The organism is Aeromonas sp. 61P (genome assembly GCF_051919545.1).
Lineage (GTDB): Bacteria > Pseudomonadota > Gammaproteobacteria > Enterobacterales > Aeromonadaceae > Aeromonas > Aeromonas veronii.
The window spans coordinates 1,198,943-1,256,052 of record NZ_JBQBEL010000001.1 but is presented as its reverse complement, the minus strand read 5'-3'; the positions used below and the strand labels follow the sequence as shown (position 1 = coordinate 1,256,052).

At 56.7% G+C, this 57,110-nt stretch carries 56 protein-coding genes, 4 pseudogenes and 1 riboswitch (1 of these 61 cut by a window edge); of the genes and pseudogenes, 6 read left to right on the top strand and 54 right to left on the bottom strand.

Annotation, left to right across the window (positions count from 1 at the left end; translation table 11 throughout):
- Positions 1-53 precede the first annotated feature (53 nt).
- From mutT to mraZ, 18 genes and pseudogenes are all read right to left on the bottom strand, one after another.
- Positions 54-458 carry an 8-oxo-dGTP diphosphatase MutT gene (gene mutT / locus ACTG2O_RS06175; RefSeq protein WP_042053534.1) on the bottom strand — a complete coding sequence of 135 codons (405 nt, stop codon included), beginning with the start codon at positions 456-458 and terminating at the stop codon, positions 54-56.
- Positions 459-532: 74 nt separating this feature from the next.
- A complete protein-coding gene (secA, locus tag ACTG2O_RS06170; protein ID WP_439975468.1) occupies positions 533-3,253 on the bottom strand; it encodes a preprotein translocase subunit SecA in 2,721 nt (906 codons plus the stop codon).
- Between the two features lie 59 nt (positions 3,254-3,312).
- A complete protein-coding gene (locus ACTG2O_RS06165; RefSeq protein ID WP_323892359.1) occupies positions 3,313-4,218 on the bottom strand; it encodes a peptidoglycan DD-metalloendopeptidase family protein in 906 nt (301 codons plus the stop codon).
- Positions 4,219-4,358: 140 nt separating this feature from the next.
- Entirely contained in the window at positions 4,359-5,282 is a 924-nt protein-coding gene (gene lpxC, locus ACTG2O_RS06160; RefSeq protein ID WP_005336146.1) for a UDP-3-O-acyl-N-acetylglucosamine deacetylase, read from the bottom strand.
- A gap of 99 nt (positions 5,283-5,381) precedes the next feature.
- Positions 5,382-6,533, bottom strand: coding sequence for a cell division protein FtsZ (gene ftsZ / locus ACTG2O_RS06155; protein WP_005336147.1), 1,152 nt, complete (start codon positions 6,531-6,533; stop codon positions 5,382-5,384).
- 39 nt (positions 6,534-6,572) lie between these two features.
- The gene (ftsA, locus tag ACTG2O_RS06150) at positions 6,573-7,832 is read right to left on the bottom strand and encodes a cell division protein FtsA (protein WP_005336148.1); all 1,260 of its coding nucleotides are present in this window, start codon (positions 7,830-7,832) and stop codon (positions 6,573-6,575) included.
- Complete coding sequence (locus tag ACTG2O_RS06145; RefSeq protein ID WP_180342833.1) at positions 7,813-8,565, bottom strand: cell division protein FtsQ/DivIB; 753 nt, start codon at positions 8,563-8,565, stop codon at positions 7,813-7,815. Before ACTG2O_RS06145 ends, ftsA begins: the two co-directional genes overlap by 20 nt.
- A gap of 97 nt (positions 8,566-8,662) precedes the next feature.
- The gene (murC, locus tag ACTG2O_RS06140) at positions 8,663-10,117 is read right to left on the bottom strand and encodes a UDP-N-acetylmuramate--L-alanine ligase (protein WP_005336150.1); all 1,455 of its coding nucleotides are present in this window, start codon (positions 10,115-10,117) and stop codon (positions 8,663-8,665) included.
- 111 nt (positions 10,118-10,228) lie between these two features.
- Positions 10,229-11,311 (bottom strand): undecaprenyldiphospho-muramoylpentapeptide beta-N-acetylglucosaminyltransferase, encoded by a 1,083-nt coding sequence (gene murG / locus ACTG2O_RS06135; protein ID WP_005355117.1) that lies wholly within the window; start codon positions 11,309-11,311, stop codon positions 10,229-10,231.
- The gene (ftsW, locus tag ACTG2O_RS06130; RefSeq protein ID WP_005336154.1) at positions 11,311-12,492 is read right to left on the bottom strand and encodes a cell division protein FtsW; all 1,182 of its coding nucleotides are present in this window, start codon (positions 12,490-12,492) and stop codon (positions 11,311-11,313) included. Before ftsW ends, murG begins: the two co-directional genes overlap by 1 nt.
- Positions 12,489-13,772: a UDP-N-acetylmuramoyl-L-alanine--D-glutamate ligase gene (gene murD, locus ACTG2O_RS06125; protein ID WP_439975467.1), complete on the bottom strand. Its 1,284-nt coding sequence runs from the start codon at positions 13,770-13,772 to the stop codon at positions 12,489-12,491. Before murD ends, ftsW begins: the two co-directional genes overlap by 4 nt.
- 4 nt (positions 13,773-13,776) lie before the next feature.
- Complete coding sequence (gene mraY, locus ACTG2O_RS06120; protein WP_005355120.1) at positions 13,777-14,859, bottom strand: phospho-N-acetylmuramoyl-pentapeptide-transferase; 1,083 nt, start codon at positions 14,857-14,859, stop codon at positions 13,777-13,779.
- Entirely contained in the window at positions 14,853-16,208 is a 1,356-nt protein-coding gene (locus tag ACTG2O_RS06115) for a UDP-N-acetylmuramoyl-tripeptide--D-alanyl-D-alanine ligase (protein ID WP_439975466.1), read from the bottom strand. The genes mraY and ACTG2O_RS06115 overlap by 7 nt, the downstream gene beginning before the upstream one ends.
- Positions 16,205-17,737 (bottom strand): UDP-N-acetylmuramoyl-L-alanyl-D-glutamate--2,6-diaminopimelate ligase, encoded by a 1,533-nt coding sequence (gene murE, locus ACTG2O_RS06110; protein ID WP_439975465.1) that lies wholly within the window; start codon positions 17,735-17,737, stop codon positions 16,205-16,207. The genes ACTG2O_RS06115 and murE overlap by 4 nt, the downstream gene beginning before the upstream one ends.
- Positions 17,670-19,422 (bottom strand): annotated as a pseudogene (locus ACTG2O_RS06105) (penicillin-binding transpeptidase domain-containing protein). The gene murE and the pseudogene ACTG2O_RS06105 overlap by 68 nt, the downstream one beginning before the upstream one ends.
- On the bottom strand, positions 19,419-19,733 hold the full coding sequence (gene ftsL, locus ACTG2O_RS06100) for a cell division protein FtsL (RefSeq protein WP_005336166.1): 315 nt from the start codon (positions 19,731-19,733) through the stop codon (positions 19,419-19,421). The pseudogene ACTG2O_RS06105 and the gene ftsL overlap by 4 nt, the downstream one beginning before the upstream one ends.
- Positions 19,734-19,736: 3 nt before the next feature.
- Complete coding sequence (gene rsmH, locus ACTG2O_RS06095; RefSeq protein WP_047438668.1) at positions 19,737-20,675, bottom strand: 16S rRNA (cytosine(1402)-N(4))-methyltransferase RsmH; 939 nt, start codon at positions 20,673-20,675, stop codon at positions 19,737-19,739.
- Positions 20,676-21,134, bottom strand: a complete 459-nt coding sequence (gene mraZ / locus ACTG2O_RS06090) for a division/cell wall cluster transcriptional repressor MraZ (RefSeq protein WP_013723406.1) — start codon at positions 21,132-21,134, stop codon at positions 20,676-20,678.
- Positions 21,135-21,248: 114 nt separating this feature from the next.
- On the opposite strand from mraZ, the gene ACTG2O_RS06085 reads away from it, so the two are divergent.
- Positions 21,249-21,698 (top strand): hypothetical protein, encoded by a 450-nt coding sequence (locus tag ACTG2O_RS06085; RefSeq protein ID WP_019444793.1) that lies wholly within the window; start codon positions 21,249-21,251, stop codon positions 21,696-21,698.
- Positions 21,699-21,778: 80 nt separating this feature from the next.
- Positions 21,779-22,786: a lytic transglycosylase domain-containing protein gene (locus ACTG2O_RS06080; protein ID WP_236284935.1), complete on the top strand. Its 1,008-nt coding sequence runs from the start codon at positions 21,779-21,781 to the stop codon at positions 22,784-22,786.
- Here the strand turns inward: ACTG2O_RS06080 and ACTG2O_RS06075 are convergent.
- The 11 genes and pseudogenes from ACTG2O_RS06075 to lafA (ACTG2O_RS06025) form a co-directional block, all read right to left on the bottom strand.
- A complete protein-coding gene (locus ACTG2O_RS06075; RefSeq protein ID WP_080741269.1) occupies positions 22,719-23,180 on the bottom strand; it encodes a hypothetical protein in 462 nt (153 codons plus the stop codon). The genes ACTG2O_RS06080 and ACTG2O_RS06075 overlap by 68 nt on opposite strands.
- Positions 23,167-24,114: a lateral flagellar motor protein LafU gene (gene lafU, locus ACTG2O_RS06070; protein ID WP_019444795.1), complete on the bottom strand. Its 948-nt coding sequence runs from the start codon at positions 24,112-24,114 to the stop codon at positions 23,167-23,169. The genes ACTG2O_RS06075 and lafU overlap by 14 nt, the downstream gene beginning before the upstream one ends.
- Positions 24,114-24,971: a lateral flagellar motor stator protein LafT gene (gene lafT, locus ACTG2O_RS06065; protein WP_439975464.1), complete on the bottom strand. Its 858-nt coding sequence runs from the start codon at positions 24,969-24,971 to the stop codon at positions 24,114-24,116. Before lafT ends, lafU begins: the two co-directional genes overlap by 1 nt.
- Positions 24,972-25,021: 50 nt before the next feature.
- Positions 25,022-25,738 carry a lateral flagellar system RNA polymerase sigma factor LafS gene (gene lafS / locus ACTG2O_RS06060; protein WP_026034857.1) on the bottom strand — a complete coding sequence of 239 codons (717 nt, stop codon included), beginning with the start codon at positions 25,736-25,738 and terminating at the stop codon, positions 25,022-25,024.
- A gap of 7 nt (positions 25,739-25,745) precedes the next feature.
- A complete protein-coding gene (lafF, locus tag ACTG2O_RS06055; RefSeq protein ID WP_269428984.1) occupies positions 25,746-26,168 on the bottom strand; it encodes a lateral flagellar basal body-associated protein LafF in 423 nt (140 codons plus the stop codon).
- A 71-nt stretch (positions 26,169-26,239) separates the two neighbouring features.
- Complete coding sequence (locus ACTG2O_RS06050) at positions 26,240-27,265, bottom strand: flagellar hook-length control protein FliK (protein WP_230848189.1); 1,026 nt, start codon at positions 27,263-27,265, stop codon at positions 26,240-26,242.
- Positions 27,266-27,312: 47 nt separating this feature from the next.
- Positions 27,313-27,651 carry a hypothetical protein gene (locus ACTG2O_RS06045; protein ID WP_026034859.1) on the bottom strand — a complete coding sequence of 113 codons (339 nt, stop codon included), beginning with the start codon at positions 27,649-27,651 and terminating at the stop codon, positions 27,313-27,315.
- Between the two features lie 122 nt (positions 27,652-27,773).
- Positions 27,774-28,166, bottom strand: a complete 393-nt coding sequence (gene lafC / locus ACTG2O_RS06040) for a lateral flagellar export chaperone LafC (RefSeq protein WP_019444801.1) — start codon at positions 28,164-28,166, stop codon at positions 27,774-27,776.
- 46 nt (positions 28,167-28,212) lie between these two features.
- Positions 28,213-29,497, bottom strand: a pseudogene (gene lafB, locus ACTG2O_RS06035) (lateral flagellar capping protein LafB).
- 114 nt (positions 29,498-29,611) lie between these two features.
- A complete protein-coding gene (gene lafA, locus ACTG2O_RS06030; RefSeq protein ID WP_019444803.1) occupies positions 29,612-30,475 on the bottom strand; it encodes a lateral flagellin LafA in 864 nt (287 codons plus the stop codon).
- Positions 30,476-30,671: 196 nt separating this feature from the next.
- Positions 30,672-31,535 (bottom strand): lateral flagellin LafA, encoded by an 864-nt coding sequence (lafA, locus tag ACTG2O_RS06025; RefSeq protein ID WP_019444804.1) that lies wholly within the window; start codon positions 31,533-31,535, stop codon positions 30,672-30,674.
- A 207-nt stretch (positions 31,536-31,742) separates the two neighbouring features.
- Here lafA (ACTG2O_RS06025) and fliB point away from each other — a divergent pair, with 207 nt between their 5' ends.
- On the top strand, positions 31,743-32,906 hold the full coding sequence (fliB, locus tag ACTG2O_RS06020) for a flagellin lysine-N-methylase (protein ID WP_019444805.1): 1,164 nt from the start codon (positions 31,743-31,745) through the stop codon (positions 32,904-32,906).
- Between the two features lie 68 nt (positions 32,907-32,974).
- Here the strand turns inward: fliB and ACTG2O_RS06015 are convergent, their stop codons facing one another.
- The 12 genes from ACTG2O_RS06015 to lfgB form a co-directional block, all read right to left on the bottom strand.
- On the bottom strand, positions 32,975-33,775 hold the full coding sequence (locus ACTG2O_RS06015) for a hypothetical protein (protein ID WP_230848188.1): 801 nt from the start codon (positions 33,773-33,775) through the stop codon (positions 32,975-32,977).
- A 222-nt stretch (positions 33,776-33,997) separates the two neighbouring features.
- Positions 33,998-34,915: a lateral flagellar hook-associated protein LfgL gene (gene lfgL / locus ACTG2O_RS06010; protein ID WP_019444807.1), complete on the bottom strand. Its 918-nt coding sequence runs from the start codon at positions 34,913-34,915 to the stop codon at positions 33,998-34,000.
- A 10-nt stretch (positions 34,916-34,925) separates the two neighbouring features.
- Positions 34,926-36,245, bottom strand: coding sequence for a lateral flagellar hook-associated protein LfgK (gene lfgK / locus ACTG2O_RS06005; protein ID WP_279488490.1), 1,320 nt, complete (start codon positions 36,243-36,245; stop codon positions 34,926-34,928).
- On the bottom strand, positions 36,245-36,643 hold the full coding sequence (locus ACTG2O_RS06000; protein WP_019444809.1) for a rod-binding protein: 399 nt from the start codon (positions 36,641-36,643) through the stop codon (positions 36,245-36,247). The genes lfgK and ACTG2O_RS06000 overlap by 1 nt, the downstream gene beginning before the upstream one ends.
- Before the next feature lie 8 nt (positions 36,644-36,651).
- Complete coding sequence (gene fgIL / locus ACTG2O_RS05995) at positions 36,652-37,758, bottom strand: lateral flagellar basal body P-ring FlgIL (protein WP_019444810.1); 1,107 nt, start codon at positions 37,756-37,758, stop codon at positions 36,652-36,654.
- Positions 37,759-37,766: 8 nt separating this feature from the next.
- Positions 37,767-38,438 carry a flagellar basal body L-ring protein FlgH gene (flgH, locus tag ACTG2O_RS05990; RefSeq protein WP_026034860.1) on the bottom strand — a complete coding sequence of 224 codons (672 nt, stop codon included), beginning with the start codon at positions 38,436-38,438 and terminating at the stop codon, positions 37,767-37,769.
- Positions 38,438-39,223 carry a lateral flagellar basal-body rod protein LfgG gene (gene lfgG, locus ACTG2O_RS05985; protein ID WP_005336212.1) on the bottom strand — a complete coding sequence of 262 codons (786 nt, stop codon included), beginning with the start codon at positions 39,221-39,223 and terminating at the stop codon, positions 38,438-38,440. Before lfgG ends, flgH begins: the two co-directional genes overlap by 1 nt.
- Before the next feature lie 78 nt (positions 39,224-39,301).
- The gene (lfgF, locus tag ACTG2O_RS05980; protein WP_019444812.1) at positions 39,302-40,036 is read right to left on the bottom strand and encodes a lateral flagellar basal-body rod protein LfgF; all 735 of its coding nucleotides are present in this window, start codon (positions 40,034-40,036) and stop codon (positions 39,302-39,304) included.
- 9 nt (positions 40,037-40,045) lie between these two features.
- Positions 40,046-41,218 carry a lateral flagellar hook protein FlgEL gene (gene flgEL / locus ACTG2O_RS05975; RefSeq protein ID WP_439975463.1) on the bottom strand — a complete coding sequence of 391 codons (1,173 nt, stop codon included), beginning with the start codon at positions 41,216-41,218 and terminating at the stop codon, positions 40,046-40,048.
- Between the two features lie 52 nt (positions 41,219-41,270).
- Positions 41,271-41,978, bottom strand: coding sequence for a flagellar hook assembly protein FlgD (locus ACTG2O_RS05970; protein ID WP_019444814.1), 708 nt, complete (start codon positions 41,976-41,978; stop codon positions 41,271-41,273).
- A gap of 3 nt (positions 41,979-41,981) precedes the next feature.
- Complete coding sequence (gene flgCL, locus ACTG2O_RS05965) at positions 41,982-42,407, bottom strand: lateral flagellar basal body rod protein FlgCL (RefSeq protein WP_019444815.1); 426 nt, start codon at positions 42,405-42,407, stop codon at positions 41,982-41,984.
- Between the two features lie 2 nt (positions 42,408-42,409).
- The gene (lfgB, locus tag ACTG2O_RS05960) at positions 42,410-42,799 is read right to left on the bottom strand and encodes a lateral flagellar basal body rod protein LfgB (protein WP_019444816.1); all 390 of its coding nucleotides are present in this window, start codon (positions 42,797-42,799) and stop codon (positions 42,410-42,412) included.
- A 59-nt stretch (positions 42,800-42,858) separates the two neighbouring features.
- Between lfgB and flgA the strand changes: the two genes are divergently transcribed.
- From flgA to ACTG2O_RS05945, 3 genes are all read left to right on the top strand, one after another.
- On the top strand, positions 42,859-43,650 hold the full coding sequence (gene flgA, locus ACTG2O_RS05955) for a flagellar basal body P-ring formation chaperone FlgA (protein ID WP_019444817.1): 792 nt from the start codon (positions 42,859-42,861) through the stop codon (positions 43,648-43,650).
- Positions 43,651-43,726: 76 nt separating this feature from the next.
- Complete coding sequence (gene flgM / locus ACTG2O_RS05950) at positions 43,727-44,002, top strand: flagellar biosynthesis anti-sigma factor FlgM (protein ID WP_019444818.1); 276 nt, start codon at positions 43,727-43,729, stop codon at positions 44,000-44,002.
- Complete coding sequence (locus tag ACTG2O_RS05945; protein ID WP_019444819.1) at positions 43,999-44,442, top strand: flagellar protein FlgN; 444 nt, start codon at positions 43,999-44,001, stop codon at positions 44,440-44,442. The genes flgM and ACTG2O_RS05945 overlap by 4 nt, the downstream gene beginning before the upstream one ends.
- Positions 44,443-44,451: 9 nt before the next feature.
- On the opposite strand, the gene lfiJ is transcribed toward ACTG2O_RS05945, so the two are convergent.
- The 13 genes and pseudogenes from lfiJ to lfiN all read right to left on the bottom strand — a co-directional run.
- Entirely contained in the window at positions 44,452-44,865 is a 414-nt protein-coding gene (gene lfiJ, locus ACTG2O_RS05940) for a lateral flagellar protein LfiJ (protein WP_019444820.1), read from the bottom strand.
- 9 nt (positions 44,866-44,874) lie between these two features.
- A pseudogene (gene lfiI, locus ACTG2O_RS05935) lies at positions 44,875-46,204 on the bottom strand (lateral flagellar FliI-like assembly ATPase LfiI).
- A complete protein-coding gene (gene lfiH / locus ACTG2O_RS05930; RefSeq protein WP_019444822.1) occupies positions 46,197-46,889 on the bottom strand; it encodes a lateral flagellar assembly protein FliH in 693 nt (230 codons plus the stop codon). The pseudogene lfiI and the gene lfiH overlap by 8 nt, the downstream one beginning before the upstream one ends.
- Positions 46,890-46,901: 12 nt before the next feature.
- Complete coding sequence (gene fliGL / locus ACTG2O_RS05925; protein ID WP_005336238.1) at positions 46,902-47,930, bottom strand: lateral flagellar motor switch protein FliGL; 1,029 nt, start codon at positions 47,928-47,930, stop codon at positions 46,902-46,904.
- Positions 47,917-49,657, bottom strand: a pseudogene (gene fliFL, locus ACTG2O_RS05920) (lateral flagellar M-ring protein FliFL). Before fliFL ends, fliGL begins: the two are co-directional and overlap by 14 nt.
- Positions 49,658-49,674: 17 nt before the next feature.
- Positions 49,675-50,001 carry a lateral flagellar hook-basal body complex protein LfiE gene (gene lfiE, locus ACTG2O_RS05915; protein ID WP_005336241.1) on the bottom strand — a complete coding sequence of 109 codons (327 nt, stop codon included), beginning with the start codon at positions 49,999-50,001 and terminating at the stop codon, positions 49,675-49,677.
- 3 nt (positions 50,002-50,004) lie between these two features.
- Positions 50,005-51,387 carry a lateral flagellar response regulator transcription factor LafK gene (lafK, locus tag ACTG2O_RS05910; protein ID WP_050547816.1) on the bottom strand — a complete coding sequence of 461 codons (1,383 nt, stop codon included), beginning with the start codon at positions 51,385-51,387 and terminating at the stop codon, positions 50,005-50,007.
- 136 nt (positions 51,388-51,523) lie between these two features.
- Positions 51,524-51,611: riboswitch (cyclic di-GMP riboswitch) on the bottom strand.
- A 191-nt stretch (positions 51,612-51,802) separates the two neighbouring features.
- Positions 51,803-53,878, bottom strand: a complete 2,076-nt coding sequence (lfhA, locus tag ACTG2O_RS05905; RefSeq protein ID WP_019444826.1) for a lateral flagellar biosynthesis protein LfhA — start codon at positions 53,876-53,878, stop codon at positions 51,803-51,805.
- 3 nt (positions 53,879-53,881) lie between these two features.
- A complete protein-coding gene (flhB, locus tag ACTG2O_RS05900) occupies positions 53,882-55,018 on the bottom strand; it encodes a flagellar biosynthesis protein FlhB (protein ID WP_019444827.1) in 1,137 nt (378 codons plus the stop codon).
- A complete protein-coding gene (gene lfiR, locus ACTG2O_RS05895; protein ID WP_005336245.1) occupies positions 55,015-55,797 on the bottom strand; it encodes a lateral flagellar biosynthetic protein LfiR in 783 nt (260 codons plus the stop codon). The genes flhB and lfiR overlap by 4 nt, the downstream gene beginning before the upstream one ends.
- Positions 55,794-56,063, bottom strand: a complete 270-nt coding sequence (fliQ, locus tag ACTG2O_RS05890; protein WP_005336246.1) for a flagellar biosynthesis protein FliQ — start codon at positions 56,061-56,063, stop codon at positions 55,794-55,796. The genes lfiR and fliQ overlap by 4 nt, the downstream gene beginning before the upstream one ends.
- Before the next feature lies 1 nt (position 56,064).
- Entirely contained in the window at positions 56,065-56,799 is a 735-nt protein-coding gene (gene fliP / locus ACTG2O_RS05885) for a flagellar type III secretion system pore protein FliP (RefSeq protein ID WP_439975462.1), read from the bottom strand.
- Positions 56,799-57,110 carry the 3' portion of a lateral flagellar motor switch protein LfiN gene (gene lfiN / locus ACTG2O_RS05880; RefSeq protein ID WP_019444828.1) on the bottom strand. It continues 66 nt past the right edge of the window, so only the last 312 of its 378 coding nucleotides appear in the window; the start codon falls outside the window, past its right edge — the gene reads right to left on this strand; it ends in the stop codon at positions 56,799-56,801. The genes fliP and lfiN overlap by 1 nt, the downstream gene beginning before the upstream one ends.

Here is a 57,110-nt window from a genome sequence, read left to right as displayed (position 1 = left end):
ATATGAAAAAGGGCCGATTGGCCCTTTTTTCATGCTTGTTGATTACTACCGGCTCACGCCAGCAGGCCTTGAAGCCGCGCTACAATCGGGCCATTGGCATCGGGGAAGTGGTAGTTGTTCAGCTCGGCCACCGGCACCCACAGACACTCCTGCCCCTCCTTGCCGAACGGCTCGCCGCTGAAACGGGTCACCTTCCAGATATCCAGCAACACCTGCTTCTCGGGGTAGTCGTGCTGCAGTTCCATAAAGGGGGCACAATCCAAAACCCGGATGCCGATCTCTTCCCACAGCTCCCGATCCAGCGCAGTCAGCAGATCCTCGCCCGACTCCACCTTGCCACCGGGAAACTCCCAGCGATCCCCCTGATGGCGATCGGAGGAGCGTCTGGCGATGAAGATATCGCCCCGTTCATTCTCGATGACGCCAACCGCCACCCAGATCCGTTTTTTCTGTTCCATCAATTACCTCTGTTCGCTTGTTGCCACCAATAACAAGGCGGGCACTTGGCCCGCCTGTTATGGCATAGCGTCGATCAGGTCAACTGACCGTGGCAGTGCTTGTACTTCTTGCCGGAGCCGCACGGGCAGGGATCGTTGCGACCAACTTTCTGCTCGTCGCGCACGAAGGTGGTGTGGCCCTCTTCGCCTGCGGCCTGCTCATCGGACAGCTGGCTCTCAGCTGCGGCGTGGGTATAGGTACGGGGAGCGGCTTCCGCCTGCTGGCGCTGCTGCTCTTCCATCGCTTCCACATCGCGCTCCTGCACCTGAACACGGCTCAGGATGCTCACCACGTCGCGCTTGAGGGTTTCCAGCATCTGGGTGAACAGATCGAAGGATTCGCGCTTGTACTCCTGCTTGGGGTTCTTCTGGGCGTAACCGCGCAGATGGATGCCCTGACGCAGATGATCCATGGCCGCCAGATGCTCTTTCCACAAGCCATCCAAAGTTTGCAGCATCACTGCCTTCTCGAAGTTGCGCAGCACCTCTTTGCCGACCAGCTCCTCCTTGTGGGCATAGAGCTTGGTGGCTTCGTCCAGAATGCGCTCGCGCAGCTTCTCTTCGTACAGCTTGTCATCTTCCGCCAACCACTGTTGCAGCGGCAGATCCAGCGCGAAGTCCGCCTTCAGGCGCGCTTCCAGACCCGGCACATCCCACATCTCTTCCAGAGACTGGGGCGGGATGTATTCGTCGATCACCGCACCGTAGACGTCGTCACGGATAACATGGATGGTCTCGGAGATGTCGTTGGTATCCAGCAGCTCATTGCGCTGCTCGTAGACCACCTTGCGCTGGTCGTTGGCAACGTCATCAAACTCCAGCAAGCTCTTGCGGATGTCGAAGTTGCGACCTTCCACCTTGCGCTGGGCATTTTCGATCGCCTTGGTGACCCACGGGTGCTCGATGGCCTCACCCTCTTCCATGCCCAGCTTCTTCATCATGCCGGTCACGCGATCGGAGGCGAAGATCCGCATCAGGGTATCTTCCATGGAGAGGTAGAAACGGGAGGAGCCCGGGTCACCCTGACGACCGGAACGGCCGCGCAGCTGGTTATCGATACGGCGGGACTCGTGACGCTCGGTACCGATAATGTGCAGACCACCGGCGGCCAGCACCGCATCGTGACGCACCTGCCAGGCGGCTTTCAGCTCGGCAATCTGCTCGCTGGTCGGGTTCTCCAGCTTGGCAAGCTCTGCCTGCCAGTTACCGCCCAACACGATGTCGGTACCACGACCGGCCATGTTGGTGGCGATGGTGACCGCACCAGTCTGACCGGCCTGGGCAACGATCTCCGCTTCCATGGCGTGGAACTTGGCGTTCAGCACCTTGTGCGGGATCTTCTCTTTGGTCAGGATACCGGAGAGCAGCTCGGAGTTCTCGATAGAGACGGTACCAACCAGTACAGGCTGGCCCTTCGCCACGCACTGACGGATATCTTCGATGATGGCGGCATACTTCTCGTTGGCGGTCAGGTAGACCAGATCGCCCATGTCCTTGCGCACCATCGGCTTGTTGGTCGGGATAACCACGGTATCCAGGCCATAAATCTGTTGGAATTCAAAGGCTTCGGTATCTGCAGTACCGGTCATGCCCGCCAGCTTGTTATAGAGACGGAAGTAGTTCTGGAAGGTGATGGATGCCAGCGTCTGGTTCTCGTTCTGGATCTTCACCCCTTCCTTCGCTTCAACGGCCTGATGCAGACCATCGGACCAGCGACGACCCGGCATGGTACGGCCGGTATGCTCGTCAACGATGACGATCTCGTCCTTCTGCACGATGTAGTCGACGTTGCGCTCAAACAGGGTATGGGCGCGCAGACCGGCGTTGACGTGGTGCAGCAGGCTGATGTTGGAGGCGGAGAACAGGGAGTCGTTCTCGTCCAGCAGCCCCTCTTTCTTGAGCAGCTCTTCCACGAAGATCTGACCGTTTTCGGTCAGCAGCGCCTGACGGTTCTTCTCATCCACCGTGTAGTGACCGTCGCCGGTGTACTCTTCGGTGTCTTCCTTGTCCTGCTTGACCAGCAGCGGGATCAGCTTGTTGACGCGAATATAGAGCTCGGAGCTGTCTTCGGCCGGGCCGGAGATGATCAGCGGAGTACGAGCTTCATCGATGAGCACCGAGTCCACCTCATCCACCAGCGCATAGTTGAGCGGACGCTGGACGCGCTGCTCCGGCGAGAACGCCATGTTGTCACGCAGGTAGTCAAAACCGAATTCGTTGTTGGTACCGTAGGTGATGTCGGCGGCGTAGGCATCACGCTTCTGCGACGCATCCATGCCGGGCACGTTGCAATCGACGGTCATGCCAAGGAAGGCGAACAGCGGACGGTTCGCTTCCGCATCACGCTTGGCCAGGTAGTCGTTCACCGTGACCACGTGCACACCACGGCCACTCAGGGCGTTCAGGTAAGCTGGCAGGGTTGCGGTTAGGGTTTTACCTTCACCGGTTTTCATTTCCGCGATGCGGTTGGAGTTCAGCACCATGCCGCCGATCAGCTGCACGTCGAAGTGACGCATGCCGAACACCCGCTTGGAGGCTTCACGCACGGTCGCGAACGCTTCCGGGAGCAACTGCTCCAGGGTCTCACCCTGCTCGATACGCTGACGATATTCAGCCGTTTTGGCCTGCAACTCGGCATCGGAGAGAGCCTCGAACTGCGGCTCCATGGCATTGATCTGTTTTACAATTTTGCGCAAAGCCTTGAGCGTTCTGTCGTTCCGGCTGCCGATAATCTTGGTAAGCAGTGTGCTAATCATGGGTACCAACTATTTCTGGTTATAAAAGCGTTCCGTCACTGGAACCTGAAGAAAAAAACCTAACCCCGTCTGGCACTGAGAAAGCGTGCGGGGTTGACCTGACGACCATCTTTCAACACTTCGTAATGCAGATGGACCCCGGTCGCGCGACCGGTGCGTCCCATCAAGGCAATCTTCTGACCCTGATCAACCAAGGTGCCCACCTCGACCAGCAACTTGGAGTTGTGGGCATAGCGGGTGACCAGGCCATTGCCGTGATTAATCTCCACCATATTGCCAAATTCCGGATGACGGCCCGCCCAGCTGACAATGCCGGGCCCGGTAGCCAGAATCGGGGTTCCGGGTTTGCCACGGAAATCGACCCCTTTGTGCATCTTGGCACGCCCGTTGAACGGATCGACCCGTCCACCAAACCCGGACGAGACCCAAACTCGCTCCTGTTTGACTGGCGTGCCGGAAATAAAACCGGCATCGGTGATATGGTGATTCATGATGAAAGATTCAAGTACCGACAGCTGCTCTTCACGGCTGCTGAGCTGCTGGCTGAGGTGCTTCATCGAGGCTTGCAGCTCGTTGAGGCTCACTTCCAGCTCTTCATCATAAGAAGGGCCGCCCATGGGGGGCAGCTCTTTGAAATTGAACTCGTCAGGATCGAGATCGGCCTGCTCGGTCAATCGTTCGCCGAGGGCATTGAGACGGCCAAGCTGGCCCTGCATGGTGCCCACCTGAGCAGCCAGCATCGCCAACTGTTCACGGGCTTCGTCACCACTCTGGTCAACGGACTGTTGCTCGGCAACGGCAAGCGCCACTTCCAGCGCCTCCATTTTCTGGTGCCAGCTCTGCCAGAGCCAACCACCACCAAAGGCCAACAGGGAGAAGAGAATACCGCCGACCCAGGCCAGACGTTGTTTGGGCAGGTGCAACTTGCGTCGCTGCTTGCCGTGGAGGATCAGGGTAATGCTCATAGAAATCAGTCTGCTCGGTCAGGTGCGGCCAGGAGCCTGCACGGGAAATAAAACCGGGAGATAATCGGTATTAAAGGATGGAGTAAACAAATGACGGAACGTCGGTGCGGAGAGAGGACCGACGTTCCGTTGCACAGCTATCAGGCCAGAACCAGACCGTTATCGTAGTAAGCGATAGGCGCTTTGTCGCCCTCACCCTCGAAGGTCACCAGTTCCCAAGCCTCCTGCTCGGCCAGCAAGGCACGCAGCAGCTTGTTGTTCAGGGCATGTCCGGTCTTGTAGGCACGGAACTCACCGATGATGCTGCGGTTACACATATAGAGGTCACCAATCGCGTCCAGCATCTTGTGCTTGACGAACTCGTCCTCATAACGCAAACCGTCTTCGTTCAGCACCCGATAGTCGTCCAGTACCACGGCGTTTTCCAGGCTTCCGCCCAGCGCCAGGTTCTGGGAACGCAGGTACTCGATATCGCGCATGAACCCGAAGGTACGGGCACGGCTAATCTCTTTCACGAAGGAGGCACCGGAGAAGTCCAGCACGCAACGCTGATTGCGCCCTTCAAAGACCGGATGCTGGAAATCGATCTCGAGATCCATCTTGAAGCCGTTGCGATAGGGGTGGAATTCCGCCCACTTGTCGCCATCTTCAACCCGGATGCTCTTCTTGATCCGCACAAACTGCTTGGCAGCATTCTGCTCACGGATCCCGACTTCCTGCAGCAGGTAGATAAAGGGATGCGCACTGCCGTCCATCACCGGGATCTCGGGCGCGTCAACCTCAACGTAGAGGTTATCGATCCCCATCCCGGCCAGTGCGGCGGAGAGGTGCTCAATGGTAGAGACACGGACACCGGCTTCATTGACCAGAGCGGTACAGAGCACGGTATCGCGCACCTGATCGGCATTGGCTGGCAGCTCCACCACAGGATTCAGGTCGGTACGCAAGTAAACGATCCCTGTGTTCACAGGCGCCGGACGGAACGTCATGGTGACTTTCCGGCCCGAATGCAGGCCGACACCAGTCGCCTGTACACTCGTTTTCAAGGTTCTTTGTCTAATCATGGGTGTACCCTAAACAGCTTAAAATCCGGACCAGATGGTCGTTGGCAGGCCATCTTAGCACATTCCTTGAACAACAAACAAACGAGAGCCATAAGAGACTTAGTCAGCTTGCTTGCGCAGGAACGCCGGAATATCCAGGTAATCCGGTTCACGACGAGCTTGCGGCTCGGCGTTGACCACCTTGGCCGGGGCTTCGTCCATCACGCGGCCTTGCATCATGTCGCTAACCAGCGGCTGACGCACCGGGCGCTCTTGCACCTGGCTGCTCTTGACCAGTGTGATGTCAGGCTTGCGCTCGGCACCGATACCGGTAGCAACCACGGTCACACGCAGTTCGTCGTGCATTTCCGGATCGATTACAGTACCCACAACTACAGTGGCGTTCTCGGAAGCGAAGGCCTTGACCGCGTTACCCACGGTTTCGAACTCTTCGATGGTCATATCCATACCGGCGGTGATGTTGACCAGGATGCCACGGGCGCCAGCCAGATCCACATCTTCCAGCAGCGGGCTGGAGATGGCTTTCTCGGCCGCTTCTTCAGCACGGTCATCACCAGAGGCGGAACCGGTACCCATCATGGCGGTACCCATTTCACGCATCACGGTACGCACGTCCGCGAAGTCGACGTTGATCAAGCCCGGGCGGGTGATCAGCTCGGCAATGCCCTGTACCGCGCCAAGCAGTACATCGTTGGCCGCCTTGAAGGCATCCAGCAGGGAGATACCGCGACCCAGCACCTTCAGCAACTTGTCGTTGGGGATGGTGATCAGGGAGTCGACGTTCTTGGAGAGCTCCTCAATGCCGTGCGCGGCGAAGCCCATCCGCTTCTTCCCTTCAAAGGAGAACGGCTTGGTCACCACAGCAACGGTCAGGATGCCCATCTCGCGTGCCACTTCGGCCACGATCGGCGCAGCACCGGTACCGGTACCACCACCCATACCGGCGGCGATGAACACCATGTCGGAACCGGTCAGCAGCTCACGCAGTGCTTCGCGATCTTCCATGGCCGCATCACGACCCACTTCCGGATTGGCGCCGGCACCCAGACCCTTGGTGATGCCACCGCCGATCTGCAGCGTAGTGTTGGCGCTGGAGTTACGCAGTGCCTGGGCGTCGGTGTTGACGGTAATGAACTCAACACCCTCAATATTTTGACGAACCATGTGCTCGACAGCGTTACCGCCGCCGCCACCTACACCGATCACTTTAATGACGGCTTCGTCAGTGTGGCTATCCATAAATTCAAACATGTTGTCTCTCCGCTTTATTTGCCTGACTCAGCAAAATTCTTAGAACTCGCCACGCAGCCAGTTGCTAACCCGTTTGACCAGGCCACCGACGCTTGCCTTGGCGGCATATTCTTTGTTGCTACCTGTGGCTTGATGGGTGCGGCCATATTGCAGCAACCCGACCGCAGTCGAGTACACCGGTGCCTGCACGTAATCACTCAAACCACGTATGTTCATGGGCTCTCCCACCCGGACCTGGCTCTGGAAGATCTGCTCTGCACACTCCACAATGCCTTCAATCTGGGCAGCGCCGCCGGTCAAGACCACACCGGCTGCCAGCTGATGCTTGACCCCCTGCGCTTTCAACTCGCTCTGTACCCGCACCAGCTCATCATTCACCATGGAGAGCAACTCGGTGTAACGGGGCTCAATCACTTCAGCCAGTGTCTGCCGTTGCAGGCTGCGCGCCGGGCGACCGCCGACACTGGGTACTTCAATATTGTCTTCCTTGCTGACCAGACGGCCTAGGGCGCAACCGTAGCGCACCTTGATCGCTTCCGCGTCGAGCGGCGGCGTGCCAAAGGCGTAGGCGATGTCGCTGGTCACAGTGCTGCCAGCATACGGGATCACCTTGGTGTGGCGCAGGGCACCGCCGGTAAACAGCGACATATCCATGGTGCCGCCACCGATGTCCACCACGCAGACACCCAGCTCTTTCTCGTCTTCGGTCAACACCGCATAGCTGGAGGCCAGCGCGGAGAAGATCAATTGATCCACGCGCAAGCCGACCTTCTCCACACATTTCTCGATGTTGCGGGCCATGTCGTTGTGGCAGGTGATCAGGTGAACCTTGGCCGCCATCCGCACACCGGAGAGGCCGACCGGATTCTTGATCCCTTCCTGATAATCGATGGCAAACTCCTGAGGCAGCACATGCAGCACCCGCAGCTCGTCGGAGAGGCGAACCGACTTGGCAGTGTGGATCACGTTGTCCACATCCTCCTGGGTCACCTCTTCATCGGAGATGGGCACCATACCGGTCTCGTTGCGGCAATCAATATGCTTGCCGGACAACCCCAGATAGACCGAGCTGATCTGGCAATCTGCCATCATCTCGGCCTCTTCCACCGCGCGGCGCAGTGACTTGACCACGGAGTCGAGGTCATTGACCCCGCCCTTCTCCATTCCGCGAGAAGCGTGACTGCCCATACCGATGACATTCAGTTCACCGTCCGGCAATACTTCCCCGACCAGAACCGCCACCTTGGTTGTGCCGATATCCAGTCCGACAATCAAATTCCTATCTGCGGTGTTGGTCATGCACTTTCTCTTCGCTCTTCTTCCAGCCAACTGCCATTCCGGTGTCGTATCGAAGATCCACGTAGGCGACTTGCGCACGAGGTTCGATAACCGGGAAGGCATCGATAAACCGCTGCAGCCGGAGCGCAATGTCATTGCGTCCCAGGAACAGCTTGATATTGCCATCCAGGGTCAGTTCCCAGGCATGGCGGGGGGTCAGATTCACCCCCAGCAACTTGTATCCCTTGGCAGCCAGTTGCGACTCGTACTGCCGACTCTCTTTCAACACCCGGGCGGCCTGGTCATCCGGCCCTGACAGCTGCAACAGCGGCGTCTTGACCCGATCCGGGGCACTGAATACCTTGCCCCTGGTGTTGACGAAGCGGTTGCCATTCCAGCGCGCCGCCACATCTTGTTCCGTGAGGTAGATCTTGATCTTGTTCGGCCACTTCTTTCGTACCGAGACCGAGGCCACCCATGGCAAGGCATTGAGCCTTGCCTGCAATTCGTTGACGTCCAATTCGAAGAAGTTGCGCAGCTCGGCGCCATCCAGCACGGCCATCCGCAGCTCTTCGGTTTGCAAATACTGGTGTTGCCCCTGCAGCAACAGCTCGCTCATGGGCAACCGGTTGGCATCTGTCAGCCAACCTTTAACATCCAGCGCCGTCCGGTAGCAGCCCCATATCACCAGCAGGAAAAATGCTACCCCTGCGATGAAGCCACCCTTGGTGCGCCCCTGTGCCCTTGCCTCCACCCGATCGATCCCCGTGTAACGCGCTAAACCGGCCTTTGACAGACCGGTTCGCCATTATATAGGCCCCGGCTTGGCGGTCAAAATACTCATTGGGCCCTCAGGCGCCAGATTTCATGCTATCTATGCTCAATTTCATCTCTCCGAGACGACGGGCCAGCGCCCCGACGTTCCCGGCGCCTTGAGTCAGCACCAAATCCCCCTCGCCGATCAAGTCGGCCAGCACGGCTGGCACGTCATCTGGCGTGGCGACGAAGATGGGTTCCAGGTTGCCACGCGAGCGAATGGAGCGGCACAGTGCCCGTCCATCAGCGCCCGGGATCGGCTCCTCGCCGGCAGCATAAACCTCCAGCATCACCAGCACGTCTACCTTGGAGAGCACATCGGCGAAGTCCTCGTAGAGGTCGCGGGTGCGGGTATAACGGTGCGGCTGGAACACCATCACCAGACGCTTCTCGGGCCAACCGGCACGGGCGGCATTGATGGTGACCTTCACTTCGCTCGGGTGGTGACCGTAATCGTCCACCAGCATCGCCTTGCCGCGACCGGTTTCAAACTCGCCATACTGCTGGAAGCGACGACCGACCCCTTCAAATTTGGCCAGTGCAGAGATGATGGCCTCGTCGCTAACACCGTCCTCTGTCGCGACAGCTATCGCCGCTGCGGCGTTCAATGCGTTGTGAATACCCGGCAAATTGAGGGTCACCTGCAGCTCACCCGCCTCTTTGCGGCGAACACGGAAGCAGCTGTGGTTGGTGGTCTGGACAAAATCCAGCACCTGCACATCGGCATCGTCAGAGAGACCGTAGGTCAAGGTCGGACGGGCAATCTCGGGCAACATGCCACGGATCACCGGATCATCGATGCAGACCACCGCCAGTCCGTAGAAGGGCAGATTGTGCAGAAACTCGATGAAGGTGGCCTTCAGCTTGGAGAAATCACCGCCGTAGGTATCCATGTGATCCGCTTCGATGTTGGTCACGATAGAGACCATCGGCTGCAGATGCAGGAAAGAGGCGTCGCTCTCGTCCGCTTCGGCAATCAGGTAGCGGCTGCTGCCCAGGCGGGCATTGGTACCGGCACTGTTGAGCAGGCCACCGATGACGAAGGTCGGGTCGCGGTCGGCTTCGGCATAGATACTCGCCACCAGACTGGTGGTGGTGGTCTTGCCGTGGGTACCAGCGATGGCGATACCGTGGCGGAAACGCATCAGCTCGGCCAGCATCTCGGCACGGCGCACCACCGGGATCCGCAGTTCACGGGCAGCCAGCAGCTCCGGGTTGTCCTGCTTGATGGCAGTAGAGACCACCACCACGCTGGCACCCTCAACGTGTTCGGCACTGTGGCCGACGAAGATGTGCGCGCCCAGTCCGGCCAACCGTTCGGTCACGGCGTTGCGAGCCAGATCAGAACCCGTTACCTGATACCCTTCGTTGGCAAGCACTTCGGCGATCCCGCCCATACCGGCACCACCGATGCCGATAAAGTGGATGCGACGCACGCGGCGCATTTCGGGGATCACAGTACGCAGTTTTGCCAGTTCAACCTTGGTCATAATCGTCTCTTTAGTCTGCCGCAGGCCATGTGCCGTCAAAGCACGGCTGCACGGCGGCATCAATACATACAGGTACAAGGCTGCCCGGTGTCACCGCTGCAACCTTGCTCATCAATCTTTACCACGCTGCCCGGTTGCGAGCTGTTTGCACTCATCTGCAACCCGCTCGGCCGCATCGGTGATGGCGACGCGTCGAGCCGCTTTCGCCATGTTAAACAGGGTCTCCCGGCGACCTGCCAACCAGGTCAAGCGTGCCGCCAGTGAGGCTGTGTTCAGCTCGGACTGGGGCAGAAACTCGGCCGCTCCGCCGTCGACCAGGGTCAGGGCGTTACGGGTCTGGTGATCATCCACCGCATGGGGCAGCGGCACGAAAATGGCGGCCACACCGGCGGCAGCCACTTCGGAAACAGTCAGCGCACCGGCACGGCAGACCACCAGATCGGCCCAGGCGTAGGCGCTGGCCATATCCTTGATAAATTCGCTCACCTCGGCATTGATGCCGTGCTGGGCATAGGCAGCAGAGACAGCCTCGGCATTGCCCTTGCCACACTGGTGACGCACTTCAATGGGCACGCCGGATGCCGCCACCGCAGCAGGTACCTGCTCGTTGAGCACCCGCGCTCCCAGACTGCCACCCACGATCAGCAGATGCAGTGGCTCATCCCCGCTGCGCAGTTGCGGATCCGGCAGGGCGACCACTTCGGGGCGCACCGGATTACCGACCACGGCGGTGCGACGGCTCGGCGCGAAGGCACCCGGAAATGCCATCAGCACCCGCCTGGCGATACGGGCCAGCAGCTTGTTGGTCATGCCTGCAGCAGCATTTTGCTCATGGAGCAGCAACGGGATGCCGGAGAACCAGGCCGCCACGCCACCCGGGCCGGAAGCAAAACCGCCCATGCCGAGCACCACATCAGGACGAACGGTCTTGAGCACCTGACGCGCCTGCAGGATCGACTTGACGATGCGATAGGGGGCAACCAGCAGTCGCTTGATGCCGTTGCCACGCACTCCCTGAATATCGATGAAGGAGATGGGATAACCGTGGGCGGGCACCAGCTCCGCCTCCATCCGGTCGGCAGTGCCGAGCCAGTGGACAGTCCAGCCCTGGGCCTTCAGGCGATCGGCCACGGCCAGACCGGGGAACACATGCCCACCGGTACCACCTGCCATCACCAACAGAGTCTTGCTCACTAAACCTCCCGCACGCGCGCCTGGGCTGTCGCCTGACGCAACTCAAAATCGATTCGAATCAACATGCTCACCGCCACCGACATGATGATGAGACTGGAACCACCGTAACTCACCAGCGGCAGGGTCAAGCCCTTGGTCGGCATCATGCCGCTGGCCGCGCCGACGTTGACGAAGGTCTGGAAGCTGAACCAGATGCCAATGCCGATCGCCAGATAACCGTCATAGAGCCGCTCTGCCACCAGCGCGCGATGCCCCAGCTTGAGCGCCTTGACCGCCAGTGCAAAAATCAGGAACAGGGCGCCCAGCACCCCGACGTAACCCAGCTCTTCACCGAGGATCGCAAACACGAAGTCGGTGTGCGCTTCCGGCAGGTACTCCATCTTCTGGATAGAGTTGCCAAGCCCTTCGCCAAACCAGCTGCCACGACCAAACGCCATCAGCGACTGGGTCAACTGGTAGCCACTACCAAACGGATCGGCCCAGGGGTCCATAAAGGAGGTCACCCGCCGCATCCGGTAGGGCTCGACGATGATCAGCATCACCACCGAGCCGAGACCCGCGCCGATCAGGGTCAAAAACTGTCCCAGTCGGGCTCCGGCCAGAAACAGCATGCCAAACGAGGTAACGAACATCACCACGGTGGAACCCAGGTCAGGCTGCAACAGCAGCAAGACCGCCAGCACCCCGAACACCGCCAGCGGTTTCAGGAAGCCGATCCAGGCTTCACGCACTTCGCTCTGGCGCCGCACCAGATAGCCGGCCAGATAGACAAACAGCGCCAGCTTGCCAAACTCGGCAGGCTGCAGGTTGAAGGGGCCGAGCGGCAACCAGCGCACCGCACCGTTGACGTTGCGCCCCACCAGCAGCACCAGTACCAGCATCAAGATCGCCAGCAGCAGCATGGGGCCGTTGTGCTGTTGCCAGCGCGCCATCGGCACCTGCAACACAAACCAGGAGATACCGAGCGCCATCACCAGAAACAGGGCGTGACGTTTCACAAACATGAAGGGGTCATCCCCCAGCGCAATCCCTTCGGGGATCGACGCCGAGGCCACGATGACCACCCCGACCGCCATCAGAGAGAGTGCCAGCAGTACCAGCTGCCGATCGTAGAGACCGGCAGGACGCGCCGGTAACAACCAGCGCTGGAACAGACCTGCTGCTGCGCGAAGGGCGTTCATAGCGCCAGCACCATCTCGGTGAAGCGATCGCCGCGCACCTCGAACGACTTGAACTGATCGAGGCTGGCACAGGCTGGCGCCAGCAGCACCCAGTCACCGGGCTTGGCATCGGCCGCCGCTTTGGCAACCGCAGCGGCCAGGTCGGCCACCCGTTCGGTCTGCTCGCCCAGTGCCAGCAGCACCTCGGCATCCTGACCGAAGCAGTACATGTGATCGATCTGGTTGCCCAGCAGCGCCTGGATCGGGCCAAAATCCTGCCCCTTGCCCTGACCACCGGCCAGCAGCAACAGGCGCCCCTTGACCGACTCGCGCACACCGGCAACGGCAGCCAGCGTGGCCCCCACGTTGGTGGCTTTGGAGTCGTTGATCCAGCGCACCCCGTTCACCTCCCGCACGAAGCGGGCACGATGGGGCAAGCCCTCGAAACGACGCAGCACGGTAAGCTGAGCCGCACGGGGAATACCGACCGCATCGCACAGCGCCATGGCCGCAAGGGCGTTGGCCTGATTGTGGGCACCGACGATCTTCATCTCGTCCACCGCCAGCAGCGGTTCGCCGTGCAGGGTCAACCAGTAGCGACCATCCAGCAGGCAACGGCCATAGCCATTGCAATCGAGACCAAAGCTCTGCCACACCTGACCTACATCGGGCAGGGTCTGGGCATCGTCACGATTGACCAGAATGTGTTTGGAGTGCTGATGGATCTCCATCTTGGCGGCGCGATAGTCGGCCATGCCCTGATAACGATCCATGTGATCTTCTGAGAGGTTCAGCACCACGGAGGCGGCAGCACGCAAACTGTGAGTAGTTTCCAGCTGAAAGCTGGAGAGCTCCAGCACACAGAGATCCATCGGCTGCTTGAGCAGCTCCAGCGCCGGTGTACCGATATTGCCGCCCACACCGACCTTGAGTCCCGCTTCGGCAATCATCTCACCCACCAGGGTGGTAACGGTGCTCTTGCCGTTGGAGCCGGTAATGGCAATGACCGGAGTCTGGGTCTCGCGAACAAACAGTTCGATGTCACCGACGATCTGCACACCACACTCGGCAGCCGTTTTCAGTTCGGGGGTCGCCAGCGCGATACCCGGGCTCGCGACAATCATGTGCGCCTGCTTGAGCAGCCCCTCGTCGAGACCGTGAATGAGCTCTACCTCAGGCGGCAGTTGCTCCTTGCCGGGCGGGTTGGCGCGGGTATCCATCACCAGTGGCGTCACGCCACGGCCGAGGAAGTAATCGACACAGGAGAGCCCGGTTTTGCCCAATCCGATGATGATGACCATGGCCTTACCTCACCTTCAGGGTGGCAAGACCCAGCAGAACCAGCACGAGGGTGATGATCCAGAAGCGCACGATGACGCGCGGCTCCGGCCAGCCCTTCTTCTCGTAGTGGTGATGGATCGGCGCCATGCGGAAGATTCGCACGCCGCGCAGCTTGTATGAACCCACCTGCAGGATCACTGAGACGGTCTCCATCACGAAGACGCCGCCCATGATCACCAGCAGGAACTCCTGACGGACCAGCACGGCGATGGTACCGAGCGCGCCGCCCAGCGCCAAGGAACCAACGTCCCCCATAAAGACCTGCGCCGGATAGGTATTGAACCAGAGGAAACCCAGACCCGCCCCGACAATGGCGGTACAGACGATCACCAGCTCGGAGGTATAGGGCACGTAGGGAATGTGCAGGTAGTTGGCAAAGTTGACGTTACCGGTGGCCCAGGCGATCAGGGCAAAGCCGCCCGCCACCATCACGGTCGGCATGATGGCCAGGCCGTCGAGACCGTCGGTCAGGTTGACCGCGTTGGAGGTGCCAACGATGACAAAGTAGGTCAGCACGATAAACATCAGGCCAAGCTGCGGCATCACATCCTTGAGGAAAGGCACCACCAGCTGGGTCTGCCCCTCATGGGTTGCGGTCGCATAGAGGAACACCGCCACCGCCAGCGCTACCGCGGATTGCCAGAAATACTTCCAGCGTGCGATCAGGCCGTCGGTATTCTTGCGCACCACCTTGAGGTAGTCGTCGGCAAAACCGATGGCGCCGTAGGCACCCAGCACAAACAGCACCAACCAGACATAGGGGTTGTCGAGGCGGCACCAGAGCAGCACAGACGTGAAAATCGCAGCAATGATCATCAGGCCACCCATAGTCGGGGTGCCCCGCTTGCTGAGGTGGGACTCGGGACCATCGTTGCGGATCACCTGACCGAATTTCAGGATCTGCAGGCGACGTATCAGCCGCGGCCCCATCCAGAGGGCAACCCCCAGTCCGGTGATGATCGACAGGATGGCGCGAAACGTCAGGTAGGAGAAGACGTTGAAGAAGGTGAAGTGCGGGGTGAGCAGTTCGGCCAGCCAGACTAGCATGTGGCTGACTCCTGATGGCCTTTGACCATCTCGACGATATCTTCCATGCGGGAGCCACGGGCCCCCTTGACCAGAATCGAAATTTCCTGATGTGTATTTATCATTTGCGCAAGCACTTCAAACAACGATGCCTTGTTATCGAAATGTCGGCCAGCCGCGGCATCTGCGGTGTGGCGACTCTCTTCCCCCACTGTCAGCACGGCATCCAGACCGCGCTCGCGGGCATGACGGCCAACCCGCGCGTGTTGCTCGGCAGACTCCTCACCCAGTTCCCGCATATCACCGAACACCAGTACCTTGAAGCCGCCCATGGCTGTCAGGGCATCGATGCCCGCCAGCACGGATTCCACGCTGGCATTGTAGGTATCATCCACCAGAGTCAGACCACCCCAGCGCTGGACGCAGAAGCGCCCCTTGACCGGCGCCATCTGTTCCAGCCCCGCCTTGACGGAGCCGAGGGATGCGCCGAGGGCCAGACAGCCCGCGGCGGCAGCCAGTGCGTTGGCCACGTTGTGGCGACCCGGGATAGCCAGAGTCAGGCTCAGCTCACCCTGCGGGGTCACCATCACGAACTCGGCGCAGCCTCGCTCATTGAGTACAAGGTTGCGCGCGTGGAACGGCTGGCTCTGATCGTCGATGGAGAAGGCGCACTGAATGCCGCGTTCCCGCCACTTCGGCCAGAATTCGTTGTCGGCATTGACGATGGCGGTGCCACCCTCGCTCAAGCCCTCAAAGATTTCACTCTTGGCGTGGAACACCCCTTCCAGCGAGCCGAAGCCCTCCAGATGGGCCGCCGCCACGTTGTTGATGATGGCGGCATCGGGTTTGGCCAGTGAAGTAGTCCAGGCGATTTCGCCCGGATGGTTGGCACCCAGCTCCATCACCGCAAACTTGTGTTGCGGTTCGAGGCGCAGCAGGGTGAGCGGCACGCCCACCTCATTGTTGAAGTTGCCAGCGGTGGCCAGCACCTCCCCTTCGTTGCGCAGGATGGCGGTTGCCATCTCCTTCACCGTGGTCTTGCCGCAGCTGCCGGTAATGGCCAGCACTTTCGGGTTGATACGCTCGCGCACCAGTTTGCCGAGTCGGCCCAGTCCTTTCAGACTGTCGGCTACCACCAGCTGGGGGATGGCCAGCGGCAGCTCACGCTCGACCAGCAGGGCAGAGGCCCCTGCCTGAACGGCTTGTTCGCAAAAATCGTGGGCATCGAAGCGCTCGCCGCGCAGGGCAACGAACAGGGCACCCGCGCCCAGAGTGCGGGTGTCGGTACTGACGACGGTGATCTCGCCATCGTCACCAATCAGGCGGGCATCGAGTACCTGCGCCAGCTCGGCAAGCCTGAGGGTCATCATTTGAATGACTCCAATAATGTGTGCAAGGCGGCCGCGACGGTTTCCCGGTCGCTGTAGTGCCGCTTGTCGGTTCCAATGATCTGATAATCCTCGTGACCCTTACCGGCCACCAGGATGATGTCCTGTTTACTCGCCTGACCAATGGCCAGCACAATCGCCTTGACCCGGTCGTGCTCCACCTGCACCGCAGCAGGATCGCGAAGACCCGCCACCATGTCGGCCATGATCCGGGCCGGCTCCTCGGTACGGGGATTGTCGTCGGTCAGGATCACGCGATCCGCATACTGCTCGGCCATGGCGGCCATCATGGGGCGCTTGCCGCGATCGCGGTCGCCACCACAACCGATCAGACACCAGAGCTGGCCTGTGCAGTGCACCCGCAGTGCCTGCAATGCCTTCTCCAGCGCATCCGGGGTGTGGGCGTAATCGACTACCGCCAGCGGCGTATCGCCACCGCCAAAACACTCCATACGACCCGTCACCGGCTGCAATTTCGGGGCCGTTGCCAGTAGCTCATGGAAGTCATAGCCGAGCACCAGCATCACGCCCATCGCGGCCAGCACATTGCTGACGTTGAAGCGCCCGAGCAAGGGGGCGGATAATACACCATTCCCCCAGCTGGAGTTAATCTGCGCGCGAAAACCTTGCTGGTGAAAATCGAGCTGCTGCGCCGTTAATTGACGGCCAGAATGGTGTTCAATCGGGCCATCCACACTGAAGGCCACCGCTGCCGGGTATTTTTCGATCCACTTGGCACCCAGCTCGTCGTCACGGTTGATCACCGCATTAGACTCATCGACCAACTGCAGCAACTGCTCTTTGGCCGCGCCATAGGCTTCCATGGTGCCGTGGTAGTCGAGGTGATCCCGGCTCAGGTTGGTGAAAACGGCAGCGGCAAACGGCAGTGCGGCAACACGATGCTGCACCAGACCGTGGCTGGAGACCTCCATCGCCACCAGATCCGCCCCCTGCGCTTGCAGCGCAGCCAGATTGGCTTGCACCTGCACGGCGCTGCCGGTGGTGTTTTCCGCTTCGGTCAAATTGCCGAACAGGCCGTTGCCGATGGTGCCCATCACACCCGCCTTGCCACCCAGCAGGGTGCGCCAGTTGGCGACCAGCAAAGCGGTAGTGCTCTTGCCATTGGTGCCGGTGATCCCCACCAGTTGCAGCTTGTTCGCTGGCTGGTCGTAGAAGGTACCTGCGAGTGCTGAGAGGTGAGCGGGCAGATCCCGCATCCCGATACAGGGAACCGGAGTCGATGGTGGGATAAATTCACCATCCTCCTCAAACACAACAGCGGTTGCTCCTTGAGCCACCGCCTGTTCGATAAACCGTCTGCCATCCACCTGATGACCGCGAATGGCCACGAAGAGCGAGCCGGGGCCAACCCGCCGACTATCCAGCTGGATATCGGTCAGGGTTAGCGCCGGCGCCTGGATACCGAAGGGGCGCAGTAATGCATCAAGTGCGCGGGACAAGAGAAGCCTCCGTACGGGCAAGTTTGGTGGGCACCGCTGGCGGCACCGCATCGGGACGAATATTGAAGAGCTGCAGCACCCCGCCCATGGCCTCTGCAAACGGTGGGGTCGCCACGGCGCCGCCATAATAGGCGCTGCCTTTTGGCTCGTTGATCACCACCACCATGACGAAACGGGGATCACTGGCGGGTGCGAAACCGGCAAACCAGGCCATGTAATCCTTGCCATAGCCACCGGCGACGGCGACCTTGGCGGTACCACTCTTGCCGCCAACCCGATAGCCCGGGATCTTGGCTTTGGGAATGGCGTTGTCGACCACGTACTCCAGCGCCTGCAACATGGCAGCGGCGTTGTTGTGATCAATAACTTGCTCACCCTTGGGCGGCGTAGTCACCTTGACGATGGAGAGCGGCACCCGCTTGCCCTTGTTGGCCAGGGTGGCGTAGGCGGAAGCCAGTTGCAGCGGGGTGACCCGCAGGCCATAACCGAACGAGAGGGTCGCCCGCTCGATATCGGACCAGCGACGACGCTGGGGCAGCATGCCGCTGCTCTCGCCCATCAGCCCGCTGCCAGTATCCATGCCGAAACCGAACATGCTGAGGGTGTTGATCATCTCCTGCGCCGGCATCCGCAACGCGATGCGCGACATACCGATGTTGGAGGAGTAACGCAGGATATCGTAGAGGTTGGTCGCCTTGTGGATACTGACGTCCTTGATCTGCTTGGCACCGATAAAGAGCGGACCACCGGGAATGAAATCTTTCCAGCTGGTGACACCTGCCTGCAAGGCGCTGAGCAAAATCAATGGTTTGACGGTCGAACCCGGCTCGTAGGTATCGGTCACCACCCGGTTGCGTACCCGGAAGCTCTGATACTGGCCGCGGTTGTTCGGGTTATAGGAGGGGGTGTTGACCATTGCGAGCACTTCACCGGTCTTGATATCCAGCATCACCATGGAGCCGGAGGTCGCCTTGTTCTCGTCGGTTGCCCGCTTGAGGGCACGGTAGGCCAATGCCTGCACCCGCTGATCGATATGAGCTGCAGATCGTTGGCGTTCTTGCCCTCTTTAACGATGCCAAGCCGTTCGATGACGCGGCCCTGACGATCCTTGCGCACCCGCATTTCGCCGGGTGTCGCCGTCAGCCACTCGTTGTAGCTGCGCTCAATCCCTTCAATACCGCTGCCATCGATGTTGGTCACCCCCACCAGATGGGCGCTGATCTCGCCGGTCGGATAGAAGCGGCGCGCTTCGGGGCGCAGGTAGACGCCACCCAGCTTGAGCCCCTTGATATATTCTGCCACCGCAGGAGTAACCTGACGCTGCAGATAGACGAAGCGCTTGCTGGGGTTGGCGATGCGGTGTTTGAGGGTATTGATGTCGAGCTTGAGCACGGCGGAGAGCGCCAGCCAGGCTCGCTCATTATTGATGGCACCGGATTCATGCACTGTCTTGGGATCGGCCCAGACAGCTTCGACCGGCACAGAAACCGCCAGCTGCTCGCCGTTGCGATCGGTGATCATGCCGCGCACCGCCGGGTAGAGGTGGTACGCAGGGAACGCATGTCCCCTTCCTGACGCAGACGATCCGGATTGATCACCTGGATCCAGGCCAGACGCAGGATCAGACCCACAAACGCGATGCCGATAAACACCGCAAGCGTGCGAAAGCGCCACGGATAGATCGATGGCGCTTTGACATTCGCTTTGGCAGCTTTGGCTGTAGCCTTGCGTTTCATGGTTGGGTAATTACCTTCTCGGTGGTCACCAGCGGACGACCCATCTGCAACTTGTCCATCGCCAGACTCGCCACCCGGGAGTGTTCAGCCAGGGTGCCCTGCTCCAGCAGCAGGTGGCGCCATTCGATATTGAGGCGATCCTCTTCCGCCATCAGATCGTTCTGCTTGGCCGTCAGACCACGGGTCATGTTGGTCACCAGGATCACGGCAAACGCGGTCACCAGCACGGCGACCGACAGAAAAATCTGCAGCTTGTGCCGCCAGAGATCGGCAACGATCTCCTTGGCCAGATGAACACGCACTTCACTCATCGCTTACTCCGCCAGCCGTTCGGCAACCCGCAGCACCGAGCTGCGTGACCGGCTATTTTCAGATACTTCATGATCAGAAGGCTTGAGCGCCTTGCCGACCGACTTCAATTTGCGACCGCCAGCCAACTGGGCCTCGGTCAACGGAATGCCGTAAGGCACTTCCGGCCCCTTCTCGTGCTTGCGGATGAAATGCTTTACCAATCGGTCTTCCAGCGAATGGAAGCTGATCACAGACAGGCGGCCATGTGGTGCCAGCACGTCCAGTGCACCGTTGAGCGCGGTTTCGATCTCGTCCAGCTCGCTGTTGATATAGATGCGGATAGCCTGGAAACTGCGGGTTGCCGCATGCTTGCCCTTCTCCTTGCTCGGATTGACCCGGGCAATCATCTCCGCCAGTTGGCGAGTGCGCACATAAGGCTCGGTCACACGGTCATGCACGATGGCACGGGCGATCTTCTTGGCAAAACGCTCCTCACCGAAGGTCTTCAGCACCCAGGCGATGTCATCCACATCGGCCTTGGCCAGCCACTCGGCGGCGCTCTGGCCGGAGGTGGGGTCCATCCGCATATCGAGCGGACCATCTTTCATAAAGCTGAAGCCGCGCTCGGCATCATCCAGCTGAGGTGAAGAGACTCCCAGATCCAGCAGGAAGCCATCCACCTTGCCCAGCAAACCGCGCTCATCCAGATAGGAGGCTATGCCGGAGAAGGGGCCGTGCACGATTTCGAAACGGGGATCCTGGATCTTGGCCGCTTCGGCGATCGCCTGGGGATCGCGGTCGATGGCGATCAGGCGGCCATTGGGGCCAAGGTGCTGCAGGATCAGACGAGAATGACCACCACGGCCAAAAGTACCGTCGACGTAGACACCGTCCGGCTTGATGGCCAGACCTTCAACGGCTTCGTGCAGCAGCACTGTGATGTGTTCAGCGGCTTGGGTCATTTATAAAGAGAAATCCTGTAGTCGTGGTGAGCTTGCCCAATCGTCCCCGGGCAGACCCAAGATGTCGTCATTGACCTGTTGTTGCCAGCGGGCTTCATCCCACAGCTCAAACTTGTTGAGCTGGCCCACCAGCATGATTTTCTTGTCCAGCCCCGCATGGTTGCGCAGTGGCTGACTGAGCAGCAGACGGCCATTGCCATCCAGCTCGCATTCAGTTGCATGTCCCAGCAGCAGACGCTGCAAACGGCGCTCTTGCGGATTCATGCTGGAGAGAGTTTTGAGCTTGCGCTCGACCTCTTCCCATTCATTCAGGGGATAAAGCAGCAGACAGGGATGGGCAATATCGATGGTGCAGACCAGCTGGCCGTCGCTTTCGTCGCGCAGCCAATCACGGAATTTGGTCGGAATTGCCAGCCGCCCTTTACTGTCCAGGCTGATGGCATGAGCGCCACGCAACAAATTGCAGTCCCTGAAGGTGAGTGAGCAGGCAGATTGCCCCTCTAAAAACCACTTTGATCCACTTTTCCCCACCTTGAAGTTTAAGGACGTGCAGGGGGCTTTTCAAGCAAGGAGATGGGACAGAGGGAACATATTGACGCAGCAATTGCATACCGCAGATTGAGTGGGTTGATTTTCCAAGAGTTATTGCTGAAAAAACAGAAAGTGATTAATAAGCAGCAAGTCGGTGAGCGGTCACTATCTGGGCGATATGATGAAACGGAACAATACCACTGCACAGAGCAAAATACTGACACATATCACTGGATAGATGATGTAACCATCTTTCGAACGGCGAGCACGCAGAGACACCAGCTGACAAAGCAACAGATTGTAAATAATCAGCAGGGATGTCAGCAGAATATTGGTGGCAAATGTCAGCTCTTGAGCGTAACCAATGTACAAGCCCATCAGAATGAAATTGGCGAGTATCAGATACAGCAAAAACTTCTGAATCGCTTTACCCGAATTTGGGCTCTTTTTTACTCGTGTTATCATGCTTGCTACGTCCTGGATTACACATGATCAGACGACCTTAAATTCAAAAAACTGTTGAGATATATCATGTTTTTATTATTGCGCGATCCTTGCTCAACAATTGCCCCATGACCCGGCTCATTTCTTTACTAATGTGCGGGATGTTAATGATATCAACATCTTGCCATGCTTATCACAATTATCAGTGGCAAGTTGGCTTCCCTGTCCCGATTCAGGGTAAAGGGGCAGATTTGGTCGGTCAGCAGCAGCAATTCTTGCTGAAGCAGCGCCATTATCTTCAACAACGTCTTGCGGAGACACAGCCCGTTATTCGCTGGGTCGCGGAACAGGTTCACGAACGCAAACTGCCGCCCTTGCTTGCCTTTGTTCCTTTACTGGAAAGCAGTTACCGATTGGATGTGGTCTCTTCTGCTGGCGCCGCAGGCCCCTGGCAGCTGATGCCAGATACCGCCACCCGATTTGCCATTCCCATCACCAGCGAATTTGATGGACGCTATTCACTGCCATTGGCGACAGAGGCAGCCCTTTCCTATCTGGCATGGCTGTATCGCTTCTTTGGAAATGACTGGCTGCTTGCTTTGGCCGCCTACAACGCAGGAGAAGGGCGGGTACTCAATGCGGTTTTAAAAGCGGGGACACGTAATATATGGGAACTGGAGCTTCCGACTGAAACACGCTTTTATGTCGCGCGCTTTGTTGCGCTGGCAAGACTGCTTGATATGGCTGACAGCTATCAGTTTCAACTTCCGCCATGGCACAGCGGCAATGACTTGCAAATATTCCGTCATCCGAACGGCTGCTCACTGCCCGCGTGGGCTCAGGCGAAGGGCGTATCAATGAATGAAGCCAGCAGCTGGAATCCGGCCTGGCAACTCCCTGTCGCGCAAGGGATAACCCATTGCCCGATCGTCTATAGCAAGGGCAAAGCCCCCACCGCCAACCAGAAGAAAGGGGCGACCGCCATTGTCAAAGCGGTCTCACTGGACAGTCTGCATGACCCCCTTTTACTTAAAGCTGCCAGGGGGCTTGATATGAGTCGAGGAGAAATCAGACTGGAACGCTTGCCTGATCCTCTTGGGATTCAGCAGAAGCGGCCGCTGATTGCGGCACCATGAAACAGTGGCGCCAATGGCTCAGTACCGGAGCCAAATCAACCTCTTCCGGATATGACCAGCGAGCCCCGTAAAAGCAGAGCTGCCGACCAATAGCGCGACGATGAGTGATGTTGCAATCCAGCGCAATTCGCGGCAACAGGGAGAGCGTCACCGTTTCGGGTAATTCAAATCGGGCCGGAGCAAGGAAACCGACCCCTCCCGGGCCAATATCTTTGATCACTGCGCGGCCGATGCTCTTGTCAAACAGCAATCCGGAAATCAGCAATCTGGCCGCAATCCCGCAACTCTGTGACTCGAAAGGCGTTGTTCCATCGTGCAGATACCAGCGCGGCACCTTTCGGCGTGGATCATTGTGCGAGGTATGCAGCGGAAACTCGATCTCAGGGTCGTCCATGGGAAATCATCTCCTTGGCATGGGTGGTTGCCGCTTGCGTTTGGGAGCTGAAAAGTTGCTCCAGATTAGTTTCTGCCTGGGTTGTCATGACCAGCAATTCAATGCGCCGATTACGGCTGCTTTGTGGATTGCGGGTATCTTCCAGCATGGTATCGGCCATCGCGACAACCTGTCCGACCCGTTCAGGTGGCATGCCTCCCGCCAGCAACACCCGTCTTGCCATCATGGCGCGGTCTGACGATAGCTCCCAGTTGCTGTAATTGTCACCGGCAAACGGTGTGCTGTCGGTATGGCCAGAAATCATGACCCGATTCTCAATTCGCTGGAAAATGGGGGCCAATGCCATCAACAGGTGACGAAAAAATGGAGTGATACGTGCACTGCCGCGGCTATACATTTCCCGATCCGCGTCATCACGGATCAGGATCCGCAACCCTTGGGGAACAATTTGAATCTCGAGGTTATTCTTCGCCTGCATCTGCTCAGCAAGATGGTCGATAAAGCTGGCCAGCTGCTTCATCTGGGCTTCACCCTCAAGCTTGCCTATCAACAGCTTTTCATACCCACCGCTTGGACCGTCAGAAAAAATGCTCTGATTACGGTCCATATGCCTGGGCATCAGCTGACCCTGCTGATCGAACTTGGGGTTAAGCTCATCCATCACAGAGGGGTTGCCACCGAGATCGACAGGATAGGGGCTGTTGCGAATATCAAACGGGTTTGCCTCACTGTCCATGATGCTGTAGTCCCGCAGGCGACTGGCAACGACTTCCCGCTCCTCCTGATTTGACACAGCGAGGATCCAGAGCACCATGAAGAACGCCATCATGGCCAACGTGAAGTCGGCAAATGCCACCTTCCAGGCGCCTCCCCCTTTGGGACCGCTGTTACGACGCTGCTGACGCTTGACGATAATCTGTTCGTGATTGCGCATTACATCGCCCTGTTGGTCACCCAATCTTCCAGCTCAAGGAAGCTTGGTTTGACTTCAGGCTCCAGGATCTTGCGACCCGAATCGACGGCAAGCAGCGGTGTCTTGCCACGCAACTGGGCAATCAGGATCGACTTGATGCACATCAACAGGCCGATACGGCGCTTGACCATCTCTTCCATGGCATTGCTGATTGGCTCCAGCAAGCAGTAACAGAGGAAAATACCGATAAAAGTTCCCACCAGAGCGGCCGCCACATGGACACCGATATTGCTCAGAGGGCCGTCCAGTTGCTGCATGGTGATGATGATCCCCATCACCGCAGCAAGAATGCCGAAGCCAGGGCAGGCCTCACCGGTTTTGTGCAAGGCATGAGCAGGCTTGAGCATGTCCTCTTCAATGGCCATGATCTCCTGCTCCAGTACGGTATCCAGTTCATGGGGTGTGATCTTGCCCATTCCGAGCAAACGCAGGTTATCGATAATGAAACCAAGCAGTTGGGGATCTTCCGAAATCTGGGGATACATCAAGAAAACCGAGCTCTGCTGGGGATTTTCAATATGCTCGTCGAGCGCCTTCATCCCCTTGTTGCGTGTCTCTTCAAGCAGTTGATGCATCAGAGTCAGCAGTTCACGATAGACCTCTTTATCTTCTTTATTCGCTTTGAAGCACATCTTTATCTGCCGCCACATTTCATGCATCACCTCTTTCGAGTTGCCCAGAAACATGGAGCCTACCGCTGCGCCGATGATGATGATGAGCTCGGCTGGCTGCCACAAGGCTGCGAGGTTTCCCCCGGCCATCATGAAGCCACCCAGCACGCACACTAATATGACGCCGATGCCAATCTGTTTTTGCATGAATGTTCCCGCACGATACAAGAAGGGTCACCAGTAAAGGTGAAGCACTACTATATGGAGTCGACCAATCGCTGCTTTAGCTGAAGTACACATTGTTTGTGCAGCTGACAAACCCGGGATTCGGTTAATCCCAGCACCAACGCGATCTCTTTCATGTTGAGCTCTTGCTGGTAATAGAGGGAAAGCAATAACTGCTCGCGTTTATCCAGAGTGGCCAACACCTTGCTGATGGTCATCGCCATATCGACATCATCAGATTCGGTAGTCGGGGCTTTACCGCCATTCTCCAGCCACTCTTCCAGACTCTGCAGCGCTTCAGCCTGGCTGGCGTAGGACAACTGACGCACCTCATCCACCGAACAGTCGAGCGCAGTAGCAAGTTCTTGCTCTGAGGGGGGGCGCCCCAAACGATTGTGCAGTTCACGCTGCGCCTGATTATGGCCGTGTACCTGCTGTCGCAGTTGGCGGGGTCGCCAGTCCAGACGGCGCAACTCATCGAGCATGGCGCCACGAATCCGTTTGAAGGCATAACTTTCAAACTGGGCATCGGGCTCGCTGCCATAACGGCGCCACGCCTCCAGCAATCCCATCATTCCCACCTGCTCCATGTCCTCCTGATCAAAACAGGCACTGACCTGGCTGCGCAGATGGCTGGCGGCTCGCTTCACCAAGGGTAGATAGCGAGCAAGAATAGCGGGCTCTCCCGTGCGAGGAAGTTGCGGAGTATCGGCAAACTCTTGTTGAGCATCCCAAACGGAATCTGTCATATCGTGGCTACTGTACCAGTACCTTGGTGATCAGCACTTCATCAAGATAGGGCTTATAGCCATATCCCTGTACCGTAGTGACCAGCTTGTCGCGCAGAGAGACTTGCAACTTGGAAATATTCTGCAGCTCGACTTTTACGTCATCATGGGAGCGGTGGCTGAAATACTGCACCATGGCATTGCGGATCAGTGGCGTCAGTTCATCCAGCTTGGCAACCTGCGCCGGGTTGTAGGTCACCAGTGCCAGCTCCAGCACCAGATAATGAGACTGCTCACCCCCTTCCAGACTGATAACAAAGCGCTCCATCGGCTTGAACAGCGGAGTGCTGCTCAGCTCGGGCTTTGGCTCTGCCAATCCGAGCCAGACTTCGACCACATCGCGCTTAAGCCATGCGCCATAGGCCAGTATGGCCAACAGACACAGAGCCATGACGAATATCATCAACCACTTCATGACACGCCGCATAATGTAAAACCACTCTCGTTATTACGGGTTAAAAATCAGACCAGTGTATTGAGCCAGTCGTGCACCGTATCCCATTGGGAATCCGGATCATCCTGCCACTGGCGGCGGCCAGCCAGGATCTTCTCCTGTTGCCACCGCTCCTGCTGTCCCTGTTCGCCACCCTGCCCCACATTGACCTCGACCCCACCGGCATGATGGGGAGCCAAGCTCATGCGCAAGCGCTCCATCGACTGGATCATCGCATCGCGCACAGCCGGATTGGTCACGTTCAACTGGACATTGAGCCGGTCACCATCGAGCTTGACGGTCAACTCCAGTCGCCCCAGCTCTGGCGGGTCCAGCCGGATATGAGCCTGTTTCACCTGTTGATTGACCTGCAGTTCAACCTTGTCCTGAAGCAGGCTAACCAGCTGCTGTCCCCACTGGCTCTGGTTGTCTGGCAACCGGACAGGAGCCCATTGATAGTCGACCGGACGCAGCGGTGCAGCGGCGAGTTGTCCGACTGCCAGCTGGCGAGCATCTGGCAACCTGTTTTCTACCGCAGCGGTGTCAGGCACACTTCCCATATCCAAACCGGCAGCCATAACCGGCAAGGTGAAGCGGCCGGGCAATACACCGGTTTGCCCATTCGATTTGACAAGCAACGTAGAGAGCGCCTGTTCTGCAGCGGCAGAGACCGTTTCACGACGCGGCATCACCTCTTGCTCGGGCAGCGCTGTCGCACTCCCCATCAAGGTACGAAGAGAGGGTGGCAATTTGTTATCCACCACCACCTGCTGGCCACCGGTGCTACCTTCAGCTCGGGAAAAAGTACGGCTCACACGAAAACCATCAAGATCGGCATCACTTACTCTGACAAAGAGAGGAGGCATATTGGTAAACGCCGGCAGCTGTTCAGCCGGGTCGCCTTCCGCCCCCGGCTGTTCTCTCTCTTTTTCCTCTACCGCAACATCGCTGGCAGCCAGCTCGGGCAAGGGCAATGCAAGCAGAGGGTCAACCGCCTCATCCAGCGGTTGATACAGCTCACCTTCACTGCCGGCTTGGCCGGACAAACGGTTCAAGGCCGTGACATCAGGCGAATACGCAGCGTCAAAACCGCTAAATTGAATCAATCCCATTGCTCTGTCTCACCGTAGGCGGTCAAGCCTTCACGAATCGAAGAAAGCTGCTGCCACTCCTGTTTACGAACCAGGGTTTCCTGCTCGCAGAGTTGCAATGCCTGTCGATACAAAATTCGGGCTTTATCTCTTGCTGGTTGCAACGCAGCCCAGAGTTGGGGATTCCGGCTAACTTGAGAGACAAATTGTGCGAAACGTCCATCGGTTAGCCTGACTGCATCCCACTGGCCAGCTTGCGCTTGTTGCAGCAAGAGCGTACCCAACCCCAATAACTGACGCTGGCGAGTCTGCAATTCGGTCTCACGCAACACGGGAGCAATACCTGACATGACGAGCCCCAAAAAGAAGATAAATCAGCCCACAAGCAAGGAGTGGGCCAGACCGAGAACCAAGAAATTTCAATATGTTGGGCGTGAGGAAGAACGGAGAGGAAGGAAGTACTACTTCCGTATTAACGAGGATGACGCGCCATTGCTTCCCAACCCTCTTTCAGCTCTTGCAGGATTTTGCGCACTTCGGCAAATCCCTCAACATTGTTGGAGACGCTGATCTCGAACAATTTCTGACCGCAGTAGTCATAAAGACGATGCAGATTGGCTGCCAGCTCGCCACCTTTATCCATATCAAGTGCGCTGTCCAACCCGCCAAGAATCTGCAAACACTTGCTGATTGCCTGACCCTTTCGTTCAAACTGGCGGGCAAGAATATGTCCTTCGGCTCTGGCCATCTCGTCGAGCAGCCCCTCCATCAGCATCAGTACCAACTGATGCGGATCAGCGCTAGCAGCCTTGGCCTGAGTAGCGGCAAACTGATAAGCATCGTAACCATCTTGATGTTCAAACATGTAAAACTCGCTTGCTCCGGATGAGGCAGCCAAATAGCAAGACCCCTTACAGGGCGCCCATGGTCTGCATCATCTGATTCATGGTGGTAAATTGGTTGAGGTAGCGCTTATACGCGGAATTCATACGGCGATCCAGCGCTTCCATTCGCTCATTCACCCGCTTTTCACTGGCTTCCAAGCCACTCTTGCGCCCTTTGAGTGCGCCATCGCGCTTGGTGTAGGGATCGAGTGAAGTGCTCATCCGCTTGAGCAGACCATCATCCCCCATCAGTGCCTTGCCCAGCAGCTCGGGATCTTTCTCCAGTGCCTTGTTGAAGTCAGTCTCGTTGAAGGATAGCTTGCCGGTCTTGTCTGTTTTGATGCCAAGGCTGCTCAGGCTGAGCCCATTGGGCAGATCTCGCACACTGTTGGAAAGCACGCTCTTGAGGCTGCGTACTCCGCTATCGGAAGAGAGCGCCCCAGGAGCCTTGGGGTCACTGGACATCATCTTGGCCAGTTCGTCGATCAGCTCGTTATAACTATCGGTGAACTTCTTGAGAGAGCCGGTGACCGCCTCTTTATCCTGTTCGACAGTCACCTGCAGAGGCGCATCGCCGCTCTTCTGTGCTTTGGTGAGCTGGAGGGTCAGGCCATCGACCACATTTTCAATCTTGTTGCTGGCCGAGGTGATGGTTAGCGGATTGTTCCCGCCCATCTGCAACTTGGCATTCTGGGCTTTGGTGATCTCGCTCTTGTTGGCAATGGCAGTTCCCAAGGAAGAGCTTGCATCACCGCTGTAATTCACCGTAATGGCATTCTCTTCACCACTATCCTTGCTGGTCAACACCATGTTGACCTTGCCATCAGTCCGAACCAGTGTGGCTTTCACACCCGGGTTATCCTTGGCATTGTTAATATGGGAAACCAGATCCTTCACTGTCGATCCAGCAGGCAGGGTAGCCAGATCGATATCGAGCGTCTTGCCTTTGACTGTGAGAGAAAAGATACCATCCGCAGGCAGGGGGGCCGTCTCGCTATCAAGGCTAAGACCAACCTGGTGAGACTGGGCTAACTGTCTCCACAAAGAAGTTGTATTGCCCCGAGCTGGCCTTTCCATTGCTCGTCACCGTCATGAGCCCTTCTTGGGACATGGTGGCCTTCTGGGCTTGCAGGTTGGATGCCTTATTCAGATCCTTGAGCATGGTCTGGAAGGTCGACAGCTTGGTCGTGAGTGTGCTGATTGCACTCTGCTGCCCCTTGATACTGTCCATCTGCTTTTTCAGCAGCTTATCCATATTCTGGCGCTCGATAGCTACCAGTTGCATTGCCATGCTGGCCGGATCTACTTGCATCACTACCCCCTTATTCTGTGGCATGCCTGTTGGAAAATGTCCTTTAATCCCTTTCCAACCGACACGTAATGGCTAAACAAAAGGCCGCCCCCATAGGAGCGGCTATATCACCTGTTAACGCAGCAGGGAAGTGACCATGCCTGTCATCTGGTTGGAGTTGGACAGCACGGACATGCCAGCCTGCATCAGCATCTGGTTCTTGGTCATGTTGGTGCTCTCCTGGGCGAAGTCGGCATCCATGATACGGCCGTTCGCCATATCGGTGTTCTCTTTCATGTTGGAGAGGTTGTTGACGGTGTGCTCCAGACGGTTGATGTTGGCACCGAAAGCAGAACGAGCCTCACCGATCCCCTTAGAGAAAGTATCCAAATCTGTCATCGCTGCCGTTGCTTTGGCCTGGTCAGCAATGCCAGCCTTCACATTAGTACCATCGGTACCTTTACCAGTACCAATCACACTTTTCAGGGCTGTAGCCAGTGTACCTGTATCTTTTAATTCCAGTTTTTCAGCGGTGGTGCCCCCGATCTGGAAAGTTACGTTCCCTTGGAAACCACTACTTGCAGCAAGCAGTTTCTGACCACCAAAAGTGGTGTTGTTGGTGATGTTATCAAGCTCGGAGCGCAGCTCAGTAAATTCTGAGTTCATAGCTGTGCGATCTGCAGAAGTGCTTGTTCCGTTTGCAGACTGGGTGGCCAGATCCTTCATGCGTTGCACGATATTGCTCATCTCGTCCATAGCACCTTCAGCAGTCTGCATCATGGAGATGGCATCCTGAGAGTTACGCATACCAACTTTCTGACCGCTGGACTGCGCTTGCAGACGAGTAGCCATCTGCAGACCTGCGGCATCATCGGCAGCGGAGTTGATACGCAGACCAGTGCCCAGACGCTGCATGGCGGTGCCCAGCATCTTGTTGGTGGAGTTCAGCTGGTTCTGAGTAGTCAGAGAAGCGAAATTGGTGTGAATAGACAAACCCATAACATGATCCTCATTTAAAGCTGCGTTCGCAGCAAATAACTGTACAAAAGTAAGAAGCGACAGCTGTGAGCAAAGACTTGAATCAGGAAATAGAAATTAGAGGAATAGAGGCAAAACAGAAGAAAATAAGAGCGGGCTGAAGAGAGAAAATAAAAAAGGCACCCACACCAAAAATCAGGATGAGTGCCGCACAGAATTAACGCAGCAGGGAAGTTACCATGCCGGTCATCTGGTTGGAGTTGGAAAGCACGGACATGCCAGCCTGCATCAGCATCTGGTTCTTGGTCATGTTGGTGCTCTCCTGAGCGAAATCAGCATCCATAATGCGGCCATTCGCCATGTCAGTGTTCTCCTTCATGTTGGAGAGGTTGTTGACGGTGTGCTCCAGACGGTTGATGTTGGCACCAAATGCAGAACGAGACTCACCGATTTTCTGGGAGAAAGTATCCAGCTTAGCCATAGCATCGGTAGCTTTCTTTTGATCCCCGATCCCTGCAGCAATATCAGTGTCCAAGGTACCCTTACCAGTGCCAACGACCTCCGCCAGAGCCTTGGCTAGGGTTCCTGTTTTTTTCAACTCAAGCTTCTCAGCGGAAGTACCGCCTATCTGGAATGTCACATCTTCCTGGAAGCCCTTGCCAGTCTTGAGCAGTTCTTGCCCGCCGAAAGTGGTGTTGTTGGTGATGTTGTCAAGCTCAGAGCGCAATTCGGTAAACTCGGCATCCATGGCTTTACGGTCTTCTGCGGTACTGGTGCCGTTAGCAGACTGGGTAGCCAGATCCTTCATGCGCTGAACGATATTGCTCATCTCATCCATAGCACCTTCAGCAGTCTGCATCATGGAGATGGCATCCTGAGAGTTACGCATACCAACCTTCTGACCGCTGGACTGGGACTGCAGGCGGGTAGCCATTTGCAGACCGGCAGCGTCGTCAGCTGCAGAGTTGATGCGCAGACCGGTGCCCAGACGCTGCATGGCGGTACCCAGCATCTTGTTGGTGGTATTGAGCTGACTTTGAGTAGTCAGAGAAGCAAAGTTGGTATGAATAGACAAGCCCATGATGTAATCCTCGATATGACGCTGCGGCGCAGCATGTTAGGTTGACATCAGATATAGACGACAACTTTTTGCCGGAAATTTAGAGCTCTGTTCTTATATTTTTTTCAGGTTGATCAATGGATAGGAATGGCCGTGCTAAACTCGCCGGATTAATTTATAGGCATGTTTATTGCTTTAAATTGCAATCCTTCACTATCGGAAAGCGACATGGCAGCATTTCTATATACCCCTCGGTTTGTCACGCAATTTCAATGCATTGGAGATGGCTGCAAAGACAACTGCTGTCATAGCTGGACCATCAGTATCGATAAAGCGACGTTCCGCAGTTACGAAAAACACCCAGATCCCGTAATACAATCGCTGAGCAAACAACACATCCGCAAAGTAAAGAAAAGCAATGAACAGTGGGGAGTCATAACCCTTGACGAGCAGGGAGCCTGCCCTTTTCTTGACGAGAAACGATTGTGTCAGATCCACGGCAAGGCAGGGCCAGATGCACTCAGCCAGACTTGCAAGACCTACCCCAGAACCCAAACCCAGCTCGCCAACCAGCTCAAGAAATCTCTGGTTCTCTCCTGTCCCGAGGTCTGCCGGCACCTGTTGCTAGACCCAATGGCAATGCAGACTGAGGAGGCCCAGCTCAGGCAGCCTCTCCCCTTTACCACGCCGCCATCCACAGCCATGGCAACCCTGCATAGTCTGAGCATCCACGTGCTGACAACCACCGATCTCCCGGTCGAACAGCGCCTATGGCTTATCGGACTGCTGCTTCATAGGAATGCAACCTCCTTGTCGCACGAAGCATTTCTCGAGCAGGTCGCGGTAATGGCCGACCAAGGGGAACTTCACGCCATGTTCGAACAGTTGCCCTCCATGCCCACATTGCAGTGGTGGGGACTGAGAACGATCACCCATCAGCTGGTTGCATATTCGCAGGGAAGGCGTGGCCGGCAGACCATGCAGTTCTGCCTCGACAAAATAAATCAGGTACTAGAGGGCGTTTATGACGAAAGCAAGCTTGCATTGCTGCAACAAGCCTGGCTCAACAAGGTAACTCCCTTTCTGGCCACAAGGCCTCACATTCTCAACAACTACCTGCTCTATTACGTCTACAACAACAACTTTCCACTACAGCAGACTACGCCCTTCCAGGGCTATCAGCTCCTGGTGATCGATTACTTCCTGCTGCGCAACTACCTGTGTCTGCTGGCCATGGACAAGGAGCTGGAAGAACAGGATGTCATCGATCTTTTCTACAGTTATCACACCATACGCCAGCACAACCGGAACTTTCTCAAGACCATAGAAGAGGGACTAAGTACCTCAGGTTTTTCATCCGACCTCACTCTATACGCCTTGCTGAAACCCTGAAAAAAGACCGCCAGCATGTTGCTGGCGGTCTCTTTTTCCATCTTGGCGGTGATGTAGCACGTCATCCTTTATGTGAGCAGTGCCACCACATTCTGGCGCGATACGTTGGCCTGAGCCAGCAGACCTGACATGGTTCCCATAAAACCACCCTCCCTGAGCTGCTCACCCAGCTTGCCCTGAAGCTGCTCAAGCTCCTGCTGTTTCATATTCTGGCTACGCGCCTTGACCCGATCGAGCTGCTTGACCATTCGCTGGCGGAACTGCTTCAGCTCCCGCACCGACTGCTCAATCTCCCCAAGCAATCTTCTCAGGCGCTGTTGCTCCTGTCGCAGCTCACCTTTGTCGATACCTTCGCCCAGCAGGGTCAATTGCCCCGGCTTTGCCTTAAATTGCACCGGAACAGGGTTTCCGGCCGGAATACGAATGCCTTCCCCACTAAGCAGAACCGGCTCGTCCAGTTTACGTCGATGCAACTCCGGCACGCTTAACTCCAGCTTGCCCAACTCGTTGAGACGCGCCTGAATGTGCTCTTTGCGTAGTGCACGATCCAGCCGGGTGACCACTTCCGATTCATTGGCTCCAGCAGGCAGCATCACTTCAACTGCACTGCTGCTCTGTGGGAAAGAGAACACCAGGCGCTCGGCGCCCGACTTGGGGGTGAGCAGGTCAAGCCGCTCTGACCCGTAACTCACCCGACTGTCCCCTGCAGATGCCAGCAAACGTGGCTTTAATTCGGTATTAAGGGGAGCTTGGGGTTGGGTCAACTTCTCTTCCAACACTTTCAGGCGTGACACCAGATCGCCGCTCGCCGCCCGATTCTGGCCAAGTTGCTGTTCGAGGCGCTTCAATTCACCCCAAATCTGGCTCAAAGCCTGCTCTCCCCCTTGAGCCTGAGCGATCCGCTGCTGCGCAGTCCCGATCAAAGCCCACCGATCCAGCCGGACGATATTGGGGTGACGCTCAGTTTCGCCGGTTGGCCGGGACGCACTCTGAGCAGTTAGGCGCCCGTGCAATCTGGGCTGGGCAGGTGTTTCGACCACTCCACCCAAACGGGTTTGCTGAATCTGCATCATGGCTCCCTGAACCTGAATTTATGGCATGTAGTTGAAGAGGCTGAGTCCGTTAACCTTGGCAAATGCCTGCTGCTGAACTTGCAAAGCCATCAACACATGGGCCTGCTGGGTAACAGCACTGGCATAGTCGAGGGACTCTATCTGATTGCTCACTTCCTTGCTATAGACCCCTTTCTCGGCATGCCCCTCATCGACCTGATCAAGCAGGTTCATACGTGCACCGATGGTGCTCACCATCTGGCTGATATCGTCCTGCAACACCTTGCTGCGATCCAGCATGCCGCGAGCCTGATCAGCAGCATCGGGGGCTCCGCTCTCCATCGCGGCGACCATGGAATCCAGCTGTTTGAAGAAGTCGCCATTGTCGATAAACAGCTTGTCCGCAGTCTGGTTGAGACCCACCGTCACACCATTGGCAATGCTGACTTCGCGAACCAGACTATCGCCATGGTACTTGTAACTGCCGAAGTCAGGATCTGCCGGATCTGTGACCTTGACCAAGGCAGGCTGATCGACCTTGCTACCGGTAAACAGGCTGGAACCACTCTCATTGCGCGCATTGGCAAGATCGAACAAGCCATCTTTGATAATCGCCGCCTCGGTCGCCACGGCACGGCGATCATCTTCAGAAAGCGAGCCGTTTGCAGCAGTCTGGGTCAACTCACGCAAGCGCATCAGCATGTTGGTCATCGACTCCAGCTGGATTTCGCCCTGAGAAAGCTGGCTTTTGGCATTGGCAATATTCTTCTGATACTGCTCCATCGCCACCTGCTCCTTCTTGAGGCCGAGCAGCCGCACACTTCCCACAGGATCATCGGAAGGCTGAAGGATCCGTTTGTTTGAGGAGATCTGGCGATCGAGGCGGGCATACTCGCCGAAACCGTGCTGCAGATTATCAAGCATGCTGAGCTGGATCTGGTTGGTACTGATGCGCATGGTCACTCCGTCAGAACATGTTCAGGATGGAATTGAAGAGCTGATCCGAGGTGCTGATCACCTTGGCATTGGCCTGATAAACCTTGGTGTATGCCATGATTTTGACCCCCTCTTCATCGGTGTTGACCCCACTCACGCTGCTCAGCTTGGTGGCCATCTGCTTCTCCATATTGGCATCAGCCTGCATGGTCGCCTTGGCCTGTCCACTCTGTACCGCAATCCGGCCAAGCAGAGCACTGTACGCGTCGTACTGGCCTTCCTTGATGGTGATGATCTCCTGCAAATTGCGATTGTCACCTTTACCACCGCCGGCCTTTGCAAAGGCAAGATGATCGCCGGTAAAACCATCGGCAACCTTCAAGGTTCCGGAAGGGTTGAGCGGATCGTAGCTAAACAGGGGTTTACCTGGATCACCATTCAAATCGACACCACCGGCCTGTTTGGCATTGAAGTCATCAGCCAGCTTCTTCGCCATCTGATTGAGCTCGTCGCGAAGCGGACGCAGTACATTGGCGCGATAATCCATCACCCCAGCCAGAGACCCTCCATGCAGCGTTGGAACCTCAAACGTTTGCGGACCGAAACTCAGGCTAAGTTTGTCACCGGCCAGCGAAAGGGTACTGCTGCTGCCGGATAGAACCAACGGCTGCCCCTGAGGCAAACTGATCGAGAACGAACCATCGCTCTGCCGGTTAACCCTCACCTCCATATAGGTTGAAAGCTCGCGCACGACCTGTTCACGGCTGTCTTCCAGTGTGGATGTATTGACCCCTTTGGAAGCCTGTTCGCTGATCTGGGTATTCAGTTCGGCAACCTGCTTCAGATAACTGTTGACCTGAGAAACCGTGCTGTTCAGCTGATCGTCGATCTGCTTCTCCTGGGTCAACATACTCTCGTTGAGCTGACCAAAACGGTTCGCTAGCGCACCGGCCGAGCTGACGATCTGGCTGCGTTGTGCCGGGGTTTCCGGGCTGTCGAGCGCAGCGCTGAGGGAGGCAAAGAAGCTGTCGAGCCCCTTGGTGATATTCATCGATTCACTACCCAGCAGCTGCTCTGTAGTGTTGATGTACTGGTAAAACGAGTAGGAGGAGCCTGTCGCCGAGCGGCTACGCCAATGCTGGGAAACCAGATAATCATCCGTGATCCTGCGAACACCGGTTACCTCTACCCCCTGGCCATTATCCAGCCGACCAAAACCGGACAGGCTGCCCATCATGGCCTCCTGGCGACTGTAGCCGATGGTGTTGACGTTGGCGATATTCTGGGCGGTGACATTCAACGCGATTTGGGCCGCGTTAAGTCCGCTAAAACCGATATTGAGCAGCGACATCAATCAACCTTCTTCATTTTTACCGAGTTGAGAGGCTGGCTGAACGCAGCCAGGGTCTGCTGCTCTGAAGCGACCACCCCGTCCGGATTCTTTAATGACGGAGCCAGCTGGTTGACCATCTGCTCCCGCAGACCTATGCCACCTCGCTTGACCATGCTCATCGCCAACTGGCTGTCATACATATCGCGATAGAGGGATTGCCCCTTGATAATCTTGTCGTCCTCATCCTGCAGGGCATCCGTCGCCGAGCGCATATGTTTGAGCACGGTTTGCAAAAAACTGACTTCAAACTGACCGGCTGCAGCATCCAGCGCGGCACGCTGATCCGGGTTGCTTTTGATTTGCTGCAATTCATTGAGATCCTGATAAAAACCGGGATCCGAGCTAATTCTGGTCATGATAATCCTTAGATAACCACCAACTCACCTTCGAGGGCGCCAGCCTCATCAAGCGCTTGCAAGATGGCCATAACATCATCAGGGGTTGCACCGAGTGAGTTGACAGCCTTGACGATCACTTCCAAGGAAGTGCCATCCGGCCAGACAAACATGTTGTTACGTTCCCGATCGACCTGGATCTTGGAATTGGGGGTCGTCGTGGTCTGCCCGTTGGAGAAGGCGTTGGGCTGACTGACCGTCTGACTCTCGCCAATCGTCACCGTCAGACTGCCATGACTGACGGCAGCCTTGTGAACCTTGACCCCCTGCCCCATCACCACAGTACCGGTTCGGCTGTTGAAGACCACTTTCGGCCGTTCCTGACCCGGATCCACCTTGATATCTTCCAACAAAGCCATAAACGCGATGCGCTGGCTCTCGTCCCTGGGGGCTGCAACCTGAACCCGCCCGGCACTCACCGCTCGGGCAACCGGCCCCAGCTGATGGTTGATGGCGCGCTCCACATTGCGGGCTGTCTTGAAGTTGGGTTGGTGCAAATTGAGGGTCACTTCCGGCTTCTCGGCAAAATTGCTTACCACCTCTCGCTCGATGGTGGCACCGTTAGGGATAATCCCGGCCGTCGGCACGTTAATCGTGACCGATGAACCCGATTGCCCTTCCGCTTTCACACCGGCGACAACCAGATTGCCCTGCGCCACGGCATAGACTTCACCGTCGATACCACGCAGGGGGGTCAGCAGCAGAGAACCACCGCGCAGACTCTTGGCATCACCAATGGAAGTCACGGTCACATCGAGCAACTGCCCCTTGCCAGCCAAGGCGGGTAGCGTGGCCTGAACCGAAACGGCTGCCACGTTCTTGAGCTTGGGATCGATATCGTCCGGTAACTGCACGCCAAACTGCTTGAGCATGTTGGCCATGGATTGGCCGGTAAATTTGACCTGGCTTTTGTCACCGGTCCCGGAGAGACCAACCACCAGACCATAACCCACCAGCTGGTTGGTTCTCAGCCCCTGTACATCGGCAATATCCAGCAAGGCTCGTTTGGCCGGTGCGGCAGCCTGACTAAACAAGGGCAAGCAGAGACACAGCAGGGCGATAAACCATCTGTTCATGTGATTCCTCAAAATGGCGCAAACGCCGAGCTAAAGAAGCGGCCCAGCCACCCCATCTGGTTACTGTCGGCGAGGGCACCACGACCGGCATAGGTGATGCGGGCATCAGCAATGCGCTGGGACGAGATACGGTTGCTCTGGTCAATATCTTCAACCCGAACCATGCCGCCCAAGCGGATATATTCATCCCCCTGATTGAGGCGGATCCACTTTTCACCGCGGATCCCCAGCACACCGTTGGGCATCACTTCCGCGACCGTCACGGTTATGGAACCTGCCAGGGTATTTTGCTGGCTGGAGGTCGCACCGCCATCAAAATCCCGATCAGCACTGAGGGTTGCCCCCCAGTCGGGGCGCAGTTTACCGCCAATAGAGGGGGCCGGCACATTCATGCTGCTGTTTTTGCTCATGCTGGTATTGGCTTTCTTGCTCGACTGGGTACGCTCTTCCAGCACCACGGTGAGAATGTCACCAACACGGTAAGCTCGCCGATCCTGAAACAGGGTCATCATGTAGTTGCCACGATAGAGGCCACCATCTTCGCTCTGCGCAGCCGCGGTCACCTTGGGACGGGATGGCGCCCATTTCTCGTCACCTGGCTCGGGCGCCTGCAGCTCATAGGTGGCACAGCCGCCCAACAGCAATACCAACCAGATATAACGCAGCATCGACTTCATCATTACAGAGCCTGAGTGACAAACTTGAGCATCTGGTCGGCGGAAGAGACCACCTTGGCATTCATCTCGTAAGCCCGCTGGGTTGTGATCATGTCAACCATCTCCTCGACCACGTTCACGTTGGAGCTCTCCAGCGTGAATTGCTTGACGGCCCCCATCGCCTCTTCACCCGGTACACCTTCAATGGGCTCACCGGACGCGCCGGTTGCACGGTAGAGGTTGCCACCGAGGGCTTCCAGACCGGCCGGGTTGGCGAAATTGGTCAGGGTGATACGGCCCAGCTCGACGTTCTCTTGCTGACCGGGCAAAGATGCACTGACGGTACCATCCGTACCAATGGAGATCTTGGTGGCGTTATCGGGGATCTGGATCTGCGGCACCATGGGCAAACCATCCGCGTTAACCAGCTGCCCCTCGGCATTGCGATGCCATTGACCATTACGGGTATAGGCCGTCTCGCCATCCGGGCGCTCGACGCCGAAGAAACCGGCACCAACCACCGCCATATCCAGCTCCTGATTGGTATTCTGGAATTGGCCGGAGGTGAAGACCTTTTGGGTACCCACCACCCGCACACCATTACCCATCTGAATACCGATAGGCGCCAGATTCTGCTGATCCTGCTGGGCACCAGGCTGGCGCTGCACCTGATAAAAGAGATCTTCAAACGCTACCCGATCACGCTTGAAGCCGACCGTGTTCACGTTAGCCAGGTTGTTGGAGATACTGGACATCTTGGCATCTTGTGCCGACAGACCTGTTTTACTGACCCATAATGCTGCGTGCATTGTTATTCCACCTTGTTCATCAAGCCCAATCCATAAAGGAGTGGCCGGATACCGGACATCAGCCCGATATCGTCAATATCAACCCTGACCGGAAATCAATTTGGCCCCTTGACGAGCCTGATCATCCGCCGCTTTCATCAACTTGACCTGCAGTTCGAAATTGCGGGTCAATGACATGCTGCTCACCAATTCATCCACGGCATTGACGTTGGCCCCTTCCAAAAAGCCGGATGCCATTACCACCTGCTCGCTACTTTCGGCATCCCCCCCCTGGCGCATCCGGAACAGGCCATCGTGGCCTTTTACCAGCTCAGCCGGATCAGGATTGACCAGCTTCAGGCGGCCAACATCGAGCCGGGAGCCACCACCCGGAGGAGTGATGCTCAGGGTGCCATCCTTGCCGAAACTGATGTCACGATAAGCGGGCAGCACCAGCTCGCCCCCCTCCCCCAGCACCGGCCGACCATTGAGGGTCAACAGCCCGTCGGCATCGGCCTCCAGATTACCAGCGCGGGTATAAGCCTCTTTGCCATCAGGCGTCTGCACCGCCAGAAAACCCTCGCCACGAATCGCTACATCCAGCTTGCGACCGGTCTGCATCAGAGGGCCAGCTTTGAAGTTGGTCCCGGCCATCTCTTCTCTGGCCATCACTCGGCTCTGGTAACCATCGCCCGTCAGGGCATAAGCCGAAACCCGCTCAAAGTCAGCCCGAAAACCGGCGGTGTTGACGTTAGCCAGGTTATTGGCCCGGATTTGCTGGGCCATCAGGGTATGTTGTGCCCCGGACATGGCGGTGTAGATAAGCTTTTCCACGGGTTACCCTTAGAAGGAGTTGAACAGAACCTGGGTCATCTTGTCAGCGGAACTGATGGTCTTGGCGTTGGCCTGATAGTTACGCTGGGAAGTCATCAGGCTAACCAGTTCACCGGTCAGATCCACGTTGGAGCTCTCGTAGGCCCCGGCAGTCAACTGACCCATGGTGCCGGTTCCCGGCGCCCCGAGTACAGGCTGACCAGAACTGAAAGATTGCTGCCAGGTGGTGTTGTTGGTCTGCAGCAGACCATTGGGGTTGGCGAAGTTTGCCATGACCACCTGACCCTGCTTCAGGCTCTGACCGTTGGTAAAGGTGGCATAGACACCACCATCGGCATCAACCCGTATACCGGTCAAATCGCCAGCGGTGTAACCGTTGGACTGGTTGCGAGTGGCATTGAAATCGGAGGCGTACTGACTGACTCGGCTCATATCCAGTTGCAGGGCAATTGGAGAGGCACCCGCGGGTGCCAGCGCCAAATTGGCTGGAATGGTCGAAGCCCCCGTATCCAGCTTGCCATCAGCGGTGAATTTCATCTTGGCCCCGCCAGCAGGGGTGATATCAGTGCCATTGAATGTGTAATGCACGGCCCACTCATTGGGTGCCGTTTTGACAAAATACTGGGTGACGGTGTGCTCAACCCCGAGCGAGTCATAGACCTTACTAGACTGTGAATAACTAAAAGTTTCCGATTTCTTAGGATCAAAATTGTAAGGAGGTTTGGTATCAATCACACTGGCATCCGCCTTCAGGTTGGCAACGAACTCCAGCTTGTCGGATGCCTTGGCAGGCAGGCTGCCAGCTTTTACCTGAATGTCACCGATCACGCCGGATTGCAGCTCACCAGCGTCATTGGTGGTATAACCCTGCAGTCGGTTGCCATTGGCTGTTGTCAGATAATTATTCGGATCCCGCTGGAACATACCGGCTCTGGTATAAGAGGTCTGTCCGCTGCCATCTTTCAGCACAAAAAAGCCACTGCCAGAAATCGCCAGATCGAGCCCACGCCCGGTCCGCATCACATCGCCGTTGCGATCAAAGTTCTGAGAGACGTTGTTCATCTCGACACCGCCAGCCTGACCACCACCATAAATGGCGGCAAACTCGGCACGGCTGGATTTGAAGCCTGCGGTACTGGCATTGGCCACGTTGTTACTGATTACACTTAATTCCTGGTTCACGGCGCAGGCCGCTCAATCCGATACTGAAAGACACAGTGTCGCTCCTCTCTGATTACGCCGATTTACCGAACTGGATTGCACTGAACAACGGGACATCGCCCACACCGGCAACCTGCAGCATGATTTCACCCGTACCGGGCAAAGTGACGCGTTCCACCTTGCTGGCAACATAATTTTTGGATGTGATGGCAACCCCGTTGAGTGACGCCTTGACCTCGAAGCTGTACTCCCCGGCAGGCAGCTCCGGCAGTTCATAATCCAGACCACCAGCCTTGCTTTCACCCCAGCTCTTGGTCGCCACCAAAGTGCCGTGTTCGTCATACACCTTAAGCTCGACCTGATCGGCGGCCCCCGCCAGCTCGACCTGCCCGCGAATAGCTTTGTCATCACTCTTGGTGAGGGTCTTACTGGGTACCATCACCTCTTTGTCGATCAGATCCGTGCTCTGCAGTACCTGCTGGGTATCCATCATGTTGATGGACTTCTGCTGCAGAAGCTTCAGGCTCTCGACCCCTTCCACCATGCTGAACTGGGCCAGCTGGGTGACATATTGGGCCCCATCAAGCGGGTTGGTGGGATCCTGGTTCTGGATCTGTGCCACCATCATCTGCAGGAATTCGTTACGTAGCTGCATCCCGCTATTCTGGTTGGCTTGCGTTTCCTGAGCAGCACCGGCGCCATTGGTGGCGATCTTGGGGTCAGCAACAGCCTGACCCGTACCACGCGCCGTATCCAGACTGCTTATCTGTGGCAGACTCATGGCTTAGGCTCCCTGACCAAGACGCAGCAAACCTTGCTGCATACTGTTGATCCGGTTGATCACCTCTACCGAGGTTTCAAAACCGCGAGAGGCGCTCATCATGTCGGCCATCTCTTCCACCACGTTGACGTTGGAGTAGTAAACAAAGCCATCCTGATCGGCCATCGGGTTGGTCGGCTCCAGCCGTTTCTCGACCTGACGGTCGGACTGTACGATACCCGCCACTTGCACCGACGCAGCTCCGAGGCCATCGGCATCCTGAATCTTCTGATAGAGAGTGGAAAAAACCGGCTTGATGGCACGAAACGCGGCGTCTTCACTGGCGGCCGCGCTATCCACGTTGGCCAGGTTGGAGGCAACGGTATCCAGCCGCACGGTCTGGGCGCGCATGGCACTGCCGGCGATGTCATAAATCTTGTTGAACGACATGGTTAACGGCCCTCGATCGCCTTGGCGATCCCGGTAATCTTCATATTGAGGAAAGTGAGACTGGTCTGAAAATCGGTGGCGTTGTTGGCAAATTTGCCCTGCTCAACCCCCAATTCGGCGGTATTGCCATCCATGGAGACCTGATAAGGAATGCGATAGAGGGGGTGACGCATATCGTCACGCATGGCGCCCTGGCTGATGGCCTGACTCTCCTCGCCCGCAGCAACTTGCTGCGCGACACGGCCCAGAATCGTCTTATAATCGACATCCCGAGCCAGATAGCCCGGTGTATCCACGTTGGCCAGATTTCCCGCCAGAATACGCGCCCGCTCCGCCCTGACATCGAGGGCATAAGGGTGTACGCCGAGGGCGCTGTCAAATGAGATACTCATGCTTCATCCTTTATCGTTCACTCAGACCGGGGTTACCCTTATCAAGACTCATGCCAACCATGAAGATACCTAGTTTCAAGCGGTTACCATGCACCATCCGCCGCAAGCAGATGAGAAATGAGGAAGTGCGACTTCCCGTGTGGAAATGGAGCGGCATCCTCTGGCTACTGCTGAGCGCATTCGTGCACGGTGCCCCACAGGCGCAAAGCGCCATGCTTGAACAGTTGCTTGAACAAGATGCCCGCCAGAGTCTTGATGACTACATCACCCAGCAGGGATGGCCTGCAACTTCAGGAGAGTTTCGAGTCTGGCTTGCTCCTTCCGCCGAGCACCTTCCTCGCTGTCCCTCACATTCCCTCTCGTTACAAGCAGGTGGCCAGTATCGGCAACCCTGGGGACGACGCCCCTATCTCATCGAATGCACAGATCCCGCCTGGCAAGTGCGCGGGCGGGTAGAGGTCTCGCTACTGTTGCCGGTCTGGGTTGCTGCACGGGATATCGCAAAAGGTCAGGCCATCAGCGCCAGCGATCTGGTGGAGAAAGAGTTGGATGTCAGCCGCATACAGCGCGGGTTCACCCCGAGCAATCACTCCCTGCTGGGCCATAAAAGCAACCGGCATCTGAGAAGCGGGCAACTCATCGGTGAGCTGGACTTACAAAAAAGTTGGGCGGTCAAACAGGGGGAAGGGGTACTAATTCGTGCAGGGAAAGGTGAGTTCTCCGCCACAACCAGAGGGGAGGCCCTCGATAATGGCGCAATAGGCGACGGGATCAGAGTGAAAAATCTTAGCTCTGGCAAGCAGATACAGGCATGGGTGACTGATATAGGGGAAGTTGAAACCCGTTTTTGAACCAAGATCGCAATTTGATTCAAGTTCGACAAGCCTTGGGTCGCTTGTCATAAACAGACCATCAGGAATTTATGTTATGAAAATTACCCGTACTGACTCGCTCTATATTCAAAATCAGCCTGGCCGCAAACCGGATGTCACGACCAAGCCGGAAACCAGACCTGCACAGTCATCCGAAGCACGGATCAGCAGCACAGCACAGTCAGTAGCCAGCGCCCGCAGCCAGCTGGCCACCACATCCGACGTCGACATGGACAAGGTCAACGAGATCCGCAAAGCCATCAGTGAAGGCAAGCTGGAGATCGATCTGGATGCGCTGGGTCAGGCCATTCTGGATATGCATCGCCGATGAGCGTGGATACCAAGGCCACCGTCAAGGCATTGATCCTCGGGATCCAGCAGGATTACGGCCACTATACCGAACTCACCGCCCTGTTGCTGCGCCAGCATGCACTGCTGGCAAGCCATGATGTCGATGGCCTGCAAGTCCATAACGAGCAGCAGACAGCGCTGATGGCCAAGGTGACACAACAGGCAAAGTTACGCTGCCAGCAGCTGCAGACATTGGGCCTCAAACCCGATGAGAAGGGAATGGCCACCCTGATAGCCAAGCTGCCACTTCCCCTGCGCACCACGGTAGCCAATCAATGGCAACAGCTTGAACAGCTGCTGCACCAGTGTCTGCGCCAGAATGATCTCAATGGCCGCCTGCTGGCAGGCCAGATGGAGACGATTCATTCACTGTTGGGACAAGAGTCAGGTTATCGCGACCCGGACAGCATTACGGATTAACCTTCCGTCTTACTCTTTGCGGGTCAGGTGACGCAAACTCGCCAGCTCATCCAACTGCAGTTGATCCCGCCTCTCCTGCTGCTGGCGAGCAACATCATCACGCCGTGCCAGCAATAGCTCCAGCCCCTTGACCCGCCCGAACTGCCGGACAAGTTCCCCTTCGTGGCGCTCCAGATCCAGTCTGGCCAGCGCAGATTGCTGCACCTGATGGGAGAGCAAACGGCGCAACTGGCCATCCATCTGTTGCTTGTTTTGCCATAGCAAAGGGTGAAACTTGTCGGAACCGGGTCGCAGCGAGGAGATCACTTCCTGCAATTTGTGTGCTCGCTGCTCTTCCCGCAACGCCAGCTCCCGCAAACGCTGACGCTCGGCGCCAAGATTTTCCAGCTCTTCCTGTTGCAACCCCAGATAAGACTTCAGCATAACGAATCCTTATCCCTGCCCCAGCACCTGATTGAGACCAACCATCACCTGTTCAAAGGCCATCTCTTCATGCAGGCCTTGCTGCAGGAATGCGGCAATCCCCGGATAACGTTGAACAGCTTCATCCATCTGCGGATCGGCCCCGGGTTGATAACCGCCCAGTGGCAGTAGCTCACGCACCTGCTGATAGCGTCCCCATAGCTGGCGCAAGGTGACCGCCAGCTTTTGCCATTCGGCAGGTACGACTTGCGGCATAACCCGACTGACCGAGGCACCGATATCGATGGCGGGATAGTGGCCCTCTTCCGCAAGACGGCGGGTCAGCACGATATGGCCATCGAGAATGGCGCGCGCCGCATCGACCACCGGATCCTGTTGGTCATCTCCTTCCGCCAGCACTGTGTAGAACGCACTCAGACTGCCATCCGGATGTGTGCCGTTACCGGCTCGCTCCACCAGCTGGGTCAGCATGCTGAATACCGAGGGCGGATAGCCCCGGGTCGCGGGGGGTTCACCGATAGCCAACGCAATTTCCCGCTGCGCCTGGGCATAGCGAGTCAGTGAATCCATCAGCAGCAGCACATCCTGCCCCTGCTCACGGAAATACTCGGCAATCCGGTGGCATAGCTGGGCCGCTCGCAGCCGCATCAGGGGAGATTGATCCGCTGGCGCCGCAATGACCACGGCGCGAGCCAGACCATCGGCCCCCAGACTGTGTTCGATGAATTCGCGCACTTCACGGCCCCGCTCACCAATCAGTCCCACCACCACAATCTGGGCTGCGGTATTGCGGGTCATCATGCCCAGCAACATACTCTTGCCGACCCCCGAGCCGGCGAACAGCCCCAAACGCTGCCTTGCCAACCGTCAGCAGGCCATTGATGGCGCGGATACCGACATCCAGCGGTTCGCGTACCGGAGTTCGCAATAGCGGATTGGGGGGAAGAGCAAACAGGGGGACACTGTCACCAACATCGGGTAACGGCTGCCCGTCGAGGGGCTGCAGCAGGCCATCGAGTACCCGCCCCAGCAGATGACGACCAAGCCGAACGGTTTCCTCTCCATCGATCGGTTCGACCTGAGCTCCCGCGAAGAGGCCACTCATCGGCTGCAGCGGCATCAGGTAAGAGATCTCCCGGTTAAAACCGACCACCTCGGCCAGCAAGGGGGCGCCACTTGCCGTGCTGACACGACAACGCTGCCCCATCACCAGTTGGCAACCGACTACCTCGAGAGTCAAGCCGGTCACTCGCACCAACCGTCCAAAACGACGAAACGCGGGCAGTTCATCCAGATTATCCAGCGCACTGGTCAGTGCCTGCTGCAAGGCTTCATGCATCTTGCGGTACGTCCAGCGAGCTGTTGAGCTGTTCGATGCAGGTTGCCAGACGGGAGCTGGTGCTTACCTCGACGACGGCAGCGCGCGTTTCGATTCGGGCATCGCCTACCCCAAGTGCTGCATCCACTTGCAATGGCCACCCTTCGCAGCGAGTCACCCCCTGCTCGGCGAGTCGCTGTCGATCTCCCTCATTGAGATAGATCACCAGCTCTTCCGACTCACTCGGCAAGGTAGCCAGCGCCTGCTCGACCTGATTCATCACCTGCTGCGGATTGAGGGTGAACTCGGCCATGATGACCCGCTTGGCCACCTGCGCCACCAGCTGGGCAATCAGCTCTTTCTGCGCGGCCATCCGGGCCCGGCTCAGTGACTCCCACTGCTCTTGCAGCTTGGCAAACGGCACCATTGCCTGTTCGAAGGCGGCTCGCCCCTCCGAAAGGCCCTGAGCAAACCCGCGGGTTTGCCCTTGTTGCAAACCGGTACTCTCGCCTTCCTGCAGGCCGCTGGTCAGCCCTTGCTGATAGCCGGCCTGATAACCTTCGTCATGACCTTGCTCCAGCCCCTGCTGATAGCCGAATTCAAACTGTTCTTGCTGACTCCGGGCCTCTTCCCCACTCTGACCGAGCGCAGGGAAACGATACAGACGGGTCGCCCCAGGCATCAATTTGCGCACATTGTGACTCATGAATGCCTCCTGTTAACTGACGGTGGGCTCTTCGAACAGCTGGAACTCGATCTCGCCCTGCTCCACCAACTCGCGGACCAGTTGCATGACCTCTTCCCTTGCCTGCTCGACCTTGCGCAAAGAGACACTGCCCTGGTTCTGGATCTGATCGTCCAACGCCTGAGCCATCCGCTTCGGCATGGCACCCAACACCACCTTGCGGAAGCTGGTTTCGGTGTTCTTGAGAGCCAATGCCAGCAATTCGCTGGGCAGCTCCTGCACCAACCGTTGCAAGGTGTCGTCGCTCTGACGGCGCAACGCCATGAAATCGAACATGTTCTTCTCAATTTCAAGCGCCATGTCACCATCGTGTTCCCGCAACAGGGAGAGCATCTGCTCCTTGTCACCCTGATAACGGTTGAGAATATCGGCTACCTGCCGCACCCCGTTTACCTTGGCACCGGATTGATCCGCCACGTAGGTGAGACAGCGATCCAGTGTCAGCCTGAGTTCGCCCAGCACATGTTCACTGACACTGCTGAGACTGGCGACGCGCACCAGCAAATCGTCATGCACCGAGCCGGGCAAGGCATCAAGCACGGCGGACGCAGTCTGGGGCGGCAGGAAGGCCAGCAGCACAGCCTGCATCTGGGGATGCTCGTTGCGGAAGAAACGGGCAAGCACATCGGCAGGTACCCACTGCAGACGCTGGATATCCTGGCTCATCACATCGCCGTACAGACTGTCGAGCAGACTACGGGAGAGTCGTTGCCCCAGAGCAAGATCGAGCGTCTGTTCCAGATACTCCCGTGAAGCGCTGCCAATTCCGCTCTGCTCACGGTAGTGATTGAAGAACTGCTGCAACGTCCACTTTGCCTCCATCGAACTGACGCCAGAGAGAGAGGCCATCTTGGAAATCAAACGCTGCACCTCGTCGCGGGAGAGCTTTTGCATCACCTTGGCCGCAGATTCGGTCCCCATGCTCAGCAACAAGATGGCGGCCTTCTCAAGGTTGTCGATATCGATATCGACGGCACTCTGATTCAAGTTAACGCTGTTCATTGCCACTCACCCATGCTCTGACAACCTCCGCCACCCGGGCGGTATCTTTTTCAACCAGCAACTGCAAATGCTTGAGCTGAACCTCCAGCTCGGATCCAGGTTCCGGCAACGACTCCATATCGAGTGACGAGAACTGGGGCTCCATCTTGTTGTCAGTACGGATCAGACTATTTGAAAGAGCAGACGTCAGCTGGGGATCATCGTCATCCCTGCGCATGGACAATCCGACTGTGGGCTCCAGCTCTTCTTCCGTCTCACCCATTTCCATATCCGGCTGCTGTTGGGTACACCAGATGTTTCACCAACGGACGAATACCGAAGAAGACCAGTGTCAGGCCAAGCAAACCGCCGACCAGATAACGCAGGGAGTCTTGCCAGTAAGGGGTCTCCCACCAACTGGATTCGGGAGCGGCTACTTGTACTGCACCATTGAAATCGAAGGCCTGCAGACTAATTTGATCGCCACGTGACTCATCGAAACCGACTGCACGCTCTACCATCTGACGGATCTGTTCCAATTGCTCGGCACTCCAGCCACCTTTCGGAGCAATCTGCTGGTTAAGCAGAATGGATACGTTAATTCGTTCCAGACGTCCCTGCTGGTAACGGGTGTGCACTATGGTGCGACTGTTTTCGTACTGCTTGCTGACTTCCTGACGCTCGGTACGAGTGTCATTCTGTTGTATCGCGGTATTGGCATTGCCTTTGTCAGCACCAGCCTTTTCATCTTTTGCCGCCGTTTCAGGCGGGCGGTTGGATAACGCCCCCGGGATCCCCATCGCCAACGCATCGATGGTCTTGTCTGACTTGTTGGACTCGCGAGTCACCACACCTTGCGGATCGAGCTGCTGCTGGGTCTCTTCGACAGCGTTGAAGTTAACGTCTGCCGCAATCTGCACCTTGAAATTGGTGCTGCCCAGCATGGGATAGAGCATGTCATTGGCACGCTGACGAATGTATTGTTCCAGCTTGCGGACATACTCCATCTGTTGAACGCTCTGCTTGCCAAAACCGACCTTGTCCCCCAGCTCTGCGCTGAGCAACTGGCCGGATTGATCAACCACAGTGACGGCACCGGGCTTCATTCCGGAGATACTACCTGCTACCAGGTTGGCAATCGCCTCGACCTGACCCGCTTCGATGGATTGGCCCGGTTGCATATCGAGCATTACCGATGCGCTGGGTTTCTCCTCATCGCGCCCCACGAACAACGTGCGTTTCGGAATAGCCAGATGAACGCGGGCACTGCGCACGGCATCGAGGGCTATGATGGTACGGGCCAGCTCCCCTTCCAGGGCATGACGATAACGCGCCCCTTCCATAAATTCGCTGGTACCCAGTCCGGTTACGTTGTCCAGCCCTTCCAGACCAGACGGCATGGCTGCACGCACCCCTCGTGCAGCAAGCGCCATCCGGACATGAGCAAGCTGGTTTTCAGGAACCAGTACCTGACCAGTACTCTTTTCCAGACGGAAAGGCACCTGCTCTTTCTCCAGCATCTCCATGATGTTGGCGGTATCGTATAGCTCCTGTTTGCCATACAGGGGTACATAGTTTTTGCTGGAGGTCCACAGGATAACGACTATGGTGCCTGCCACAATGGCAGCCAGCAGAGCAATGGTCAGGATCGATTTGTTGTCACGGGAGAGGGTACGCCAGTTGCGTAATCCCTCTTGTAGCCTGATTTTGAGCGAATCAGGGGCTGCCCCCTGAGGAGACGTTACCAGTTCAGTCATCTGTTACCTCAGAGCGGCATGCGCATAATGTCGTCAAAACCGGTCATCAGCTTGTTGCGAACCTGCATCAAGGCTGAAAAACTCAAGCCGGCTTTTTGACTCGCCACCATGGCGCCCACCAGATCATCGCTCTGCCCAGCATCAACCGATGCCATTAATTTTGACGCGACATTCTGCTGTTCATTGACACGCCCGACCACATCCCGCATGGCATCGGTAAATGATGCTCCCGACAGATCATTGGATTCGATAGAAGGGGTCTGACTTGCGACACGCTGCATCTCCTGCATCTGCTGCAGTAGCGTCACCTGTGATGACATCATCTGAATCTTCACTCTTTATCCCTCTGCTTGAATCTGCTGTTCAATATCAATGCCTTGCTCACGCATCGCCGCAAGCTTGTAGCGCAATGCCCGGGTTGTCATGCCCAGTGCATCGGCTGTGCGGGTACGATGGCCACGAAAGCGGCGCAAGGTCTCTAATACAAATTGGAACTCGGCATGCCGCCGGGTTTCACTCAACCCCTCCGGAACATGCCACGCCTCTGATTCAACCATTTCTGGCTCTGCCACACAGTGTGGCAGCATCAGATCGACCGCTTGAATATGCAAACCACGCGCCATAATTAATGACCGTTGAATGACATTATCCAGCTCTCGTACATTTCCTGGCCATTCATATGACAGCAATAGCTGACAGGCACGTTCACTCAGGCGATAGCCCCGCTGGGATGCATAACGTTCAATAAAGTAGTTGGCCAGCGGAATAATATCGTCAGGGCGCTCCCGCAATGCGGGCCAATTCATCGGCAATACATCCAGACGATAGAAAAGGTCTTCACGAAACAATCCATCGGCAACCAGTTTACGCAGATCTTTATTGCTGGCGGCAATGATTCGAACATCAAGAGCAATCGTTTGATTGCTGCCAAGTCGCTCAACTTCTTTTTCTTGCAGCACCCGTAATAATTTTGCCTGCAGGTTCAAAGGAAGCTCTGATATTTCATCCAGCAACAAGGTTCCCCCCTGTGCCAACTCAAATTTGCCGGGCTGGGCAGAAACAGCACCGGTAAATGCACCTTTATTGTGGCCAAAAAGAATTGACTCAAGCATTGCCTCAGGAATGGCTGCACAATTAATCGCCAAAAAAGGTTTTTCCGCTCTGGCAGACATTTCGTGAATATAACGGGCTAACCGCTCTTTACCTGTTCCTGACTCACCACCAATCAGAATGGTGGCAGAGGTTTTGGCTGCTCGTCGGGCCAGTTGCAACACCTGCAGGCTCATGGGAGAAACGGCGATAAGATTAGGGATTGCCTGACGAAGGCGTAAAGCACCACGGACAGCATCGAGCAATTGCTGGGGGCAGAAGGGTTTGACTATATAGTCGATAGCTCCGGCACACATGGCCTCAGCAGCAATGGCTGCCTGATGTTCATTGACAATAATGACACAATCGAGACCATTGAATTCACGCAGAATACGCGGCCCGAGCTCGGTCATGGCATCCATGTCGAGCAGGATCAAATTGACATTATCATCAGCGATAATGCCCTTTGATTGTTTAACAGAATTTACACTTGATACCCTGAATCCCTCTATGGACAAGGCCTGTTTGACATCATTTTCAACCGTTAATACTGGCTGTATCAATAATATATGTGGTGTGGAACTGCGACTACACACCCCGACTGTTGTATTTATGGATAATCCCGAAAACATAGAAGTCTGACACCTGTTACAGTGGATAGAACAATCAATAAAAATGGAGAGTCAGACACAAAGGCGCTGTACAAAATCACACCAAAAAGGGCGTGATTTTGTTTAGATATGGTATCAAGGATATGTCCAGATACACCTTGGTAACCCCGCTGTCATTAGCTTTCCTGCTGTTAGACCGGAGGCTTTGCGTCCTGACTTTTCAGTTCAGTTTGCCCTTATCATGTGATAGTCCGAAACCGGACGAAACGGCCAGAATGTTCAATTGACCGTGAAGTAACACATTGTATTGTCTTTTTTGTTATTTATACTGCACACATTGCTGCGTCAAATTTCGCCACATAATATAGTATTCATACGGCAATTCAAGCCAAATGCGGAAAAACCACTTCCCCTCAGGGCATTAATTAAGCACATATCAACCCAGCGAACCAATTACTTCCACACGTAACTCTTCCGGTATTTCGTTATAAGAAAGCACTTTGAGGCCTTTTGCAAATGACCGAGCATAACGAGCCATCAACGGTCTCAGTTGCGGCATAACAACCAACACAGGGGCATGTCCCAACTGCTGCAACTGCTCCTTCACCAACGGCATATTTTGCTGCAATTGGGCCAGCAGTTGTGGATCAACCGGGAAGCTGTCCAGCTGGATTTTGCCCTGCTGTTGTGACTGATTCATTGCAGCCAGCAAGGTCTGCTCAAGGCGATCATCCAGCGTAAACGTAGCCAGCACATCGCGATTACCAATGGCCTGCCGCACAATCTGGCGCTTCAAGGCACAGCGCACATCAGATGCCAGCAAGACAGGGTCTTTGGTCAGCTCGCTCGCATCTAGCAGCGTCGTGGCAACGGTTCGTATATCGGTAAGACTGACCTGTTCCTTTAGCAATTGACGAAAAACTCTCAATTGCTGCATCTGGGTCAGCGCCAGATTGAGCTCTTCAGCCAACCGGGGGGACTGACTGGCGAGGTATTGGCCCAGCTTGCCCACTTCATCGTGACCAAACAACGCATCAAGTTGTTCACGCAACAGCTTGCTGGCGTGAGTGGCAATCACGGTGGCCGAATCCACCACCGAGTAACCAAGATTAAGGGCCTTGGCCTTTTGCTCAGGGGAGATCCAGACCGCACTCATGCCGTAGGCCGGGTCCTGGGTCAGCTCGCCATCGAGCGCACCATAAGTCTCACCACTGCTGATGGCCATCAAGCGCTGGCAATCCACATTCCCCATCGCCAACGCGACACCGGACAACTTGATCCGGTACTGATCCGGCTGCAACTGCAGATTGTCGCGCACCCGTATCTCGGGGAGCAGAAAACCGTACTGCTCGGAGAGGGTTTTGCGGATCCCGCGCACTCGTGCAAGCAGTTCAGCCCCTTTATCCGTTTCCGCCAATGGCACCAGACGATAACCAAGCTCGATGGCGACCGTATCGACTGGCGGCAAATCCTGCCACTCCAGTGCCTGCTGTTCAGGCTGAATCATTTGACGAGTCAGCTCTTGCGCAGCATCCAGATCCGGCACATTGACGGCTCGTTTGCTGACACTCCAGCCAGTCCAGGCCAGTACAGCTGCGAAACTGAGGAATGCGAGCATCGGCATCCCGGGCACCAGACCCAGGATCAGCATGATGGTTGCAGAGGTATAGATAACGCGAGGCGATGCCAGGATCTGCTGACCTACCTGATCAGCCATCTCACCCTCATCGCTGACCCGAGTCACGATAATAGCCGCAGCAGTCGACATCAGCAGGGACGGGATCTGGGCAACCAGACCATCACCAATGGTCAGCAGTGCATAGCGCTGGAAGGCCTCCGCGACGGGCAAGGCATGCTGGAAGATACCGATGGCCAACCCACCCACCAGGTTGATGATCAGCACCAACATGCCAGCTATCGCGTCACCACGAACGAACTTGGAAGCACCATCCATTGCACCATAGAAGTCTGCTTCTCGTGCGATCTCCTCACGGCGAGCCCTGGCCTGATGCTGATCCATGGTGCCGGCATTCAAGTCGGCATCGATGGCCATCTGCTTGCCGGGCATAGCATCCAGAGTGAAGCGGGCGGATACTTCCGAAATCCGCTCACCACCCTTGGTGATCACCACAAAGTTGATGATCATCAAGATCACGAAGACCACCAGACCGACGACATAGTTGCCACCGATCACCACTTCACCGAACGCCTGAATGACCTTACCGGCCGCTTCATGCCCTTCATGACCGTGCAGCAACACCACACGGGTAGAGGCCACGTTCAGCGACAGCCGCATCAGGGTGGCAACCAGCAACACAGTTGGGAATACCGAGAAATCGAGTGGTCTGCGGGCCGAGACGGATACCAGCAACACCAGTACCGCCAACACGATGTTGAAGGTAAAGAGCGCATCCAGCAGCCAACCGGGCAGAGGCAGGATCATCATGGCCAGAATGGCCAATAACATCAGCGGAATTGCGGTATAGGATTGGGTGAATACACGCCAGTTCACAACTTACCTCTCAGGTTGACGTAACTCGGGCGGTACATATAACGGGGCAAGAGGGGTCGGTTTCCTCCCCTTGCCTGCCTCATACGCCCTTAACTGCAATACATGGTTCAATACATAGGCAACTGCCGTGTACAGCCCTGCGGGGACTTCCTGATCCACCCTGGTCGAGTGATAGATGGCTCGCGTCAACTCGGGCAAGCTCATCACCATCTTGTCATGCTGTTTGGCGACCTGACGGATCCGCTCGGCCATGCTGTCGACCCCTTTGGCAATCACGAAAGGGGCATTGGCACGAGTCGCATCATATTTTATGGCCACCGCATAATGGGTCGGGTTAACGATAATCACATCTGCCTGCGGTACCCGCTGCTCGATACGCGCACGAGCAAGCATTCCCTGTACCTGGCGGATTTTGGCCTTGATCTCGGGACGCCCTTCGCTGTTCTTGTGCTCATCCTTGACCTCTTGTTTGGTCATCCTGAGCTGCTTGTTAAGCGACCAACGCTGATAGGGCACATCCAGCACGGCAATCAGCATCTGAACGCTCCCCAGCAAAATAAATGCCTGGGAGAGGATCCGTAGCGCCTGCTCGAGGGCCGCCTGAGGGGGCATCCGGTTCATCATCAACAAGGAAGGCCATTGATGATTTAACATCAACGCCAGCGTGCCGCCGATCAGCGTCACCTTGAGCAGTGACTTCAGCAACTCCATCAGGCTGTTCTTGGAGAACATGCGCCCCAGCCCCTTCAAAGGGTTCATCTTCTCGCCACTGGGTAGCAGCTTTTTCCAAGTCAGCGCCATACCGCCCGGCACAATGCTGAGCAACACCAGCATCAGGGCCAGAAAGCCAAACAGGGGCAGCAGCACCCACAGCATGTTTATGAGCGCTTCACCCAACCAATGGATCATCATCTGCGGGTCACGGGCACCTTGCCAGTCAAAACGCTGCGGACGCTTCATCAACTCGGCAAAGAACTGGCCAAACCCCGGCACCATCCACTGCATCACCAACCCGCCAAGCAGCAGCAAACCGGCAGAACTGAGCTCTTTTGAGCGGGCGATCTGCCCCTCATCTCTCGCTTTCTGGCGTTTCTGGCTGGAGGCCTCTTCGGTTTTGTCCTGTGCGCTGTTCTGACTCATGCCGGGGTCAACCCTCGTAGTTGTTCAAGCACATGGGTCACCAAATCCAGATAACGGGAGGGCACACCACTGATGGAGAGCGCCATGGTGAGCAACCCGAGCAACAGGGTCATGGGAAAACCGAGGGAGAAGATATTGAGCGAAGGGGCGGTCCGGTTCATCACCCCGAAGGTCAGGTTAACCATCAACATGGCAACAACGGCAGGCAACGTCAGCAACAGGGCGGCACCGATAGACCAGCCAAACAACCCGATCACACCTTTCATATCGATCAGATCCAGAGATGAACCCGGCGGCCAGCTACGCAGACTCTGCACCAGAATATCCAGTACCACCAGGTGGCCATTCAGCCCCAGAAAGAGCAATGCGCAAAACACCATCATGACCTGACTGATGATGGGTGCAGAATCCCCGTTGACCGGATCATTCATCACCGCCATCGCGAGCCCCATCTGCATGGAGAGGATCTGCCCCGCAGTGGTCATCACCATATAGAGCAGCTGGACACACAGACCAAACAGCAAACCAAACAGCAGCTGCTCCACCGCCAGGACCAGCGCACCGGCACTGAAAGGATCGACAACCGGCATATCCTTCATCATGGGGGCGAGCAGCAGGCTGATAATAAACGCCAGCATCAGGCGAACTTGCGCAGGCACCCGGGTATCCCCAAAGACCGGCATCACCCAGAATGCCATACCGATCCGGATAAACGGCCACCACCACTGTCCCAACCATGCGGTCAGGTCAGCAGCACTGAGGGACAGCAGCGAATTCATCCGATAAACCCGGGAATTTTAAGAAAAAGATCCTGGAACAAGGTGGTTATCTGCGACAACAGCCAGTTACCCGTAAAGATAAGGGTCATCAGAGTCACGATAAAACGGGGAAGAAAACTGAGCGTCTGCTCCTGGATCTGGGTGGCCGCCTGAAAAATACTGACCACCAAACCTACGATCAGGCCCGGTACAATCAGCACCGAGACCATGGTCACCACCAGATTGACCGCGCCACCAACCAGGGCAACGCTCTGCTCAGGGGTCATATCAGCCTCCCCCACCAAAGCTGGCAGCCAAAGTGCCGACGGTCATCGACCAGCCATCAACCAGCACAAACACCATCAGTTTGAAGGGTAAGGAAATGATCAGCGGTGAGAGCATCATCATCCCCATCGCCATCAAGACGCTGGCGACCACCAAGTCAATCACCAGAAAGGGGATAAACAGCATAAAGCCAATCTGAAATGCGGTATTCAACTCACTCAAGACAAACGCGGGCAACAGCACCCCGAAAGGCACATCCTCTTTGGCGACCGTAGTTGGTTCGCCAGAGATGCGCAGCATCTGCTCCAGATCCGGTTCACGGGTCTGGGCCAGCATGAATTTGCGCAGGGGTTTTTCTGCCTTGGCGATCCCCTCTGACAGGGTTATTTCATTCTGGTCATAAGGGACAAATGCATTCTGATACATGTCCGTCCAGACCGGACGCATAATCACCACAGTCAGGATGAGGCTGATGCCGATCAGCACCCGGTTGGGAGGGCTCTGCTGCAAGCCAAGTGCCTGTCTCAATATGGCCAGTACGATGATGATCCGGGTAAAACTGGTCATCATCAGTAACAAGGTCGGGAGCAGACCCAGCAGGGTCATGAAGAAGAGGATCTGCAACTTGATGTTGTAGTCATCGCCCCCTGAAGCGCCTGGCGATACCGAGAACAGGGTCATGTCCGCCCCCCAGCCGGGCAGCGAAAATAACAGCAGCGTCAGCAGCAGATAGCGCATCAGTCGTCCATGCCACCCAGCAGGTTGGTATCGATGACATCGACCAGGCGCAGACCATATTTGCCATTCACGACGACGACTTCGCCCTTGGCAAGCAGACGGCCATTCACCCGCACATCCAGCGGTTCACCCGCCAGCTTGTCCAGTTCAATGACAGCCCCCTCCTCGACGCGCATCAAATCGCCGAGCGGCACTTCGGTACTGGCCACTTCCAGCGTCACCTTGACCGGGATCTGGCGAAAGAAGGAGAGATCCCGCTGTTTGCTGCTACTGGTGGGGGCCAAGTAGTCTGCAGCGCTGGGCATGCTGAT

Excerpts from the sequence above, each read along its gene's own strand:
- mutT (WP_042053534.1), bottom strand. The coding sequence starts at position 458 with ATGGAACAGAAAAAACGGATCTGGGTGGCGGTTGGCGTCATCGAGAAT.
- secA (WP_439975468.1), bottom strand. The coding sequence starts at position 3,253 with ATGATTAGCACACTGCTTACCAAGATTATCGGCAGCCGGAACGACAGA.
- ACTG2O_RS06165 (WP_323892359.1), bottom strand. The coding sequence starts at position 4,218 with ATGAGCATTACCCTGATCCTCCACGGCAAGCAGCGACGCAAGTTGCAC.
- lpxC (WP_005336146.1), bottom strand. The coding sequence starts at position 5,282 with ATGATTAGACAAAGAACCTTGAAAACGAGTGTACAGGCGACTGGTGTC.
- ftsZ (WP_005336147.1), bottom strand. The coding sequence starts at position 6,533 with ATGTTTGAATTTATGGATAGCCACACTGACGAAGCCGTCATTAAAGTG.
- ftsA (WP_005336148.1), bottom strand. The coding sequence starts at position 7,832 with ATGACCAACACCGCAGATAGGAATTTGATTGTCGGACTGGATATCGGC.
- murC (WP_005336150.1), bottom strand. The coding sequence starts at position 10,117 with ATGACCAAGGTTGAACTGGCAAAACTGCGTACTGTGATCCCCGAAATG.
- ftsW (WP_005336154.1), bottom strand. The coding sequence starts at position 12,492 with ATGAACGCCCTTCGCGCAGCAGCAGGTCTGTTCCAGCGCTGGTTGTTA.
- murD (WP_439975467.1), bottom strand. The coding sequence starts at position 13,772 with ATGGTCATCATCATCGGATTGGGCAAAACCGGGCTCTCCTGTGTCGAT.
- mraY (WP_005355120.1), bottom strand. The coding sequence starts at position 14,859 with ATGCTAGTCTGGCTGGCCGAACTGCTCACCCCGCACTTCACCTTCTTC.
- ACTG2O_RS06115 (WP_439975466.1), bottom strand. The coding sequence starts at position 16,208 with ATGATGACCCTCAGGCTTGCCGAGCTGGCGCAGGTACTCGATGCCCGC.
- murE (WP_439975465.1), bottom strand. The coding sequence starts at position 17,737 with ATGCGGTGCCGCCAGCGGTGCCCACCAAACTTGCCCGTACGGAGGCTT.
- ftsL (WP_005336166.1), bottom strand. The coding sequence starts at position 19,733 with ATGAGTGAAGTGCGTGTTCATCTGGCCAAGGAGATCGTTGCCGATCTC.
- rsmH (WP_047438668.1), bottom strand. The coding sequence starts at position 20,675 with ATGACCCAAGCCGCTGAACACATCACAGTGCTGCTGCACGAAGCCGTT.
- ACTG2O_RS06085 (WP_019444793.1), top strand. The coding sequence starts at position 21,249 with ATGGGACAGAGGGAACATATTGACGCAGCAATTGCATACCGCAGATTG.
- ACTG2O_RS06080 (WP_236284935.1), top strand. The coding sequence starts at position 21,779 with ATGACCCGGCTCATTTCTTTACTAATGTGCGGGATGTTAATGATATCA.
- ACTG2O_RS06075 (WP_080741269.1), bottom strand. The coding sequence starts at position 23,180 with ATGGACGACCCTGAGATCGAGTTTCCGCTGCATACCTCGCACAATGAT.
- lafU (WP_019444795.1), bottom strand. The coding sequence starts at position 24,114 with ATGCGCAATCACGAACAGATTATCGTCAAGCGTCAGCAGCGTCGTAAC.
- lafT (WP_439975464.1), bottom strand. The coding sequence starts at position 24,971 with ATGCAAAAACAGATTGGCATCGGCGTCATATTAGTGTGCGTGCTGGGT.
- lafS (WP_026034857.1), bottom strand. The coding sequence starts at position 25,738 with ATGACAGATTCCGTTTGGGATGCTCAACAAGAGTTTGCCGATACTCCG.
- lafF (WP_269428984.1), bottom strand. The coding sequence starts at position 26,168 with ATGGCTCTGTGTCTGTTGGCCATACTGGCCTATGGCGCATGGCTTAAG.
- ACTG2O_RS06045 (WP_026034859.1), bottom strand. The coding sequence starts at position 27,651 with ATGTCAGGTATTGCTCCCGTGTTGCGTGAGACCGAATTGCAGACTCGC.
- lafC (WP_019444801.1), bottom strand. The coding sequence starts at position 28,166 with ATGTTTGAACATCAAGATGGTTACGATGCTTATCAGTTTGCCGCTACT.
- lafA (WP_019444803.1), bottom strand. The coding sequence starts at position 30,475 with ATGGGTTTGTCTATTCACACCAATTTCGCTTCTCTGACTACTCAGAAC.
- lafA (WP_019444804.1), bottom strand. The coding sequence starts at position 31,535 with ATGGGCTTGTCTATTCATACCAACTTTGCTTCTCTGACTACTCAAAGT.
- fliB (WP_019444805.1), top strand. The coding sequence starts at position 31,743 with ATGGCAGCATTTCTATATACCCCTCGGTTTGTCACGCAATTTCAATGC.
- lfgL (WP_019444807.1), bottom strand. The coding sequence starts at position 34,915 with ATGCGCATCAGTACCAACCAGATCCAGCTCAGCATGCTTGATAATCTG.
- lfgK (WP_279488490.1), bottom strand. The coding sequence starts at position 36,245 with ATGTCGCTGCTCAATATCGGTTTTAGCGGACTTAACGCGGCCCAAATC.
- ACTG2O_RS06000 (WP_019444809.1), bottom strand. The coding sequence starts at position 36,643 with ATGACCAGAATTAGCTCGGATCCCGGTTTTTATCAGGATCTCAATGAA.
- fgIL (WP_019444810.1), bottom strand. The coding sequence starts at position 37,758 with ATGAACAGATGGTTTATCGCCCTGCTGTGTCTCTGCTTGCCCTTGTTT.
- flgH (WP_026034860.1), bottom strand. The coding sequence starts at position 38,438 with ATGATGAAGTCGATGCTGCGTTATATCTGGTTGGTATTGCTGTTGGGC.
- lfgG (WP_005336212.1), bottom strand. The coding sequence starts at position 39,223 with ATGCACGCAGCATTATGGGTCAGTAAAACAGGTCTGTCGGCACAAGAT.
- ACTG2O_RS05970 (WP_019444814.1), bottom strand. The coding sequence starts at position 41,978 with ATGAGTCTGCCACAGATAAGCAGTCTGGATACGGCGCGTGGTACGGGT.
- flgCL (WP_019444815.1), bottom strand. The coding sequence starts at position 42,407 with ATGTCGTTCAACAAGATTTATGACATCGCCGGCAGTGCCATGCGCGCC.
- lfgB (WP_019444816.1), bottom strand. The coding sequence starts at position 42,799 with ATGAGTATCTCATTTGACAGCGCCCTCGGCGTACACCCTTATGCCCTC.
- flgA (WP_019444817.1), top strand. The coding sequence starts at position 42,859 with ATGAAGATACCTAGTTTCAAGCGGTTACCATGCACCATCCGCCGCAAG.
- flgM (WP_019444818.1), top strand. The coding sequence starts at position 43,727 with ATGAAAATTACCCGTACTGACTCGCTCTATATTCAAAATCAGCCTGGC.
- ACTG2O_RS05945 (WP_019444819.1), top strand. The coding sequence starts at position 43,999 with ATGAGCGTGGATACCAAGGCCACCGTCAAGGCATTGATCCTCGGGATC.
- lfiJ (WP_019444820.1), bottom strand. The coding sequence starts at position 44,865 with ATGCTGAAGTCTTATCTGGGGTTGCAACAGGAAGAGCTGGAAAATCTT.
- lfiH (WP_019444822.1), bottom strand. The coding sequence starts at position 46,889 with ATGAGTCACAATGTGCGCAAATTGATGCCTGGGGCGACCCGTCTGTAT.
- fliGL (WP_005336238.1), bottom strand. The coding sequence starts at position 47,930 with ATGAACAGCGTTAACTTGAATCAGAGTGCCGTCGATATCGATATCGAC.
- lafK (WP_050547816.1), bottom strand. The coding sequence starts at position 51,387 with ATGTTTTCGGGATTATCCATAAATACAACAGTCGGGGTGTGTAGTCGC.
- flhB (WP_019444827.1), bottom strand. The coding sequence starts at position 55,018 with ATGAGTCAGAACAGCGCACAGGACAAAACCGAAGAGGCCTCCAGCCAG.
- lfiR (WP_005336245.1), bottom strand. The coding sequence starts at position 55,797 with ATGAATTCGCTGCTGTCCCTCAGTGCTGCTGACCTGACCGCATGGTTG.
- fliQ (WP_005336246.1), bottom strand. The coding sequence starts at position 56,063 with ATGACCCCTGAGCAGAGCGTTGCCCTGGTTGGTGGCGCGGTCAATCTG.
- fliP (WP_439975462.1), bottom strand. The coding sequence starts at position 56,799 with ATGCGCTATCTGCTGCTGACGCTGCTGTTATTTTCGCTGCCCGGCTGG.